The sequence below is a fragment of the Tessaracoccus sp. MC1627 genome, assembly GCF_014164725.1.
In the GTDB taxonomy this organism is placed as follows: domain Bacteria; phylum Actinomycetota; class Actinomycetes; order Propionibacteriales; family Propionibacteriaceae; genus Arachnia.
The window spans coordinates 448,456-505,380 of record NZ_JACJGA010000002.1; the positions used below are offsets into that span (position 1 = coordinate 448,456).

Here is a 56,925-nt window from a genome sequence, read left to right on the forward strand (position 1 = left end):
AGGACCGGTCCGGCGCGATCGGTGCGCTGCGCAGCCAGGTGCCGTTGACGTGGCGGAAGAGGTCTGTCTGGGGGCGGACGGCGTGGTCGAAGTGCTCGAAGGCGATGGCGGCAGTCATGCCCGCCAGCCTAGCGATGCGGGGAAACCACCCGCTCCCGACGGGCTACAGCTCGTCGGCCTCCCACGTATCCGTGCCCGCGATCACGGAGGCGAGCGCCGAGGCGGTGTCCTCCGCGCGGACCGAGGCGATCTGCTCGCGGAGGAGGTCGTCGTAGCTGGGCCTGGGAACCCTGCGGAAGATCCCGATGGGTGCCTGCTTCAGGACGCCCGACTCGGTGAGCCGCGACAGCGAGAACGCCTGCGACGGATCGGCTCGCGTCTCGTCGTGGACCACGATCCGTGCGGGGTCCGCGGTGGCGGTGTCGGCGATCTTCAGGTCGCCGTCGGCGTCCCTGATGACGCACTGCTGGCCACCGGCGAAGACGATGGGCTCGCCGTGCTTGAGGGAGATCAGCGCGCCCTCGGGGCCCTTGAGGGTGGCGAAGGCGTCGTCGTTGAAGATGGGGCAGTTCTGGTAGATCTCCACCAGCGACGCGCCGCGGTGCTGCGTGGCAGCTGTGAGGACCTCGGTGAGGTGCGCCCTGTCCGAGTCGATGGTGCGGGCCACGAACGAGGCCTCGGCGCCCAGCGCAAGCGAGATGGGGTTGAAGGGCGTGTCCAGGGACCCGTAGGGCGTGGACTTCGTCACCTTGCCCAGCTCGGAGGTGGGCGAGTACTGCCCCTTGGTGAGGCCGTAGATGCGGTTGTTGAACAGCATGATGGTGATGTTGACGTTGCGCCGCAGGGCGTGGACGAGGTGGTTGCCGCCGATCGACAGCGCGTCGCCGTCGCCGGTGACCACCCACACGTTGAGGTCCGGGCGGGTCACCGCGACACCGGTGGCGATGGCCGGGGCGCGTCCGTGGATGGAGTGCATGCCGTAGGTGTCCACGTAGTAGGGGAACCTCGACGAGCAGCCGATGCCAGAGACGATGACGGTGTTCTCGCGCTTGATGCCCATCGTGGCCATCATCGACTGGAAGGTGGCCAGCACGGCGTAGTCGCCGCAGCCTGGGCACCAGCGCACCTCCTGGTCCGTGGTGTAGTCCTTCTTGCTCAGCGGCGAGAGGCTCAGCGGGACTCCGACGAGGCCGGTGGTCATCAGTTCTCCTCCTGGAGGGCGTCGATTTCAGCGATGAGGTCCACTTCGAGCTCGCTCAGCGAGATCGGCAGCCCCCGGACACGGGAGTAGCTGGAGATCTCGACGAGGTAGCGGGCCTGCAGGACGGAGGCCAGCTGGCCGAGGTTCATCTCCGGGACCACCACCTTGTCGTAGGCGCGCAGCACCTCTCCGAGGTTGGCGGGCATGGGGTTGAGGTGGCGCAGGTGCGCCAGCGCGACCTCGCGGCCGCTGAGCCGGACGCGGCGGGCGGCGGCGGTGATGGGTCCGTAGGTGGACCCCCAGCCGAGCACCAGGACGCGCGCCGTGCCGCTCGGGTCGTCGACGACGACGTCGGGGATGTCCGCGACGATGCCGTCGACCTTTGCCTGCCGGGTGCGGGTCATCAGCTCGTGGTTGTCCGGGTCGTAGGACACGTTGCCGGTGCGGGCCGCCTTCTCGATGCCGCCGATCCGGTGCTCGAGGCCGGGGGTGCCGGGGACCGCCCAGGCCCGGGCCAGGGTTTCCGGGTCACGGTCGTAGGGGAAGTAGGCGTCCTTGCCGGACTCGTCGGTGGCGTTGGGGGCGACGGCGAACCCGGGCTCGATCGGGGGGATGGCGTCCAGGTCCGGGATCCGCCACGGCTCGGCGCCGTTGGCGAGGTAGCCGTCGGACAGCATGATCACGGGGGTGCGGTACTTGACCGCGATCCTGCAGGCCTCGATGGCGGTCTCGAAGCAGTCCGTGGACGACTTGGCCGCGATCACCGGCACCGGCGCCTCACCGTTGCGCCCGTAGAGGGCCTGCATCAGGTCCGCCTGCTCTGTCTTGGTGGGCATGCCCGTGGAGGGGCCGGAGCGCTGCACGTTGACCACCACAAGCGGCAACTCGGTCATCACAGCCAGGCCGATCGCCTCGCCCTTCAGCGCCATGCCTGGGCCGGAGGTCGTGGTGATGCCCAGCGCGCCCGCGAACGAGGCCCCGATGGCGGCGCCGACGCCGGCGATCTCGTCCTCGGCCTGGAACGTCATGACGCCCAGGTCCTTGCGGCGGGACAGCTCGTGCAGGATGTCCGAGGCCGGCGTGATGGGGTAGGAGCCGAGGAAGAGCTGAAGGCCGGCCTTGTGTGCGCCGGTGATCAGCCCGTAGGCGGTGGCAAGGTTTCCCGAGATCTGGCGGTAGCGGCCCTTCGCCATGGGCGCCCGGGCCACGTGGTAGCGCACCTCGAACACCTCGGTGGTCTCGCCGAACGCGTAGCCGGCGTTGAAGGCCGCGATGTTGGAGTCGCGGATGAGCGGCTTCTTGGCGAACTTCTGCGAGAGGAACTTCACCGTGCCCTCGGTGGGCCGCGAGTACAGCCAGCTCAGCAACCCGAGCGCGAACATGTTCTTGGTGCGGGAGGCGTCCTTGCGGCTCAGCTCGAACTCCGCGACGGCGCCGGTGGCCAGCCCGGTGAGGTCAAGGGCGTGCACGGAGTAGTTGGCGAGGGTGCCGTCCTCCAGCGGGTTGCTGGCCCACCCGATCTTGGCCAGGTTGCGCTTGGTGAAGTCCGCGGTGTCGACGATGATGACCCCGCCGCGCGGAAGATCCCGCAGGTTGGCCTTCAGCGCCGCCGGGTTCATCGCCACCAGCACGTCCGGCACGTCGCCCGGGGTGACGATGTCGAAGTTGGCGAAGTGCAGCTGGAAGCTCGAGACCCCGGGCAGCGTGCCCTGTGGTGCCCGGATCTCGGCGGGGAAGTTGGGGAGGGTGGCGATGTCGTTGCCGAAGCTCGCCGTCTCCGCGGTGAACCTGTCGCCGGTCAGTTGCATGCCGTCACCGGAATCACCGGCGAATCGAATGACAACCCGGTCTAGGGGGAGCTGCTCAGCCACGTGCTATCTACCTCAAGGATCTGTGATGATGACCTGGCCCATTGTAGGGTTACCGCCTCCTGAGCCCGCCTCCCTCGTTGCGCTGAGAGTGAACTGCCGCCACTAGACTTCCTTCATGCTGGCTGCCCGGGACTGGTTCGACGATGCTTCGGTGTTCGTCGTGGACGTCCCGTTGGCGTGCTGCGCGCTCGAAACGCAGGCCGCCGCCGGGGACCGGGCCGTGGTGGACGCCTCGTCGATTCCGCCGGGTGCCAAGCTGGTGGTGACGCTGTCCGGCACCCTCACCGCCCCTGTCGTCCCGGCCATCATGGACACGCTGGACCGGCTTCCCGCCGAGAGGACCGTGGTGGCCTTCGGTGCATGCGCCTGCGTCGGCGGACCTTATTGGGACTCGTACTCGGTGCTCGCGGGAGCCGAGTCGCTCGTGCGGGTGGACCACTTCATCGCCGGCTGCCCGCCCCCGCCGGAGGCACTCACGTCATACCTGGAGGGGATCCGTCGTGACGTCGCCCAAGCCTGACCCGCCCCGTCGGGGAGCTGGGGCGGTGGAAATGGTGGAGCCCGCACACTGGCACTCCCGGGCGGCCGCGGCCCTGTCCGAGGGGTTCACGTTCCTGGCCAACCTCACCGCCGTCGACGAGGTGGGCCACTCGGACCACATCCGCGTGCTGCTCTGGCTGGAGAACCCCGACGACGGCGCCCCTCTGCGCCTGGCGGTGCTGGCCGATCGCGACGACCCCCACCTCCCGGACCTCGCGGACATCCTGCCCGGCGCCGCCTGGCTGCAGCGCCAGATCCATGACTTCTTCGGCGTGCGCTTCGACGGGGCCGACGAGCGGCCGCTGATCCATCACGGCGGGGGCGCCCCGATGCGCAAGGACGTGCTGCTCGCCCCCCGGCAGTCCCAGCACTGGCCGGGCGCGCTGGAACCGGGCGAGACGGAGCAGTCACCCGGCCGAAGGGCGCTGGTGCCCCCCGGCGTCCCGGACCCCGCCGTCGTGGCGGATCCGGAGGCCACGGCCGCGGACATCGCGCTGTCGGCGACGGGGGCCCGGGTCAGGAGGACGCGATGACCGCCCACGGCTCCATCGCCCTGATCGAGGACCGGTGCACCTCCTGCATGATCTGCGCCCGCGAATGCCCCACCTGGTGCATCACGCTCACCTCCCACCTCGAGCAGTCGGTGCCGGCGCCCGGCGCCCGGCCCCGGACCCACAACGTGCTGGACACGTTCACCATCGACTGGGCGCTGTGCATGTACTGCGGCGTGTGCATCGAGCAGTGCCCCACCGACGCCCTCGAGTGGGGAGGCGCGCGGGTGCCGTCCGCGGACCGTCTGGTGGACCTCGTCCACCACCGCGACCGTCTCGCCCCCCGACAGGACGGCGTTGGCTAGGGGCCTCGAGACGGCGGCCCGGGACCTGAAGCAGGCTGCCTCGACGCGCGCCGTCTGGTTCGGTTTTCTCGGCAGCCTCGGCATCCTGGTCGGCTCGCTGAGCCCGGCGTACCTGCCGCAGGCCTCCCCGATGTGGGACGTGCTGCGCGGCCTGGGCATCGACGGGGACACCACGAAGGTCGTCGGCAGCGTCGCCACCCTCGGTGGTCTCGCGCTGCTCCTGGAGGCATGGTTCAGGTTGCGGCCGGCCAGGCGGCGCGCGGCCGGGCATCCGCAGCTGCGGCATTGGGCGGTGCTGGCCATCGTGGCTGCCCCGTTGGCGTTCGGGCCCCCGATCTTCTCGCACGACGCCTACTCCTACGCCGCGCACGGCTGGCTCATCCACAACAACCTCAGCCCGTATCAGGTGGGCCCGGGGATTCTTCCCGGCTACTACGCGGACCAGGTGGCATGGGTGTGGCGGGAGACGACGGCGCCCTACGGCCCGTTGTCGCTGTGGATGAGCCACGGCATCGTGATCCTGGCCGGATTCGATCCCTTCCTCTCGGCCGTCCTGATGCGGGTGCCCGCGCTGATCGGCGTGCTGCTGATCGGTGCGCTGGTGCCCCGGATCGCCAGGCGGGTGGGCGTGGACCCGTCGGCCGCCAGTTGGTTCGCGGTCCTCAACCCCATCCTGATCATCGACTTCGTCGGTGGCGCCCACAACGACGCCCTCATGGTCGGGTTGATGCTGTTGGGCATCTGGGTGTCCATGCGGTACCGCCGCTGGTGGGCCGGGGCGCTCATCGTCGGCGCGGCCGCGGCCATCAAGCAGCCCGCCTTCCTGGCCGCCGTCGCGCTCCCGTTCCTGGTCACCCCGTGGACCTCCTGGCGGCCCCGCGACGTCGCGTGGGCGGCCGCCAAGGCCTTGACGTCGTTGGCCCTCGCGGTGGCGGTGTTCGCGCTCATCTCCGTGGTCTCCGGGATGGGCTTCGGGTGGATCAACGCCCTCAACGTGCCCGGCATGGCCGAGACCATCTCCCCGTTCACCCTGCTGGGTCACGCCCTGCAGTACCCGGCCACCGCCCTCGGATGGGACCCCAGCGGACGCGCGGTGGTCACCGTCGTGCGCGGCATCGGGGCAGTGGTCTCGTTCATCGGAATCGCCGTGTTCGCCCACCAGCACCTCGGCCGCCGGCCGCTGCACTTCCTCGCCTACTCGTTCCTGTGGTTCGCGCTGTGCGCCCCCGCGCTGCACTCCTGGTACCTGCTGTGGGGGGCGGTGCTGCTGCCGATGGCGCACCCCTCGTCGAAGATGCTGCGCGCGGCCATCGTGATGACGGTGATGCTGCTCGGCTTCGGGGCGTTGACCTTCGGGCTGCGCAACGGGGCGTGGGCCCTGGTGCTGATCCTGTTCGCCGCCGGCTACTGGATCATGCACACCCACGAGCTGAGCCAGCCCATGGACGAGGCGGAGACCGTCACGGTGTGAAGGCCCGCTCCGGGAGTCGGTAGTCGACGACGACGGGGGAGTGGTCGCTGATCCGCTCCTCGTAGCTGGCCTCGCGCCCCACCCAGGCCGCCGTCGCGCTGCGGGCCAGGCCGGGGGAGGCCAGGTGGTAGTCGATCCGCCACCCGGCGTCGTTGGCCCAGGCCTGGCCGCGCCACGACCACCAGCTGTAGGGGCCCTCCGCCTCCGGGTGGACGCGGCGCACCACGTCGACGAGGCTGCGGGGGCTGAGGATGGAGCCGAACCAGTCGCGCTCCTCGGGGAGGAAGCCCTCGGACCTCTGGTTGGTGCGCCAGTTGCGCAGGTCCTGCCGGGTGTGGGCGATGTTGAAGTCGCCCATCACGAGGAACTCGCGGCCCTCGGCCGCCGCCTCGCGCCGGGAGGTGGTCAGCAGCCGGGCGAACCCCCGCATGAAGCGCATCTTGCGCAGGTACTTCTCCTCGGTGCCCTCCTCGTGGGGCCACGCGGCCCCCTTGGGGAGGTAGAGCGAGGCCACCCGCAGGGGCGCATCCGCCAGGTCGACCTCGAGGTAGCGGCCCTCGGTGGCGAAGTTGGCGAGGTCGCGGTTGATGATCCGCACGGCCGGCACCGGCTCCGGGCTGAGGTCCGGCCCGAACTGGGTGGCGGTGCCGTCGAGGCTGCGCACGCGCGCCGGCCGGGTCCTGGTGAGCACCGCGACCCCGTTGCGGCCGGCCCGCTGGCCGGGGTCCAGGGTCACGTGATAGCCGTGGAAGGCCTCGAACGGGAGGTCCTCGACGCGGCAGCGCACCTCCTGCAGCGCGATGACGTCCGCGACGGTGGCGTCCCAGTAGGGGCGGAAGCCGCGCCGGAGGGCGGCACGGATTCCGTTGACGTTGTGGGTGCCGATGCGCATGGGGTCGGTCAGCACCGCGTCAGCGGTAGTTCACGTACTGGACCGCGAAGTCGTAGTCCTGCTCCTTGATCATCGCCTGAACGGCTTGGAGGTCGTCGCGGCTCTTCGACGAGATGCGCAGCTCCTCGCCCTGGATCTGGCACTTGACGCCGTTGGGGCCCTCGTCGCGCAGCAGCTTGGAGATCTTCTTCGCGTTCTCGGTGGTGATGCCCTGCTTGGTGGTGGCGGTGATCTTCCAGATCTTTCCGGAGGGGCGCGGGTCGCCGGCGTCCAGGGCCTTGAGGCTGACGCCGCGGCGGACCAGCTTGGACTGGAACACGTCGAGGACCGCCTTGACGCGCTCCTCGGAGACCGCCTCCATCTCGATGTTCTCGCCGGACCAGGCGATCTTGGCCTCGGTGTTCTTGAAGTCGAACCGCTGGCCGACCTCCTTGACCGCCTGGTTGAGCGCGTTGTCGACCTCCTGTCGGTCGACCTTGCTGACGACGTCGAATGAGCTGTCTGCAGCCATGGGTGGCCTCCTGCGGTGAGTCTCGGGGTGGTTGGGCCCCATTGTGCCAGCCCGCCTGGGGGCGGGGGCGCCACCTGCACGGCGGGGGTGCGTTGGCGATGGGGCCCGGGCGCTGCTAAGCTCGTGCGTCGCCGGGATGCCCGGCATGGCAGGTTGCCCGAGTGGCCAAAGGGAGCGGTCTGTAAAACCGTCGGCGTAGCCTACGTTGGTTCAAATCCAACACCTGCCACTAGGCCTCGGACCGGATTGGTACGGGGCCTAGTTTCGTTTTCATCCTGAGAGAGGGGCCGACGATGGCCACCCCACACATCGCCTGCGAGCCCGGCGACATCGCCCCACTGGTGATCATGCCCGGAGATCCGAAGCGGGCCGAGCGGATCGCCAGGACCCGCATGCAGGACGTGCGCCTTGTCTCCGACGTGCGCGGCATCGCGGCCTGGACGGGCACCGTCGACGGCGTGCCGATGACGGCGATGGCCTCCGGGATGGGCGTCCCGTCGCTGTCGATCTACGCCACCGAGCTCTTCTCCCAGTTCGGCGTGCAGCGGATCTGCCGCGTCGGGACCTGCGGGGGCATCTCGTCCAAGGTCGCGGTCAAGGACGTCATCGTCGCCTCGGCGGCACACACCAATTCCGCGGTGGCCACGCTCGACATCCCCGGGGTGAGCCTCTCGCTGGCGGCGTCCTACGACATGCTGCGCGGCGCCGTCGAGTCTGCCCGCGCCTCGGGCCGGCCGGTGCACGTCGGGGCCGTGTTCACCAGCGACTTCTTCTACTCCTCGCGCACGGACATCATCCCGGGCCTCGACCGCCTGGGCGCCCTGGGCGTCGAGATGGAGGCCGCGGGTCTCTACGCCTGTGCCCTGGCCAACAACGCGGAGGCGCTCGCGGTGCTGACCGTCTCGGACCACCTGAAGGACGGCTCGTCGGACCTCTCCGCAGAGGAACGCGAGACGCTGTTCGAGGGGGCCTTGGAGGTCGCGGTGGCGGCCCTCAAGGCCTGATCGGCCGCGGAGTCACGGCGACGCGGACGCGATTTGTGGTGATCGTCGCGGCCCATGTATGGTTGGTCGTCGGCTGGCCCCTATAGCTCAGTAGGTAGAGCGTCTCCATGGTAAGGAGAAGGTCTGCGGTTCGATTCCGCATGGGGGCTCGGTTCCCTCCTGCACCACCAGGGGGGAACTCTGACGGGGTAGCTCAGTCGGTAGAGCAAGCGGCTCATAATCGCTGTGTCGCGGGTTCGAATCCCGCCCTCGTCACCGATACCGCCACACCAGCGCACCGCGCGAAGCTAGCTAAGGAATCTGATCATGGCCAAGAAGAGTCAGGACGTTCGTCCGAAGATCACGCTCGCGTGCACCGAGTGCAAGGAGCGCAACTACATCACCAAGAAGAACCGTCGAAACGATCCCGATCGTCTCGAGATCAAGAAGTTCTGCCCGCGTTGCCGCACCCACAAGGCGCACCGCGAGACCCGCTGAACACGCCCCCGCTCCACCGGACCGGCCACCCCTCTCGCAGGGGTGGCCGGTCTGTTTCATCCCCGCTCCGCCGTTGTAGCCTTGCGCCCATGCCCATCACCGCCGAACACGTCGGGCGCCGCTACCCCGCCGCCCCGCCGTATGTGATCAGCCACGCCAAGATCGGCGAGTTCGCCGAGGCGCTGCGCGACGAGAATCCCGCCTACCGGGGCGAACACCCCATCGCCCCGCCCACCTTCGCCGCCGTGATCGCGGCCCAGGCCTGGGGAGCCCTCTTCGGCGACGAGGAGCTGGGCCTGGCGCTCAACCGCACCATGCACACCGACCAGAGCTTCACCTTCCACCGCCCCCTGCGCCCGGGAGACGTCGTCGTCGCGGAGCTGAGCATCGAGAAGGTGCGCAACCGGGGCCAGCTGGACATGATCACGGTCCTGGTGGACCTCGCCGTCGACGGGGCCACCGTCTGCGAGGCCCGCTCCACCCTCATGCACACCCGGGAGGACGACCATGCCTGACGCCACCGTCGGCCAGCAGCTGCCGGAGCTCCGGGTCCCCGTCACCCGCTCCACCGTGGTGCGCTACTCGGGCGCCTCCACGGACTTCAACGAGATCCACTTCTCGGACCGGCACGCCCGCGCCATCGGTCTGCCCGGCGTGGTGGCCCACGGAATGTGGACCATGGGCGCGGGGCTGAAGATCGTCACCGACTGGGCGGAGGATCCCGCCCGGGTGCTCAGCTACTTCGTCCGCTTCACGCGCCCCGTCGTCGTCCCGGACACCGATGAGGGCACCGAGGTGACCTACACCGCGACAGTCACGCACCTGAGCGACGGCGTGGCCACCGTCGCCATCACCGCCACCTGCGGCGAGGACGCCGTGCTGGGGGCGGCCAAGGCCGAGGTGCGCGTTGACTGAGTGCCGCATCGACCGGCTCTCGGTGGACACGGGCGCACCACGCGTGGCGAACTCAGCCCTGCTGGCGGACCACACCACGCTGCGGGTGGGTGGCCGGGCCAGACGCTTCGAGGTGGCCGAGACCGAGCGCGATCTCATCGACCTGGTCACCGAGTGCGACGAGGCGGCCGAGCCGCTGCTCATCCTCGGCGGCGGCTCGAACCTGCTGATCTCCGACGACGGCTTCCCCGGCACAGTGGTGCGGGTGGCCCTCGCGGGGCTGGACGCCGACGTGTCCACCTGCGGTGGCGCGGCGGTGCGGGTCGCGGCGGGCGAGAACTGGGACGACGTGGTGGCCTACGCCGTCGAGCAGGAGTGGAGCGGCCTGGAGACGCTCTCGGGGATCCCCGGCAGCGTGGGCGCGACCCCCATCCAGAACGTGGGCGCCTACGGTTCGGACGTCTCTCATACGATCACCTCGGTGCGCACCTGGGATCGCCACGACCGCACCCAGCGCACGTTTCCGCTCACCGAGTGCGGGTTCGCGTACCGGTCCTCCCGGTTCAAGCGAGAGCCGGGCCGCTATGTGGTGCTCGACGTGGGGTTCCAACTCCCCCTCGGGTCGCTCGGCGCACCGATCGCCTACCCCGAGCTGGCCGCCCGCCTGGGCACGGATGTGGGCCGGAGGGTGCCCGCGGGGGAGGTCCGCGACGCCGTGCTCGCCGTCAGGCGCGGCAAGGGCATGGTGCTCGATCCGGCGGATCATGACACCTGGAGCGCGGGTTCCTTCTTCACCAATCCCATCCTGACCCCCGACGAGGCGGCCGCGCTGCCCGCCGACGCGCCCCGCTTCGCCTCGGGCCAGGACGTGAAGACCAGCGCCGCCTGGCTGATCCAGCACTCCGGGTTCGGGAGGGGGCACGGCGGGCCCCGCGCGGCGCTGTCGGGCAAGCACGTGCTCGCCCTCACCAACCGCGGGGGCGCCACGGCCGCGGACCTGGTGGCGCTGGCCAGAGAGGTCAGGGATGGGGTGGAGGCCCGCTTCGGGGTGCGCCTGGTGCCGGAGGTCAACCTCGTGGGCGTCAGCCTCTGACTCCGCGGGGATGAGCGGGGCGCGGGTCAGTCGCGCCGCCCCAGCACCGTCTCGGCGGCGGCCACATAGCCGGCCGCCAGGGTGTGCGCCGCCAACCTCAGCGCGTCGCGGCCCGGGAGGAAGGCGCCATGGTGCAGCCCCACGCCGTCGACCCGGCCGGTGCCGATGAAGCACATCACCGAGGCGGTGGCCAGGCCGTACTCCCCGAAGTCATCCGAGCCGCAGGACCGGAACGGCGTCTCCGCCACCGTGATCCCCAGCGAAGAGAGGGTGGGATCCAGCCGCCGCACCAGCCCGGGATCGTTGACCAGCGCCGGCCCGCCGTGCACGAAGCGGGTGGCCGCGGCCGCGCCCCGGGCGAGCGCCACCGCGTCGGCGGTCCGGGCGATGGCCTCGTGCAGCAGGGCCCGATCCTCGTCGGAGTAGGTGCGGATGGTGCCGCGGCAGCGGGCCTCGTCGGCGATGATGTTGGGGGCCGTCCCGCCGGAGATCTGGCCGATCGACACGACCGTGGGGTGCGTGGGATCGATGATCCGGTTCGGGAGGCCTGAGACGGCCGTCACGATGCTGGCCAGCGTGGTGATGGGGTCGATGGCCACGTGCGGATAGGCCCCGTGGCCGGGCCGCCCGCGCACCACGATCTCGAACTCGTCGTAGGCGGCGTTGACGGCGCCGGCGCCGGTGGACACGACGCCGCGGTCCACTTCAGGCTGGACGTGGACCCCGACCATGGCCTCGACCTCCTGGTCGTCGAGCAGGCCGGAGGCCACCACGTCGCTCGCGCCCGGGGGAGTGATTTCCTCGCGCGGTTGCAGGATGGGCACCATGCCGACCGGAAGCTCCAGGCCGCGTGCCGCGGTGATCAGGGCCCACAGGGCGCCGAGATGCACGTCGTGCCCGCAGGCGTGCATGACGCCTGGCCTGCGTGACTCCCACTCGATCCCCGTTGATTCCGTGACCGGCAGCGCGTCGAGCTCGGCGCGGAGCCCGATGGAAGGGCCGGGAGGGCCCAGCCGCGCCCATGCCCCGGTGTGGGCCACGTGGGTCCAGTACGTCCACTCCGCGGCGCGCACGAAAGTGTCGCGGGTGGGTTCCTCCTCGCCGCTCAGATGAGGCTCGGCGTGAATGGCGCGGCGCAGCGCCGCCGCGTCCGGGAGTGCCCGATCGATGCCCTCGACGAGGGCGCTGAGCAGGGGCGATGTCATAGCCACGGAGTCTAGTCGGGAACCCTTGATCGGGACCGGAGTAGCCTGTCGTGGTGCCCCAGCCCCCCACCACCCTTCGTCCCGCCGCGCCCCGGCGCTCCAGTCTGCTGCGGCTGTTTCCCTACCTGCGCCCGTTCTGGCGGCAGTTCGCGCTCGCCCTGGCGTTGGCTCCGCTGGGCGTGGCGATGGCGGTGTTCATCCCCCTCCTGCTCGGTCGCATCGTCGACGGGCCCATCGCGGGCCGCGACGGCTGGGGGGTGGCGCTCTACGCGATGCTGATCCTGGTGGCCGGGGCGGTCGACGCGGGGGTCAACCTGCTGCGTCGGTGGATGATGACGCGCGCCACGTCGGCGCTGGAGGCCAACCTCCGGCTGGACCTGTTCGACAAGCTCCAGGCGCTCCAACTCGGCTTCCACAAGCGGTGGGAGTCGGGCCAGCTGCTCTCGCGGATCATGAGCGACCTCGGGCTGCTCAGACGGTTCATGTCCTTCGGCGTCCTCATGCTGCTGATGAACACCGTGCAGATCGTCGTGGTGGTGTCCATCATGGTGGCCATGCACTGGCCGTTGGGCGTGGCTGTGCTGGTCACCGTGCTCCCCGTGGTGGCGGTGACCACCTCGCTGGTCCATCGCTTCGGCCTGGTGTCGCGGGAGGTGCAGGACCGCACGGGCGACGTCGCGTCCACGGCCGAGGAGGCGCTGCACGGCGTCCGCGTGATCCGGTCCTTCGGGCGGGTCCCCTTCGCGTTCCGCGGCTTCGACCGTCGGGCCGTCCTGCTTCGGGACTCCGGTGTCCGTCGCATGCGCCTCGCCTCGGTGTTGTGGACGCTGCTCGAGGTGTTCCCGTCGGTGCTGCTGGTGATGGTGCTCGGTGGCGCCGCCGTCGCCTCGGCGCAGGGTCTCCTCACGCTCGGCGAGGTGGTGGCGTTCGTGACCCTGCTGCTGTCGCTGGCCTGGCCCGTCGGATCACTCGGCTTCCTGCTGTCCTTCATGCGGGAGGCCCAGACCGCCGCGGACCGCGTCTGCGAGGTCTTCGACGCCCCCGTCACCATCGTCTCCGGCACCCGCCGCCTGGAGAACCCACGCGGCGCGCTCGGCCTGCGGGACGTCTCCTTCAGGTTCGACGACTCGGACACCCCGACCCTCTCAGGCGTCACCCTCGACATCGCCCCTGGCGAGACGGTGGCCCTGGTGGGCGGAACTGGGTCGGGCAAGTCCACCATCGTCTCCCTCATCCCGCGCCTCCAGGACGTGACCGGCGGCGCCATCCTGCTCGACGGGGTCGACATCCGCGAGCTGGAGCTCACCCAGCTGCGCTCCCTGGTGGCCACCGCCTTCGAGGACCCCATCCTGTTCTCGATGTCGGCACGCGAGAACCTCACCCTCGGCCGCCCCGAGGCCACCGCTGACGACATCGCCGACGCGGTGCGGGTGGCCTCCGCCGAGTTCGTCTACGACCTGCCGTGGGGCCTGGAGACCAGGCTGGGGGAGCAGGGGCTCAGCCTGTCCGGAGGGCAGCGGCAGCGGCTCGCCCTGGCGCGCGCCATCCTTGTCCGGCCCAAGGTCCTCGTCCTCGACGACACCCTGAGCGCGCTGGATATCCACACGGAGGCGGAGGTCGAGGCCGCCCTCACCTCCACCCTCACCGGCGTCACCGGGGTTGTCGTGGCCCACCGCGCATCCACGGTGCTCATCGCCGACCGCGTCGCGATGTTGGTGGAGGGTCGGATCGCCCATGTCGGCACGCACCAGGAGCTCCTGGCCACTGTCCCCGAGTACCGCGAGCTGCTGTCGGCCGACTACAGCATCGAGCCCGAACTGGCAGAGGAGGTGGCCCGATGAGCGACACCCAGGACACGGCACTCGAGGACTGGCGCGGGGTCAAGCAGGACATCGCCGAGGAGTCGGACTCGACGGTGGCGCTGCGGCCCGCGAGCCGCCGGCTGCTCGCGGATCTGGTCCGCCCGTACCGGCGCTGGGGCGCGGTGCTGATCGTCGTGGTGGTGCTGGAATCCATGGCCCGTCTCGTCGTTCCCATCATCGTGCAGCGCGTGCTGGACGATGGGATCCCCGCGATGCAGGGGGGTGAATCATCCACCCTCCTCACGCTGTTGGGCGTGATGATCGGAGCCATCGTCGTTCAGGTGACCTCCCGCGCGTTCTTCCTGCGGAAGTCCGGCGTGATCGGCAACGAGCTCCTGCTCACGCTTCGCCGGAGGCTGTACGCGAAGTTCCAGCGCCTGAGCGTGGGCTTCCACGACCGGTACACCTCCGGTCGCGCCGTGTCGAGGATGACGAGCGACGTGGAGGCCGTGCAGGAACTGGTCCTCCAGGGCCTGGACGTCGTCGTGGCGGCGCTGCTCACCATCGTCGGCTCCACCGTCATCCTGCTGCTGCTGGATTGGCGGCTCGCGCTGGTGGCGTTCGCCACCTATCCGCTCCTGTGGCTGATCATGCGGTGGTTCGCCAAGGCCTCCACCCGGGCGTTCCGGCACGTCCGGACCCTGTCGGCGGTGGTCATCGTCCAGTTCATCGAGACGATGACCGGGATCAAGGCCGTCCAGGCGTTCCGTCGGGAGCCGCGGTCGCGGGAGATCTTCGAGGCCGTCGCGCTGCAGTACCGCGACGCCAACACCACTGCGCTGCGCGTGTTCGCCCGCGCCATGCCCGGCATCCAGTTCGTCGGGCACGTCGGCGTGGTCGTGGTGGTGACGGTGGGCGGCTACATGGCCCTCGCCGACGAGCTGACCGTCGGGACGCTGGCCGCGTTCGTGCTCTACGTCCGCATGTTCTTCGATCCCATGCAGGACCTCGGCCAGTTCATCTCGTCCCTCCAGTCGGCGTTGACCGCGCTGGAGAAGGTCTCCAGCGTGATGGCCGAGGAGCCTGACGTGCGGGACCCCGAGCATCCGGTGCCGATGCCCGAGGCGCGCGGCGAGGTGGCCTTCGACGGCGTGGACTTCTCCTACATCGAGGGCGCCACGGTGTTGCCCGGCCTGACCCTCGCCATCCCGGCCGGGCAGACGGTGGCACTCGTCGGCACCACGGGCGCAGGCAAGACCACCATCGCCAAGCTGATCGCACGCTTCTACGACCCCCAGGCGGGCGTCGTGACCCTCGACGGGGTGGACCTGCGGGCGCTCGACGACGTCACGCTGCGCCGGCACGTGACGCTCCTGACGCAGGAGAACTTCATCTTCGCGGGCTCTGTGGCAGACAACATCGCCTTCGGCCGCCCGGACGCCACGCGGGAGGAGGTCGTGGCCGCAGCCCGGGCCGTGGGGGCGCACACGTTCATCCAGGACATGGCGGCGGGCTACGACACGGACACGGGCAAGCGCGGCTCGCGGCTCTCGGCTGGGCAGCGGCAGCTGGTCGCGTTCGCGCGGGTGGTCCTCGCCGACCCGCGGGTCCTCATCCTCGATGAGGCAACGTCGTCGCTGGACGTGCCCACCGAGCGGCTCGTGCAGCGGGCGCTCGGAACCATCCTGGCCGATCGGACGGCGATCATCATCGCCCACCGCCTCTCGACGGTGGAGATCGCAGACCGCGTGCTGGTCCTCCAGCACGGGAGGGTGGTCGAGGACGGGGAGCCCTCTGAGCTGGTGGGCGGCGAGGGTCGCTACGCGGACCTGCACCGCGCCTGGATGGCGTCGTTGGCGTGACGGCTGGTTCGCGTCCCGATGCCAAAGCGCATATAGTGGGGCAGGCCGGTTTAAGTTGCCAAGGTCGAAGCGTGCTCAAATGCACCCTCCGTCCAGGTGGGTGAACCGTCACAGGGTAGTAGCTCAATTGGCAGAGCAGCGGTCTCCAAAACCGCAGGTTGGGGGTTCGAGTCCCTCCTGCCCTGCTGGGGAACCACTGATCAATGCTGTTCTCGGCGAGGACGCGCCGGACGGGATGAGGTGGTGCCACTACATCTGGTGCGTGGACTTGACGTCCATATCCAGATGGAGGGGTGCCAGATCGCCCGGTCCGGTGCGCCGCAGCCAGAACATGATTGATCAGTGATTCCCCCAGGCAGCCATCGATTCAGGTCGCCTCGCACGCCTACCGACACGCGTTGTCGGTGAGGCATTTTGTTTGTTAGAGCGAAGGGAAGTCCAGCGGTGAGCGACAAGTCGCACGACGCGGAACCGGACAACGAGGAAGTCGTGTCCGGGGGCCCTGATGCGCTCGACGCCGACGAGGTCGTCTCCGACGGGGAGGCGCTCGCAGAGGCGGAAGCCGCGGCTATCGCCGCGGACGAGGACGTGACGCTCGGCCAGGGGCCGGCGCCCTCTGATGACGAGGTGATCTCGGAGCACGAACGCGAGTTCGCGGCGGACCCGGAGGCCTCACAGACGCCGGTCATCCAGCGGCGCACCGCCAAGGCGCCGGTTCGCAAGGACGCCCCCACCCGCAAGCGGAACGCCGCGTTGGCCGAGGATGAAGACCCCTACCGGGCCGGCAACCCGGCCGAGTTCGTCCGGCAGTCCGCCGGGGAGCTCAAGAAAGTGGTGTGGCCCACCTGGCCGCAACTGGTGACCATGTTCGGCGCGGTGCTCGTCTTCGTGCTCATCATGATCCTCATCGTGGGACTGCTGGACCTCGCGTTCGGCTGGTTTCTTCTGCAGATCTTTGGGAGCAACGCATGACAGATTCTGACAATTCCGACCTCGACTTCGAGATCGACCTCGGCGGCCCCGAGGAGACGGCCTCCGACGAGGTGGAGATCGACCTCGGCGGGTTCGCCGAGGACGTCGAGGCCGAGGAAGAACCCGTCCTGTTGGCCGACGAGCCGTCGGAGGACCCGGACGGGGACGCCGCCGCCGACGACGCCCTGGCGGTCGCGCTCAGCGAGCTGCGCGCCGAGCTCGAGTCGAAGTACGGCGAGTGGTACGTCATCCACACGTACTCCGGCATGGAGAACCGCGTCAAGCAGAACGTGGACTCCCGTGCGCAGAGCCTCAACATGGAGGAGTACATCTTCGAGACGGTCGTGCCCACCGAAGAGGTCGTCGAGATCCGCAACAACGCACGCAAGACCGTTACACGGTGCGTCCTGCCGGGCTACGTCCTCATCCGGATGGAGCTGACCGACGACTCGTGGAGCGTCGTGCGTCAGACCCCGTCGGTCACCGGCTTCGTCGGCCACGGACAGCAGCCGGTGGCGCTCTCGATCGACGAGGTCCTCAATATGCTGACTCCCTCCGTCATCGCCACCGTGAACGCCGCCCAGGCGGGCGCGGCGGTGGCGCGGAGGAAGAAGGTCGAAGTTGTCGACTTTGCAGTCGGCGACTCCGTCATGGTGACCGACGGCCCCTTCACGGGTGTGCACGCCACGATCACCGAGATCAATCCGAACAACCAGCGGATCATCGCGCTGGTCGAGATCCTCGGGCGTGAGACCCCCGTCGACCTCGAGTTCAAGCAGGTCGAGAAAGTCGTCTAAGATTGTGCGTTGCGCCCGCTCGCGGGCTCATCCATCCACATAGGTAAAGGACCCCCATGCCTCCCAAGAAGAAGGTAGCGGCCCTCGTCAAGGTCGCCCTGCAGGCTGGCTCTGCCACGCCCGCACCTCCGGTCGGTACCGCCCTCGGTCCGCACGGCGTCAACATCATGGAGTTCGTGAAGGCGTACAACGCCGCCACGGAGTCCCAGCGCGGCAACGTCATCCCCGTCGAGATCACCATCTACGAGGACCGCACGTTCACCTTCATCACGAAGACGCCGCCCGCCGCCGAGCTGATCAAGAAGGCCGCCGGGATCAAGAGTGGTTCCGCGAACCCGCTCACCACCAAGGTGGCGAAGATCACCAAGGACCAGGTCCGCGAGATCGCCACCACCAAGCTGCCGGACCTCAACGCAAACGACGTCGAGGCCGCCATGAAGATCGTGGAAGGCACCGCCCGCTCCATGGGCGTCACCGTCGACTGATCTGCCACCCACACACAAACCCTGGCAGGGGAGTGCTCCCCACACCAGAACTGGTCGACCGGCCCCACGAGGCCGGCTGAATTGAAGGAACCAGCATGAAGCACAGCAAGGCTTACCGCGCCTCCGCGGAGAAGCGCAACGAGGAGCAGGCCTACAGCCCGCAGGAGGCGCTCCGCCTCATCAAGGAGATGGCGTCGGCGAAGTTCGACGAGACCATCGACGTCGCCGTCCGTCTGGGCGTCGATCCCCGTAAGGCAGACCAGATGGTCCGCGGCACGGTCAACCTTCCCCACGGCACTGGCAAGACGGCTCGGGTCCTCGTCTTCGCTGCCGGCGACAAGGCTGACGCCGCGCGCGCCGCTGGAGCCGACGAGGTCGGCACCGACGAGCTCATCGAGAAGGTGGCCGGCGGCTACCTGGACTTCGACGCTGTCGTGGCCACCCCGGATCTGATGGGCAAGGTCGGCCGCCTCGGCCGCGTCCTGGGCCCCCGCGGCCTGATGCCGAACCCGAAGACGGGCACCGTCACCATGGACGTGGCCAAGGCCGTCTCCGAGATCAAGGGCGGCAAGATCGAGTTCCGCGTGGACCGGCACGCCAACCTCCAGTTCATCATCGGGAAGGCGTCCTTCGGCGAGCAGCAGCTCATCGACAACTACTTCTCGGTGATCGAGGAGATCATGCGGCTCAAGCCTTCGGCGTCGAAGGGCCGCTACCTCCGCAAGATCGCGGTGTCGGGCACCATGAGCCCCAGCGTGCTCGTCGACATCACGGTCACCAAGCCCGCCGAGGACTGAGACACACCACTGCCCAACGGGGCGGGCGCCATCACGGCGCCCGCCCCGTTGGCTGTCTCCGGTGACAGGATGGGGCCATGGCCACCGTCGACCTCCACCGCCAGGGCAGCATCGCCGTCATCACGTTGAACAACACCGGCAAGCGCAACGCCATGACCGACGACATGTGGCGAAGGATTCCCACACTGATGCGGGGCCTGGACGCGGACCCGGAGGTCGCGGTCGTGGTGCTGACCGGCGCCGGTGGCACTTTCTGCGCGGGCTCGGACATCAGTGGCCTCGACGAACTCCATCACGCCGAGGGCCCCATCAACGCGGAGCTGGCTCTGGCCCGGAGCCCCAAGCCCGTCATCGCCGCCATCGAGGGCGCCTGTTTCGGCGGAGGGCTCGAGCTCGCCGTCGGCTGCGACCTCCGAGTCGCGGGGGACTCGGCGACCTTCTCGGTGCCGCCGGCCACCCTGGGCATCGTCTACCCGGTCTCCGCCACTCAGCGGATGATCCACCTCATGGGCCCGGCGGTGACCAAGGAGATGCTGTTCACCGCCGCCCGCCTCGACGCGCAGCGCGCGCTCTCGGTCGGGCTCCTCAATGCCGTCGTGGAGGGTGGCCAGGCGCTGGAGACGGCGATCGTGATGGGGGAGCGCATGGCGGGGCTCTCACAGCTGACCCTCCGCGCATCCAAGGAGATCGTCGACGGCCTCGTGGCCCGCGACCTCGGCGCCGAGACCGCCATCTCCTGGGTCCAACGTGCCAACTCGGGCCCCGACCTTCCCGAGGGGATCGCCGCCTTCCGTGAGCGCCGCCCCGCGCGGTTCGCGTGGCGGCCCGAGTGAGCCCGGTCGGCCCTGGCGGGTGCTGGAACCCGGCCGTAGGGTGGTTGCTTCGACGAAAGGAAGGCGCATGTCCACTGTCGCCACAGAGGGCACCCGGGTGGGGCCCGCCGAGCTCGTCCTCGTCCGCCATGGCCAGAGCCTCGGCAACGTTGCTGACCATGCGGCGATGGCCGCGAAGGCGCACCGGCTGGACCTCCCCGCCACAGACGAACTGATCGACCTGTCGGACGAGGGACGCCGCCAGGCGGAGGCGCTGGGCCGGCACCTGGCCGGGCTCCCGGGTGCGCAACGCCCCACCGTCGTGGTCAGCTCGCCCTACCGTCGGGCCGTGGCCACGGCGGAGTACGCCATCGCAAGCCTCGGCGTGGACGTCCTGCTCGACGAGCGGTTGCGTGAGCGTGAGTTGGGCATCTTCGACGGCATCACCTGGTACGGAATCAGGGCCGACCATCCCGAGGAGTCGGACCGCCGCGACCGGGTGGGGAAGTTCTACTACCGTCCCCCGGGAGGAGAGTCGTGGGCGGACGTGATCCTGCGGATCCGCAGCCTCCTGGTGGAGCTGCAGGCGCGCTACCCCGCCGAACGGGTCTGGTTGTTCAGCCACGAGGCGGTGATCCTCGCGTTCCGCTACGTCCTGGAAGGGCTGGACGCCGCCCGGGTGGTCGCCCTCCAGAAGGAGGAGCCGATCGCGAACTGTTCGATGACGCGGTACCGCGACGACGGCGGCGGAGCACTGAGGCTGGTGGCCCGGGACGACGTCAGCGCACTGGTGGGGAGCGGGGACGCCCAAGTGACCAGGGAGCCGGGCCACGCCCGTCCCGAACCGGGTCCCGCGTGAGCCGCGGCGATGCGGCCACCGTGGTCACGGCGGCCGTGCTGCGTGACTGGCCGCTGCCGGCGTCCCGGGGAGACAAGGACTCCCGGGGCCGTGCGCTGATCGTCGGCGGCAGCGTGCCCAATCCCGGGGGAGTGCTGTTGGCCGCCCGCGCGGCAATGCGGGCGGGGGCCGGCAAGACCCAGCTGGTGGTGCCCGCGCCGGTGGCCGTCGCGCTCGCGGTGGCGCTGCCGGAGTCTCTCGTGCGGGGAGCGCCCTGCTCACCGGAGGGGAACCTGACGGAGGAGGCGGCGGCGGCGGTGGCCGAGTACGCCGACGGCGCGGACGCCACGCTGCTCGGACCCGGAATGTTGGACGTGGGATCCGCCGTCGAGGTGGTAGCCGGGGTCGCGCACCTCCTCAGCGGCCCCGTCGTGATGGACGCTTTGGCGCTCGCCTGGCTGACGGAGGACCCGTCGCGCGGGAGGCGGTTCGACTCGCTCATCCTGTCGCCCAACCTTGCTGAGCTGGCACTGACTCTGGGCGAGGACGAACAAGAGGTGGCCGGCGATCCGGCCTCAGCGGTGCTGAGGCTGGCGGAAGCGACGGGCGCCGTGGTGAGCTCGGGCTCCACCAGCACCTTCATCGGGACGCCCGACGGGCGGCTGTGGCGCTCGGACGAGGGCAACGCCGGCCTGGGCGTGGCCGGATCGGGGGATGTCAAGGCCGGCATCACCGTGGGGCTGTGCGCACGCGGGGCGGAGCCGGCGCAGGCGGCGGTGTGGGCGGCGCACCTGCACGGCGCCGTCGGAGGCCGCCTGGCGTCGCGGTTCGGCCCCACCGGCTACCTGGCGGGGGAGCTGCCCGCGGAGATCCCGCAGACGCTGCTGGAGATCGGCTGAGGCTCCGCCGAGGCCTCAGAGGACCTTGGCGAAGAAGTCCCGCGTGCGCTGCTGCTCAGGGGCGTCGATGACCTGCGCCGGCGCCCCCCGTTCGACGATGATGCCGTCGTCCATGAAGACCACCTGGTCCGCCACTTCGCGGGCGAAGCCCACCTCATGGGTGACCACGATCATGGTCATGCCGCTTGCGGCCAGCGCCTGCATGACGGCGAGGACCTCGCCGACCAGCTCGGGGTCCAGCGCGGAGGTGGGTTCGTCGAAGAGCATCAGTTCCGGTTCCATGGCCAGCGCCCTGGCGATCGCGACGCGCTGCTGCTGACCGCCGGAGAGCTGCGACGGGTAGTGCTCGGCGCGGTCCGAGAGCCCGACGCGCTCGAGCTGGGCGCGGGCCAGCCTCTCGGCCTCCGCACCGGCCAGCTTGCGCACCTGGCGCGGCGCCTCCATCACGTTCTCCACTGCGGTCATGTGCGGGAAGAGGTTGAACCGCTGGAACACCATGCCCACCTTGGCGCGTTGGGCGGCGATCTCCTTGTCGCCCAGGCGGTGCAGGCGTCCGTTGACCTCACGCAGGCCCATCAGCTCACCGTCGACGTACATGCGGCCGGCGCTGATCTGCTCCAGTTCGTTGATGCAGCGGATGAGGGTGGACTTCCCGGAGCCCGACGGGCCCAGGATCACGCACACCTCGCCCCGTTCCACGGTGAGATCCACGCCCTTGAGCACGTGCAGGTCGCCGAACAGCTTGTGCACGGCCCTCGCCTCCACCATGGCGGTCACGGGGTCACCTCCTGGTTGGGGTCGGCGTGGACGGTGCCCGAGGCGAGGATGGCCTGTTGCCGCTTGGACATGGCCTTGGCGGGCTTCTGCCGCGAGGTGGTGTCCGTGTCGAAGCCCCGGCCGTAGTACGCCTCCAGGTAGGACTGCCCGACCATCAGGATGGACGTGACCACGAGGTAGTAGATCGCGGCGACGATGAGCAGGGGGACCGGGAGGAAGTTCCGGTTGCCGATCGCGTTGGTGACGAAGGTGAGCTCCAGGCTGAAGGGGACCGCCAGCACCAGTGAGGTGGTCTTCAGCATGGAGATGGTCTCGTTGCCTGTGGGGGGCACGATGACGCGCATGGCCTGCGGAATGATGATCCGGCGCAACGTCGTCGAGCGCCTCATCCCCAGTGCGGTGGACGCCTCCCACTGCCCCTTGTCCACCGAGTTGAGGCCAGAGCGCACGATCTCGGACAGGTAGGCGCCCTCGTTGAGGCCGAGCCCGAGGACGGCCGCGACACCCGCGTTGATCACGTCCTGGGTGGTGAACTCGAAGAACTCGGGCCCGAAGGGGATGCCCAGGCTGAGCCTGGGATACAGCACCGGCAACAGGCCCCAGAACACCAGTTGGGTGTAGACGGGCGTGCCCCGGAAGAACCAGATGTAGACCCAGGCGACGCCGCGGAGGATCGGATTGGTGCCCATCCGCATGATGGCGGTGGTGACCGCGAGCGTGATGCCCAGCGCCATTGCGCCGACGGTGAGGAGCAGGGTCCAGCCCATGCCGGAGAGGATCCGCGGGTCAAGCAGATGCCCGGCGACCACGTCCCAGCGGTAGTTGGGGTTGGTCAGCAGGCCATGGATCAGCATGGCCAGGAGCACCAGGATGATGCCCGCCCAGAGCCACAGGCTTGGCCTGGGGACGGGGCGGGCGCGGATCAGCTCCGGCGTGGGCGGAGGCATGCTCAGGCCTGCGGGTGGATCTCGGCGGTCTCAAGAGCCGCGTCGGTCACGCCCCAGCTGTCCAGGATGTCGCCCCAGGTGCCCGTGTCCATCAGATGCTGGACGGCGCCCTGAATGGCCGCGGTGAGCTCGGCGTCGTCCTGGGCCACGACGATGCCCTGCGGGGCGGCGTCGCGGACCCCGCCCACGACCTCGAGCTGATCGTTGGTGAGCGCGACGGCGTAGGAGGCCACCGTCGAGTCCGCGTAGAACGCCGCGACCTTGCCGCCGACGAGGTTCGTGGTGACGTCGGACTGCTTGGCGTAGGGGAGGACCTCGATCGGCTCGTTGCCGTCTGCCTCGCAGGCCTCGGTGAACGCGGCGAGCTCCTCCTCCTGCCAGGTGCCGGTCTGGACGCCGATGGTCTGCCCGCACAGCTCGTCGGGGTTGAACCCGTCCGGGTTGCCCGACTTCACCGCGAAGCTGGAGCCCACCGTGATGTAGGAGATCATCGTGAAGTTGGCGGTGCGCTCCTCCGTGACGGTGAACGACGAGATGCCGATGTCGTACTTGGTGCCGATGCCCGGCAGCAGGGAGGCGAACTCGCCGTCGACCACTTCGGTCTCGACGCCGAGTACCCGCCCGATGGCCTTGCCGAGGTCGACGTCGTAGCCGATGGCCGTGGTGAGGTCTTCGGCCCGGAACTCCGCGGGGGCGTAGTCGATGGCGGCGCCGATCGTCAGGGTTCCCCTGTCGCGGATCTCCGCCGGCAGGAGGGCGGCGAGGTCGTCGACCTTCGCGACACCGGAGACGTCGTGGGTGCGGTCTGAGGAGTCCGTGGACCCTGATTCGGACTCGGTGGTGGCCGGGGCGCTGCAGGCGCTCACGGCGAGGGTGGCCAGCAGGCCGGCGGCGAGAATGCGACGCATGAGGGTCCTTCCAGGAATTGCTCTCTTCAAGGTCTAGAGGTTAATGCACGCTCCCGCGCGGCCCGCCACCGCCCTCCGACGGTGGGACCTGGTGCCCGGCCCGCCGCCGCCGACCCGGTCGATTTGGGGCTCCGGATGGGGCTGGGTATAGTTCGTCAGGCCGAAGACCGCAGGTGGCTCCCCAGCCATAACGCCGCAAGGCTCCCGCGCAGGTGTACGTGATCAGCTTCCCGAGTCCCTCGGATCGCCCCGCGCCGCCGGCGTCGGGGCGTTTTTTGCGTCGGCGGGGCTTCGGCCCTCCTTCCGCCCACCCGGGTGGAGGGCGGATGTTTCACCGGAAGGAGACCACATGGCGAGGCCGGACAAGGCTGCCAAGGTCGCAGACCTCACTGAGCAGTTCAGTAACTCTGCGGCGGCAGTTCTCACCGAGTATCGCGGTCTCACCGTCAAGGATCTGAAGACACTTCGTCGATCCCTCGGTGAGAACGCCACCTACGCCGTTGCGAAGAACACCCTTGCGGCGATCGCGGCCAAGGAAGCCGGTATCGAGGGCATCGAAGGTACCCTCACCGGCCCCACCGCCATCGCGTTCGTCAACGGTGACATCGCCGCCGCCACCAAGGGGCTGCGTGACTTCGCAAAGGCACATCCGTCTCTGGCAATCAAGGGTGGTGTGCTCGAGGGCAAGTTCCTCGACGCGCAGGCCGTGCTGAAGCTCGCGGACCTCGAGTCCCGCGAGGTCCTGCTGGCCAAGATGGCCGGCGCAATGCAGGCCAACCTGGCCAAGGCCGCTTACATGCTGGCCGCCCCGCTGTCGCAGGGCGCCCGTCTGTTCGGTGCTCTGCAGACCGCTGCCGAGGCCAACCCCTCCCTGATCGGTGGCACCGGCTCCGCGCCGGCCGCCGAAGCCACGGACAACACCCCCGCCGCTGATGCGGCACCCGTTGCAGCTGACGCTGCGGAGTGATCCGTTGCAGCACCCGCTGCGATCACAGTTTTCAACGAAAGGAACGCCCACCATGGCGAAGCTCACCACTGACGAGCTCCTTGACGCCTTCAAGGAGATGACCCTCATCGAGCTCTCTGAGTTCGTGAAGATCTTCGAGGACACCTTCGGTGTCACCGCTGCCGCGCCGGTCGCCGTCGCGGCTGCCGCCCCTGCCGCCGGCGGCGACGACGCCGGTGCCGAGGAAGAGGTCTCGGACAAGGTCGACGTCATCCTGACCGCCGGCGGCGACAAGAAGATCGCCGTCATCAAGGAGGTCCGCGCGCTGACCTCGCTCGGTCTGAAGGAGGCCAAGGACCTCGTCGAGGGCGCCCCCAAGGCCGTCCTGGAGCAGGTCGACAAGGAGACCGCTGCCAAGGCCAAGGAGGCCCTCGAGGCCGCCGGCGGCAGCGTCGAGCTCAAGTGATCTGAGCCCCGGCTCAGCTCGGCTCACGGCCCGTCCCCAGTGGGGGCGGGCCGTTGCGCGTCCCCGGCTCCGGATGCCTGGGGCTGAGGGTTGCGCCCCGCGCCCCGCCCGCTATCATCAGGATCAGAAGAGATCACCGTGGATCGAAGTCGACCGCAGGGCCCGTGAGGCCTGCGGTAGTTGCCGTCCTGTGCATCTTGCTCTATAGTGGTTGTTTGCCCAGCTATGCGTTGCGCCCGTGATTTGACACGGGAATTTCGCCATGCACGGAAAACCTGCTTCAAGCGTTCTTGGAAGGACCGAATCTTGGCCGCCTCGCGCTCTGCGTTGAAGAACACCAATGTCGTCTCATCCACCGGCCGAATCTCCTTCGCGAAGATTCATGAGCCGCTCGAGGTCCCAAACCTCCTGGATTTGCAGATTGACGCCTATAACTGGCTGATCGGAAACGACGCCTGGCAGAGGAGGGTCGCGGACCAGTTGGCCGCCGGCCGCACCGACGTCAACACCCGGTCCGGACTGGAGGAGATGTTCGCCGAGATCTCGCCCATCGAGGACTTCAACGAGACGATGTCGCTCTCGTTCCGCGACCACCGCTTCGAGTCCCCGAAGTGGACCATCGAGGAGTGCAAGGACCGCGACGTCACCTACGCCGCTCCCCTCTTCGTCACCGCTGAGTTCGTCAACAACGACACCGGCGAGATCAAGAGCCAGACCGTCTTCATCGGGGACTTCCCGCTGATGACGGACCGCGGCACCTTCATCATCAACGGCACCGAGCGCGTCGTGGTCTCCCAGCTCGTCCGCTCGCCGGGCGTCTACTTCGAGCAGACCCCCGACAAGACGTCCGACAAGGACATCTTCTCCTGCAAGGTCATCCCGTCGCGTGGTGCCTGGCTCGAGTTCGAGATCGACAAGCGCGACATGGTGTTCGTGCGCCTGGACCGCAAGCGCAAGCAGAACGTCACCGTGCTGCTCAAGGCCCTCGGCTGGTCCGAGGACAAGATCCTCGAGGAGTTCGGCGAGTACGAGTCCATGCGGCTGACGCTGGAGAAGGACTCGGTCAAGACCCAGGACGAGGCGCTCCTGGACATCTACCGCAAGCTGCGCCCGGGCGAACCGCCGGCGCGTGACGCGGCTCAGGCGCTGTTGGACAACTACTACTTCAACCCCAAGCGCTACGACACCGCCAAGGTCGGCCGGTACAAGATCAACAAGAAGCTGGGCCTCGATCTGCCGTACGACCAGCAGGTCCTGACCCTCGACGACATCGTCGGCGCCATCCGCTACATCGTGGCCCTGCACGAGCACCGCGAGACGCTCGGAGACCTCCAGGTGGAGGCCGACGACATCGACCACTTCGGCAACCGCCGCCTCCGCACCGTGGGCGAGCTGATCCAGAACCAGCTGCGCACCGGCCTCGGCCGCATGGAGCGGGTCGTCCGGGACCGGATGACCACCCAGGACATCGAGGCCATCACGCCCCAGACCCTGATCAACATCCGCCCGGTGACCGCTGCGCTCAAGGAGTTCTTCGGCACCTCGCAGCTGTCGCAGTTCATGGACCAGAACAACCCGCTGGCCGGCCTCACGCACAAGCGCCGGCTCTCGGCGCTGGGCCCCGGCGGACTCTCCCGTGACCGCGCCGGCATGGAGGTCCGTGACGTCCACCCGTCACACTACGGCCGCATGTGCCCCATCGAGACCCCTGAAGGCCCCAACATCGGCCTCATCGGCTCGCTGGCCTCGTTCGCCCGGGTCAACGCCTTCGGCTTCATCGAGACCCCGTACCGCAAGGTCGTCGACGGCATGGTCACCGACCAGATCGACTACCTCACCGCCGATGAGGAGGACCGCTACTCGATCGCGCAGGCCAACGCCCATGTCGATCAGTCCGGCCGCCTGACGGAGGAGAGCGTCCTCGTGCGCATCAAGCACGGCGACGTGGACCAGATCCACGCCTCCGATGTGGAGTACATGGACGTGTCCCCGCGGCAGATGGTCTCCATCGCCACGGCGCTCATCCCGTTCCTCGAGCACGACGATGCGTCCCGCGCACTCATGGGTGCCAACATGCAGCGCCAGGCCGTGCCGCTGATCCGCAACGAGGCCCCCATCGTCGGCACCGGCATGGAGTACCGTGCCGCGGTGGACGTCGGTGACGTGACGCTTGCGAAGAAGCCGGGTGTGGTCAGCTCCGTGTCTGCGGATCTCCTCGAGATCACCAACGACGACGGCACCTACCAGTCCTACAAGCTGGACAAGTTCGTGCGCTCCAACGCCGGCACCTGCATCAACCAGCGCCCGCTGGTGAAGCCGGGGGACCGTGTCGAGGTGGGCACCCCGCTGGCAGACGGCCCCTGCACGGATCAGGGCGAGCTGGCACTGGGGAAGAACCTCCTCGTGGCGTTCATGCCGTGGGAGGGCCTCAACTACGAGGACGCCATCATCCTGTCCCAGCGCATCGTCCAGGACGATGTGCTGACCTCGATCCACATCGAGGAGCACGAGGTGGACGCCCGCGACACCAAGCTGGGCGCGGAGGAGATCACCCGCGAGATCCCCAACGTCTCGGACGAGATGCTGGCGGACCTCGACGAGCGGGGCATCGTGCGCATCGGCGCCGAGGTCTCGGCCGGAGACGTCCTGGTGGGCAAGGTCACACCGAAGGGTGAGACCGAGCTGACGCCGGAAGAGCGCCTGCTGCGCGCCATCTTCGGCGAGAAGGCCCGCGAGGTGCGCGACACGTCCCTCAAGGTTCCCCACGGCGAGTCCGGCACCGTCATCGCGGTGCGCGTGTTCAACCGTGAGGACGACGACGAGCTCCCCCCCGGCGTCAACGAGCTGGTGCGCGTCCACGTGGCGCAGAAGAGGAAGATCTCCGACGGCGACAAGCTCGCCGGACGCCACGGTAACAAGGGCGTCATCTCGAAGATCCTCCCCATCGAGGACATGCCGTTCATGGAGGACGGCACCCCGGTCGACATCGTGCTCAACCCCCTCGGCGTGCCCTCCCGGATGAACATCGGGCAGGTGCTTGAGAACCACCTCGGGTGGATCGCCAAGACCGGCTGGGACGTCACGGACGTCCAGGAGGAATGGGCGGAGCGTCTGCGCGACGTCGGCCTCGGCCGCATGGAGGGCAACGCGAAGGTGGCCACCCCCGTCTTCGACGGCGCCAACGAATCGGAGATCGGCGGGTTGCTGGCCAACTCGCTGACCACCCGTGACGGCGAACGCCTCGTGGACTCCGGCGGCAAGGCGCGCCTGTTCGACGGCCGCTCCGGCGAGCCCTACCCGGAGAAGGTGGGCGTGGGCTACATGTACATGCTCAAGCTCCACCACCTCGTCGACGACAAGATCCACGCCCGCTCCACCGGCCCGTACTCGATGATCACGCAGCAGCCGCTGGGCGGTAAGGCCCAGTTCGGCGGACAGCGATTCGGCGAGATGGAGGTGTGGGCCCTCGAGGCCTACGGCGCCGCCTGGGCACTCCAGGAGCTGCTGACCATCAAGTCCGACGACGTCCCCGGCCGCGTGAAGGTCTACGAGGCCATCGTCAAGGGCGAGAACATCCCGGAGCCGGGTATCCCGGAGTCGTTCAAGGTTCTGGTCAAGGAGATGAAGTCGCTCTGCCTGAACGTGGAGGTCCTCTCGGACGACGGTCGGGTCATCGACCTGCGCGATTCCGAGGATGATCTCCGCTCGGCGGAGGATTTCGGCATCGATCTCGGTCGCCGTCCCGGAAGCGACAACTTCATGGACGTCGGTGAAGTCTGAGTGTTGCGCTCAGTCACCCCTCGGGCCTGACACGGTCCGAATCAACACCTCAGACTCACATCGAAACAGCGCCTACGCGTCACGCGTAGGGGAAAGAGAAGCAACGTGCTGGACGTGAACTTCTATGACGAGCTGCGGATCGGTCTCGCGAGCGCCGACCAAATCCGCGAATGGTCGCACGGCGAGGTCAAGAAGCCGGAGACCATCAACTACCGCACGCTGAAGCCTGAGCGCGACGGCCTCTTCTGCGAGAAGATCTTCGGTCCCACCCGGGACTGGGAGTGCTACTGCGGCAAGTACAAGCGGGTGCGGTTCAAGGGCATCATCTGCGAGCGCTGTGGCGTCGAGGTGACACGCTCCAACGTGCGCCGCGACCGGATGGGGCACGTCGAGCTGGCCGCCCCCGTCACGCACATCTGGTACTTCAAGGGTGTCCCCAGCAGGCTCGGCTACCTGCTGGACATCGCCCCGAAGGACCTGGAGAAGGTCATCTACTTCGCGGCGCACATGATCACCGCCGTCGACGAGGAGGCCCGTCACCGGGACCTCGCGTCTCTGCAGGCAAAGGTGGAGGTGGAGACCAAGCAGGTCGCCACCCGCCGCGACGCCGACATCGAGGCGCGCATGCGCAAGCTGGAGGAGGACCTCGCCCAGCTCGAGTCCGAGGGCGCTAAGGCGGACATCAAGCGCAAGGTCCGCGAAGCGGCCGAGCGCGAGGCCGGTCAGATCCGCACCCGCTCGCAGCGTCAGCTGGACCGCATCGACGAGGTGTGGCAGCGCTTCAAGACCCTCAAGGTCCAGGACCTCGAGGGCGACGAGATGCTCTACCGCGAGATGAAGAAGCGCTTCAGCAAGTACTTCGAGGGATCGATGGGCGCCGAGGCCATCCAGAAGCGCCTCCAGTCCTTCGACCTCCAGGCCGAGTCCGTGTCGCTGCGCGAGACCATCGCCACCGGCAAGGGCCAGCGCAAGACCCGGGCGCTCAAGCGCCTCAAGGTCGTCGCGGCGTTCCTGTCCGGCCAGAACCACCCGTCGGCCATGGTGCTCGACGTGGTCCCGGTGATCCCCCCGGACCTGCGCCCGATGGTGCAGCTCGACGGCGGCCGCTTCGCCACCTCCGATCTCAACGACCTCTACCGTCGCGTGATCAACCGCAACAACCGGCTCAAGCGCCTCCTGGATCTCGGCGCGCCCGAGATCATCGTCAACAACGAGAAGCGCATGCTGCAGGAGGCCGTGGACTCCCTGTTCGACAACGGCCGTCGCGGCCGTCCAGTCACGGGGCCGGGCAACCGCCCGCTGAAGTCGATCTCCGACATGCTCAAGGGCAAGCAGGGCCGGTTCCGCCAGAACCTGCTCGGCAAGCGCGTGGACTACTCGGGCCGTTCCGTGATCGTGGTGGGCCCGCAGCTGAAGCTGCACCAGTGCGGTCTGCCCAAGGCCATGGCGTTGGAGCTGTTCAAGCCCTTCGTCATGAAGCGCCTGGATGATCTCAACCACGCCCAGAACATCAAGGCCGCCAAGCGGATGGTGGAGCGCCAGCGCCCCGTCGTGTGGGACGTGCTGGAAGAGGTCATCGCCGAACACCCGGTGCTGCTGAACCGCGCACCGACGCTGCACCGCCTCGGCATCCAGGCCTTCGAGCCCCAGCTGATCGAGGGCAAGGCCATCCAGATCCACCCGTTGGTGTGCACCGCGTTCAACGCGGACTTCGACGGCGACCAGATGGCCGTGCACCTCCCGTTGTCGGTGGAGGCCCAGGCCGAAGCCCGCATCCTGATGCTCTCGACCAACAACATCCTGAAGCCGGCCGACGGCCGACCCGTGACCATGCCCACGCAGGACATGATCATCGGCCACTACTTCCTGACGCTGGTGCGTCCGGGGGCGGGCGAGGGTCGGACATTCTCGTCCCTGGCCGAGGCCATCATGGCGTTCGACCGTGGCTACCTGTCCATCGGCTCGAACATCAGGATCCGTCTCACCGGGGTCGTCGTCGAGGGCTCGACGCCCCGCGCCGACGGCTCCCTCATCGTGGAGACCACGCTGGGCCGGGCCCTCTTCAACGAGGCGCTCCCGGACGACTTCGCCTTCGTGAACGAAGTGGTGGGCAAGAAGGTCCTCGGCGGCATCGTCAACGAGCTGGCCGAGCGCTACCCGAAGGTGGTCGTGGCCGCCGCGCTGGACAACCTCAAGGACCTGGGCTTCCAGTGGGCCACGCGCTCCGGGGTGACGGTGTCCATCGGGGACGTCCAGACCCCGCCGCAGAAGGCTCAGATCCTGGAGGGGTACGAGACCCGCGCGGCCAAGATCGACAAGCTCTACGAGCGCGGTACCGTGACCGAGGATGAGCGCCGTCAGGAGCTCATCGCGATCTGGACCGACGCCACGGCCGAGCTGACCGAGGCGATGAAGGCGAACTTCACCAAGGACAACCCCATCTTCATGATGGTGGACTCCGGGGCCCGCGGAAACATGACGCAGATGCGTCAGATCGCCGCCATGCGAGGTCTGGTGGCCAACCCGAAGGGTGACATCATCGCCCGCCCGATCAAGTCCAACTTCCGTGAGGGCCTGTCGGTTCTCGAGTACTTCATCTCCACCCACGGTGGACGTAAGGGTCAGGCCGACACCGCCCTGCGGACCGCGGACTCGGGCTACCTGACCCGTCGTCTGGTGGACGTGTCGCAGGATGTCATCGTCCGCGAGGAGGACTGCGGCACCGAGCGTGGCCTCATCCGGCCGATCGCGAAGTGGACCAAGCCGGGCGTCGGGGAGAACGGCAGGCCGGTGGCAATCGCCGCGGAGCCGTTCGCCGAGGGCGCCACGGTGGAGATGTCGAACGAGGTGGAGACGGCCGTCTATGCCCGTTCCCTCGCGGTCGACGCGCTCGACGCGAAGGGGGAGGTGCTGGTCAAGGCCGGCACCGACCTGGGCGACGAGGAGATCCACACCCTGGTGCAGGCAGGCGTGACCGAGGTCAAGGTCCGCTCCGTCCTCACGTGTGAGTCCGCGGTGGGCACGTGCGCCATGTGCTACGGCCGTTCGCTGGCATCGGGCAAGATCGTCGACGTCGGCGAGGCCATCGGCATCGTCGCGGCGCAGTCCATCGGCGAGCCCGGCACCCAGCTGACGATGCGTACCTTCCACACCGGTGGTGTGGCTGGAGACGACATCACGCAGGGTCTGCCGCGCGTCACCGAGCTGTTCGAGGCCCGTCAGCCCAAGGGCAAGGCCCCGATCACCGAGGCCGACGGCGTCGTGCGGATCGAGGACGGGGACCGGAGCCGCAAGATCGTCATCGTGCGCGACGACGGCGGCGAGGATCTCGAGTACCCGGTGGCGCGACGCGCACGCCTGGAGTTCGAGGACCACTCCGGCCACCGGACCCACATCGAGGACGGCGTGCATGTGACCATCGGTCAGCAGCTGACCGCCGGCCAGGTGGATCCCCAGGACGTGCTCCGCGTGCGTGGGCTGCGCAAGGTGCAGGAGCACCTCGTGCAGGAGGTCCAGCGCGTGTACCGCACGCAGGGCGCCCCCATCCACGACAAGCACATCGAGATCATCATCAGGCAGATGTTGCGCCGGGTCACGGTCATCGACTCGGGCGAGACGTCGATGATGCCGGGCGAGCTCGTGGACCGCGCGTCCTACGAGGCGGCCAACCGTCAGGCACTGACCGAGGGCGCAAAGCCGGCGGAAGGTCGTCCGGTGTTGATGGGCATCACCAAGGCCTCCCTGGCCACCGAGTCCTGGCTGTCGGCGGCCTCCTTCCAGGAGACGACCAAGGTCCTCACGGACGCGGCGATCCAGGGCAAGAGCGACACGCTCAAGGGCCTCAAGGAGAACGTCATCCTCGGCAAGCTGATCCCGGCCGGCACCGGCCTGGAGCGGTACCGCAACATCCGGGTGGAGCCCACCGAGGAGGCGCGAGCCAGCGCCTTCACGATGAGCTACGATCCCTACGATTACTCGTTCGGCTCTGACGTGGTCGGCCCCGCCGTCCCGCTCGACGAGATGGACTTCGGCGAGCTTCGCTGACGTCGGCCCATGTGCGGAGGGTCCTGGACTGAAAAGTCCGGGGCCCTCCGCCGCGTTTTTGACCATAGTGGGGCGCTGGAGTAACCTAAGTGGGCGTGCTCGGTTGCTCGGGCCCATATGTGCGTGCCCTGGCATGATCCTGGCGTTCTTATTCGTTGCGAAGAGACCAGACCTGTGCGGAGTTCGCACGGCAACTCGATGTGTCGTGAGGTTGGAAACGGTGACCCGGCCCCACGTCGAAGGGTTGCGCCAGGGATGACAAACGTCCACCCAGACAACGAAAGTGATACCAACAGGTGCCAACTATTCAGCAGCTGGTCCGCAAGGGCCGCACCGACAAAGTCTCGAAGAACAAGACGCCCGCGTTGAAGGGCTCGCCCCAGCGTCGCGGCGTGTGCACCCGCGTGTACACCACGACCCCGAAGAAGCCGAACTCCGCGCTGCGCAAGGTCGCTCGTGTGCGCCTGAGCTCCGGCATCGAAGTCACCGCCTACATTCCGGGCGTCGGCCACAACCTGCAGGAGCATTCGATGGTGCTCGTCCGCGGCGGTCGCGTGAAGGACCTCCCCGGTGTGCGCTACAAGATCATCCGCGGCTCGCTCGACACCCAGGGTGTCAAGGGTCGCAAGCAGGCCCGTAGCCGCTACGGCGCGAAGAAGGAGAAGTAATGCCACGCAAGGGTCCCGCCCCGAAGCGCCCGGTCCCCATCGACCCGGTGTACGGCTCCCCGCTCGTCTCTCAGCTGGTGAGCAAGATTCTGCTCGACGGCAAGAAGACCATCGCGCAGTCGATCGTCTACGACGCCCTCGAGGGCACCCGTGTCAAGACGGGCACGGATCCGGTGCAGACGCTCAAGCGCGCACTGGACAACGTCCGGCCCTCCATCGAGGTGAAGTCCCGTCGTGTCGGCGGCGCCACCTACCAGGTGCCGATCGAGGTCAAGCCCGGCCGCCAGAACACGCTGGCGATGCGCTGGCTGGTCAGCTTCTCCCGCGCCCGTCGCGAGAAGACGATGACCGAGCGCCTCATGAACGAGATCCTCGACGCCTCCAACGGTCTCGGTGCTTCGGTGAAGCGTCGCGAGGACACGCACAAGATGGCCGAGGCCAACCGCGCCTTCGCGCACTACCGCTGGTGATCGGTCGCCCCCGGGTTTCAACCCCGGGGGCCTTCACCGTCTACTACCCAGAGACATAAGGACTGCACAGTGACCGACCTTTCCAAGGTTCGCAACATCGGCATCATGGCGCACATCGACGCCGGCAAGACCACCACCACCGAGCGCATCTTGTTCTACACCGGCAAGACCTACAAGATCGGTGAGGTTCACGAGGGCGCCGCCGTGATGGACTGGATGGAGCAGGAGCAGGAGCGCGGCATCACGATCACGTCGGCCGCCACGACCTGTTTCTGGAAGGACCACCTGATCAACATCATCGACACGCCCGGGCACGTCGACTTCACCGTCGAGGTGGAGCGTTCGCTCCGCGTGCTCGACGGCGCTGTCGCGGTGTTCGACGGCGTGGCCGGCGTTGAGCCGCAGTCGATGACGGTGTGGCGTCAGGCCACCAAGTACGGTGTGCCGCGCATCTGCTACATCAACAAGCTGGACCGCACGGGCGCGTCGTTCGACCACTGCGTCCGGACCATCCGTGAGCGCCTCAACACCGATCCGGTGCTGCTGCAGCTCCCGATCGGCTCCGAGGGCGGATTCCTGGGTGTGGTGGACCTCGTCGAGATGCGTGCGCTCACCTGGCACGGCGAGACCACGATCGGTGAGGACTACACCGTCGAGGAGATCCCCGCGGACCTCAAGGAGGCCGCTGAGGCCGCCCACGCCGTGCTGATCGAGCGCATCGCGGACGTCGATGACGACATCATGGAGCTCTACATGGAGGGCGAGGAGCCCACGGTCGCGCAGATCAAGGCGGCCGTCCGCAAGGGCGTCATCTCCAACACGTTCACCGCTGTGGTGTGTGGCTCGTCGTTCAAGAACAAGGGCGTCCAGCCCCTGCTCGACGCCGTCAACGCCTACCTGCCGTCACCGCTCGACGTGCCCGCCATCGAGGGCTTCAAGCCCAACGACGAGTCGGTCCGCATGGAGCGTCACCCCGCCGACGACGAGCCGCTGTCGATCCTGGCCTTCAAGGTGGCCGCTGATCCGCACCTCGGGCGACTGACGTTCGTGCGCATCTATTCCGGTGTCCTCCACTCCGGTTCCCAGGTGCTCAACGCCACCAAGGGCCGCAAGGAGCGCATCGGCAAGATCTACCAGATGCACGCCAACAAGCGCGAGGAGATCCCCCAGATCGGCGCCGGCATGATCTGCGCGGTGATGGGCCTCAAGGACACCACCACGGGAGAGACCCTCTGCGACCCGGGGAACCCGATCGTGCTGGAGTCGATGACATTCCCCAACCCCGTCATCGAGCAGGCCATCGAGCCGAAGACCAAGTCGGACCAGGAGAAGCTGTCGCACGCGATCCAGCGCCTGGCCGAGGAGGATCCCACCTTCCGGGTGCACACGGACGAGGAGACCGGCCAGACCATCATCGCCGGCATGGGCGAGCTGCACCTCGATGTGCTGATCGACCGCATGCGCCGTGAGTTCAAGGTCGAGGCCAACATCGGCAAGCCGCAGGTGGCCTACCGCGAGACGCTTCGTCGCAAGGTGCAGAAGATCGAGTACACCCACAAGAAGCAGACCGGTGGGTCGGGTCAGTTCGCCCGGGTCATCATCGACTTGGAGCCGACGGAGCCGGGCTCGGGCTACGAGTTCGTCAACGCCGTCACCGGCGGACGCATCCCCAGGGAGTACATCCCCGCGGTGGACGCCGGCGTCAAGGATGCCCTGCAGTTCGGCGTCCTGGCCGGCTACCCGGTGGACAACATCAAGGTGACCCTCACCGACGGCGCCTACCACGATGTCGACTCCTCGGAGCTCGCCTTCAAGCTGGCCGGCTCGATGGCGTTCAAGGAAGCGGCCCGCAAGGCGGACCCGGCAATCCTGGAGCCCATCATGGCGGTCGAGGTCACCACGCCGGAGGACTACCTGGGCACGGTCATCGGCGACATCAACTCGCGCCGTGGCCACATCCAGGCCATGGAGGAGCTGCACGGCAACCGTGTGGTGCGGGCCCTCGTGCCGCTGTCGGAGATGTTCGGCTACGTGGGTGACCTGCGGTCGAAGACCTCGGGCCAGGCGTCGTACTCGATGGAGTTCGACTCCTACGCCGAGACGCCGAAGTTCATCTCCGAGGAGATCGTGGCGAAGTCTCGCGGAGGCGAGTGAGCTGCTGCGACGCACTGCGTCGCCACTGACGACGGATGGCCGGGGGAGACCCCGGCCATCCGCCGTCTCCGGGAGGGGTTCACCCTCGCCCGGTTTGACTGAGAACTAGGCTCCTATAGGATTGGTCAGGTATGCGTTTGGGCGCTAAGCTCAGATGCTGACCTCTCTAGAGGAACCATAAGCGACGCCCCGCAACCAGCGAGGCGAGATCCCAAGAAGGAGCCCTCGTGGCAAAGGCCAAGTTTGAGCGGACTAAGCCGCACTGCAACATCGGCACAATCGGACACGTCGACCACGGCAAGACCACTCTGACCGCGGCGATCACGAAGGTGCTCCACGAAAAGTACCCGCAGTGGAATGCTGTGTCGGCGTTCGATCAGATCGACAAGGCGCCCGAAGAGCGCCAGCGCGGTATCACCATCTCCATCGCGCACGTCGAGTACCAGACCGAGAAGCGTCACTACGCGCACGTCGACTGCCCCGGGCACGCCGACTACGTCAAGAACATGATCACCGGCGCCGCCCAGATGGACGGTGCGATCCTCGTCGTCGCCGCCACCGACGGCCCGATGGCTCAGACCCACGAGCACATCCTCCTGGCCCGCCAGGTCGGTGTCCCGGCCATCGTCGTCGCCCTCAACAAGTGCGACATGATCGATGACGCGGACGCTGACCTGATCGAACTGGTCGAGATGGAGCTCCGTGAGATCCTGACGGCTCAGGAGTTCGACGGCGACAACCTCCCGATCGTCCGCGTGGCCGCCTTCCCGGCGCTGAACGGCGACCCGAAGTGGTCCGAGAGCATCCTCGAGCTCATGGACGCCGTCGACGGGCACATCCCGCAGCCGGCTCGCGACACCGAGAAGCCCTTCCTGATGCCCGTTGAGGACGTCTTCACGATCACCGGTCGTGGCACCGTCATCACCGGCCGCATCGAGCGCGGCATCGTCAAGACGGGCGAGACGGTCGACATCATCGGCATCCGTGAGACCAAGCAGTCCTCCACGGTCACCGGTGTGGAGATGTTCCGCAAGATCCTGGACGAGGGTCGCGCGGGCGAGAACGTCGGCCTTCTGCTTCGCGGCACCAAGAAGGAAGACGTGGAGCGAGGCATGGTTGTCATCAAGCCCGGTTCCACCACGCCCCACACGGACTTCGAGGCCAACGTCTACGTGCTGGCGAAGGAGGAGGGTGGCCGTCACAAGCCGTTCTTCTCGAACTACTCCCCCCAGTTCTACTTCCGTACCACGGACGTGACCGGGGTCGTCCAGCTGCCTGCCGGCACCGAGATGGTCATGCCTGGTGACAACACCGAGATGACCGTGCACCTCAACAAGCCGATCGCCATGGAGGAGAACCTCAAGTTCGCCATCCGTGAGGGCGGCCGCACCGTGGGTGCAGGCAACGTCACCAAGATCATCAAGTGATCTAGTCTCCACGCCTGGCGAGGGCCGTGCAGCTTCGGCTGCACGGCCCTCGTCGCGTTCCCGGGCAAGGGAGGCTCAGCCCCGCTTCTGGATGGCCGCCCATTCATCCCGCAGGCCCACCGTGCGGTGGAACAGCATCGGCTCGTCCAGGTCTGCGGCGAAGTAGCCCAGGCGCTCGAACTGGACCACCTCACCGGGCCGCGCGTCGAGCAGTGCCGCCTCCACCTTGGCCCCGCCGAGCACCTCGCGTGAGTCCGGGTTGAGGTCGTCGAGAGCCTCACCCGTCGCGTCGCCGGGGGCCTCGGCCGAGAACAGCCGGCCGTACAGCGCCACGGTGGCCGACACCGCGTGCGGAGCCGACACCCAGTGCATCGTGGACTTGACCTTCCGGCCGTCCGGGGAGTTGCCGCCCTTCGAGGCCGGGTCGTAGGTGGCGAGCACCTCGACCACGTTGCCCTGTTCGTCCTTGACGACGTCGGTGGCGGTCACGAAGTAGGCGCCCCGAAGGCGCACCTCACGGCCGGGGGAGAGCCGGAAGTACTTGGGCGGGGGCACCTCCTGGAAGTCCTCCTGCTCGATCCAGAGATCGCCGCTGAACGCGACGCTGCGGGTGCCGTCCTCCGCTCGCTCCGGGTTGTTCGCCAGCTCGAAGTGCTCAACCACGGGCAGGCCCGCGTCGTCGACCGGCCAGTTGGTGATGCGCAGCTTGAGCGGGCGGATGACCGCCATCCGGCGCTGGGCCGTGGAGTTGAGTTCGCGCCGGACATAGCTTTCGAGGGCCTCGATGGACTGTCGAGAGTTGGTGCGGGTGGTGCCCACCTCTCGGCAGAAGGTGCGGATCGCGGTGGGCGGGTAGCCCCGGCGGCGCAGGCCCCGCAGGGTGGGCATCCGGGCGTCGTCCCACCCGTCGACGACGCCGTCCATGACCAGCTTCGCCAGCCGCCGTTTGGAGGTGACGGTGTGGGTGAGCTCGAGGCGGGCGAACTCGTATTGTCGCGGGGGCTCCTCGACGCCCAGCTGGGTCAGGAACCAGTCGTACAGGGGGCGGTGTGATTCGAACTCGAGAGTGCAGATGGAGTGGGTGACGCCCTCGATGGCGTCGGACTGGCCGTGCGCCCAGTCATAGGTGGGATAGATCGCCCAGTCGTCGCCCGTGCGGTGGTGCGTCACGCGCCGGATCCGGTACATGATGGGGTCGCGCAGCTGCATGTTCTCGTGGGCCATGTCGATCTTGGCGCGCAGCACCCTCGAACCATCCGAATACTCACCGGCGCGCATGCGCCGGAACAGGTCCAGGTTCGCCTCGGGGGAGCGGTCGCGGAAGGGCGAATTCACCCCTGGCTTGCCGAAGCCACCGCGGCCGGCCGAGATGGCCTCGCCGTCCTGATCATCGACGTAGGCGAGGCCTGCGCTGACCAGCCGCTCGGCCCACGAGTACAACTCCTCGAAGTAGTCGGAGGCGTAGCGCACGTCTGCAGGCTCGTAGCCGAGCCACTCGATGTCCTCGACGATCCCCTCGACGAAGCTGGTGTCCTCGGTCTCCGGGTTGGTGTCGTCGAGGCGCAGGATGCAGATGCCGCCGAAGTCCGCAGCCACCCCGAAGTCCACGACGATCGCCTTGGCGTGCCCGATGTGGAGGTATCCGTTGGGCTCGGGAGGGAATCTCGTCTGGACCCGGCCGCCGCGTTTCCCTGCCTGGACGTCCGCGTCCACGGCCTCGTAGATGAAGTTGGAGGGCATGGCGGAGGGCTCGGTCATGCGGGTAAATTAGCACGCCACCCGCGGTGGGGCCGGTCAGCCGGTGGTGGCGATGAGGTGGTTGATCCCCATGATGAACGCGATGGGGATGGCCACCATCGCGGCCACCAGCAGGGCCACGAGAACGGCGACGCCGATCCAGTACCGGACGGAGGCCTGACGCACCAGTTCCCGGTTCTCGATCGTGCGGTTCAGGAGCTTCAGGTTCATCTTGTTGGCGCGGTACGCGGCGTCGAAGAACGCGCCCACGAAGGGGACCATGCCCAGGGCCCAGTCCAGCAGTGAGTTGGTGCCCATCCGGAGCAGAACCGGCAATGGAGCCCGGAGCCGGATGGCGTCGGCCATCACCACGCTGCCGAATGCCGCTCCCACGGCGGTGCCCGCCCAAGGGATGAAGGAGAGGAACGGGTCCAGTCCGACGCGGACCTTGGTGCCGGGGATCTGCACGAGATCGTCGAGGAAGTAGCTCAGGGTGCGCGTCATCTGGGCGGGCTTCGGCGGAGGATCTGAGGCGAGGTAGCCGCGGATCCGTCCGCGTGCAGCGTCGTCGACCGCGTCCCGCGCGTGCTGGAGCGCCTTGGCTGGGGTGGGGCCCGGTTCGGTCGTCATAGCCCCAAGGATGCCCGATAGGGTGAACTCCCATGAGCGCTACACCCACCCCGGCCCGGACCCGTGTCGCCCCGTCGCCCACCGGCGACCCGCACGTCGGCACCGCTTTCATGGCTTTGTTCGACCTCGCCTGGGCTCGAAAGACCGGCGGGGCGTTCGTGCTCCGGATCGAGGATACGGATCAGGCCAGGCTGGTGGAGGGCAGCGAGCAGCAGATCTACGACTCGCTCGAGTGGCTTGGGCTGCAGGCCGATGAGGGGCCGCATCTCGGAGGCGATTTCGGCCCGTATCGTCAGTCGGAGCGGCTGGACACCTACCGCCCGTTCGTCGAGCAGCTCCTCGCTGACGGCCACGCCTACCACTGCTGGTGCTCCTCGGAGCGCCTGGCGGGCCTGCGGAAGGAGCAGGAGGCGCTCAAGCTGTCGGTGACCGGCTACGACCGGCTGTGCCTGGGGAAGACCCGGGAGGAGAGGGCGGCGCTGCCGGGCTTCTCCGAGACCCCGGTGGTGCGGATGCTGATTCCCGACGACGCGCCGCTCGAGTTCGAGGACATCGTCCGCGGGACGGTCAAGGCGCCCCGCCCGGACGACCAGGTCATCCTCAAGGCCGACGGCTTCCCGACCTACCATCTCGCGGTGGTCGTCGACGACCACCTCATGGGGATCGACACGGTGGTGCGCGGCGAGGAGTGGATCTCCTCGACGCCGAAGCACGTGCTGCTCTACGACTGGCTGGGCTGGAAGCGGCCGGCGTTCGCCCACATGCCGCTGCTGCGCAACACGGACAAGTCCAAGATCTCGAAGCGCAAGAACCCCGCCGCGCGGCTGATGTGGTTCAAGGAGCAGGGATATCTGCCCGAGGCCGTGCGCAACTTCCTCCAGCTGCTCGGCTACGCGGGAGACGAGGAGTCCGAGGTGTCCACCTTCGAGCAGTTCGTCGAGGGATTCTCCTGGTCCAAGGTCAACACAGTGGGCCCCATCTTCGATCTGAAGAAGCTGGATTGGCTCAACGGGCACTACATCCGGAGCCTGTCCGCCGAGGAGCTGGCGTCGCGGATCCTTGAGTTCGAGGCGGACTGGGCGCCCACCGGGGCCGAGGCCGCCCTGCTGCGCAGCGCCGTGCCGCTCATTCAGGAGCGCCTGGTGCTGCTGAAGGATGCGCGGCCCCAGCTGGACTATCTCTTCGCCGTCGACGAGGCGCTGGTGATCGACGACGACGCCCTGGCCGGCCTCGCTGAGAACGCGGCTGAGGTGCTGGACGCGGCCATCGCCGTGGCGGAGTCCGTGCCGTTCTCGACCGACGCCATCCAGGCGGGGTTGCGGGAGCGGATCGTCGAGGGGATGGGCATCAAGCCCAAGTTCGCCTTCGCCCCCATCCGCGTGGCGATCTCGGGCCGGAAGGTCTCACCGCCGCTGTTCGAGTCGATGGAGCTGTTGGGCAGGGAGTCCTCGCTCGCCCGCCTCCGAGCTCTGCGCGCCTCCCTCTGACGGGCATCGTCTGGCACGGCGTGACTTGAGCCGAGGGCGCTCAACTTGGACTTGACTCACGTGTTGAGCGAGGTACACTCAACTTGAAACCAAGTCCGGCACCCGATGAATTCAGAAAGGAACGCACAATGCCTGGCTTCGACCCCTTCCGCGACATCGACCGCCTTCTCGGCGACGTCACCCGCACCCCGGCGTCAGTCGCGATGCCCATGGATCTCTACCGCACCGGCGACGAGTTCGTCGCGCACATCGACCTGCCCGGTGTGGACCCCGCCAGCATCGACATCGACATGGACGGCGCCACCGTCACCGTCCGCGCCGAGCGCACCTCGCCCGCCCAGGACGAGGGCGCCCAGTGGCTGACCCGTGAGCGCGCCGTCGGCACCTTCGCCCGCCAGCTGACGCTCGGCCGCGGGCTCGCGGTGGACAAGATCAGCGCCTCGTACTCCGACGGCGTCCTGACCCTCACCATCCCCGTCGCCGAGACCGCCAAGCCCCGCAAGATCGAGGTACAGCACTCCGCGAAGATGAATCAGATCGAGGGCAGCGTCGAGACCGACGCGGCACAGCCTGAATCCTGACCGCGGACAACGACGGCGGGGCGCTCCACCCAGGGGCGCCCCGCCGTCGTGCGTGCCGGGTCAGCCGCGACCGTGACGGGTGGTCCACCCGGACAGGTCGGGTCCCTTGGGCACGATGCTGAGCGGGTTGAGGTCCGTGTGCACAACGTAGTAGTGCCGCTTGATCTGCTCGAAGTCCACGTTGGTGCCGAAGCCCGGCGTCTGGAAGAGGTCGCGGGCGTACCCCCACAGGTTCGGCAGCTCCGAGAGCTTGGAGCGGTTGCACTTGAAGTGGCCGTGGTAGACGGGATCGAAGCGCACCAGCGTCGTGAACAGGCGCACGTCGGCCTCGGTGATCGAGTCCCCCATCAGGTAGCGCCTGTCCGCCAGCCGTTCCTCCAGCCAGTCCATCGCCGTCCACAGCCGGTCGTAGGCCGCGTCGTAGGCCTCCTGGGACCCGGCGAAGCCACACCGGTAGACGCCGTTGTTGACCTCCGTGAAGACGCGCTGCATCACCTCATCCATCTCGCCCCGCAGGCCCTCGGGCCAGAGGTCCGGCGCATCGGGCTTGTGGAAGGACCGCCACTCGAAGAACAGGTCCTCGGTGATCTGGGGGAAGTTGTTGGTCACCACCATCCCGGTGGGCACGTCGACGATGGCGGGGACCGTGATGCCACGGGGGTAGCCGGGGAAGCGCCTCTCGTAGGCGTCCTTCAGGCGGGGGATCCCGAGCACAGGGTCCACCTCACCGGGATCGAGGTCGAAGGTCCAGGAGTCGGAGTCGTGCGTGGGGCCTGGGGTGCCCAGCGAGATCACGTCCTGCAGGCCCAGGAGCTCGCGGACGATGATGGCGCGGTTGGCCCACGGGCACGCGTAGGCCGCGACCAGCCTGTAGCGCCCAGGCTCGACGGGGTAGTCGTCGGTGCCCGGACGCGGATCGGCGACGATGCGGGTCTCGATGTAGCGGGAGTCGCGGGTGAACTCGCGTCCCTTGACGGAGTAGACGCCGCCTGCTGAGTGTTCAGTGTGCTCGGTCATGGCCCCAGGCTAGCCGCCGGTTCGGAGCCGCCAGGAACGGTCAGCCGCGCAGCCAGGCCCGGATGGTGCTGACCCGCTGGTCCACCTCCGCCTGCGAGGCCTGCGCCAGCGGCGGCCCGCCGCACTCTCGACGGAGGTCCGCGTGCACGTGGCTGTGCGGAACGCCCTTGTGCCGCGCGAACTGCGCCACCAGCGAGTTCAGCTCCTTGCGCTTCGAGGCGATCGCCCGGTGCAGAGCCACCTCGGGCTCGGCCTTCCGGTCGTCGCGTTCACGCCGCCGGAGCTGCCGACGCTGCCGGTCGGCGAGGAGGGCGCTGACCTGGCTTGGCTCGAGCAGGCCGGGCAGGCCGAGGTAGTCGTGCTCGTCGGCCGAGGTGGGCTCGGCATGCATGCCGAAGGCCTGCGAGTCGAACAGGACGTGATCGAAGGTCGCGGAGGATTCCAGCGCCTCGAACTGGCCGAGCAGGTCGTCGGCGGTCGTCTCGCTGCGATTGGCCTGCTCGATCAGCGCCTCCGTCTCGGCCCAGATGTCGACGTCGTCGCCCTTGGGCTTACCGAGGACGTGATCGCGCTGCCGCTCGAGGGTCGCGGCGTGGGCGAGCAGCACCGGGACCGTGGGGAGGAAGACGGTGGCCACCTCGCCCCGTCGTCGGCTGCGCACGAACCGGCCGACGGCCTGCGTGAAGAACAGCGGCGTGGAGGTTGCGGTGGCGTAGACCCCGACGGCCAGGCGGGGCACGTCGACGCCCTCCGAGACCATTCGCACGGCCACCATCCACCGCTCGTCGGACGAGGCGAACGTCTCGATGCGGGTCGTGGCCTTGGCGTCGTCGGAGAGCACGACGCAGGGCTTGCTGCCCGTGAGGTCGTGTAGGAGCCGGGCGTAGGCGCGCGCGGTGGTCTGGTTGGTGGCGATGACGAGGCCCCCGGCGTCGGGGACGTGGCGGCGGACCTCGCTGAGTCGCCTGTCCGCCGCGCGCAGCACCGCCGGGATCCATTCGCCGGTGGGCGACAGGGCGGTGCGCCAGGCGTGGGCGGTGAGGTCCTTGGTCATCGGGACGCCCAGGTCGGCGCCCAGCTCGTCGCCGGACTTCGTGCGCCACCGCATCTGCCCGCCGTAGTTCATGAACATCACCGGCCGCACGACGTGGTCGGCCAGGGCCTCGGTGTAGCCGTAGGTGTAGTCGGCGCGCGACTGCTGCACGCCGGGGGCGATGTCGTCATAGGCGACGAACGGGATGGGGTGGTCGTCCGAACGGAAGGGGGTGCCCGTCAGCGCGACCCGGCGGGTGGCGTGGGTGAACGCGTAGGAGATCGACTCGCCCCAGCTCTTGGAATCGCCCGCGTGGTGGATCTCGTCGAAGATGACCAGGGTCTCCTTCGAATGGCACAGCGCCTCGTAGACGTAGGAGCGGGCCGCGACCCCCGCGTACGTGACGGCCGACCCGTGGTACTCCTTCGCACGGCCCCGCCGCGACGACCCACCCAGCCCCGGGTCCAGCTGGATCCCGACCCTGGCGGCGGCGTCCGCCCACTGCACCTTGAGGTGCTCGGTGGGGGTCACCACGACGATGCGGCGCACCGTCCGCGACGACAGCAGGGTCAGCGCGACCCTCAGCGCGAACGTGGTCTTGCCTGCTCCGGGGGTGGCCACGCAGAGAAAGTCGCGGGGCTGGTCCCGCGCGTACTGCTCAAGCGCCGCGGCCTGCCAGGCCCGCAGCGACGACGCGGTACCCCACGCCGCCCGTTGCGGGAATGCGGGGGACAGGTGGTCCAGGGCGGAGGAAGACATACGGTCGGTGACTCTAGCCGCCGGGTGCGCCGTGACCCAAGCCCCGACACGCCGGGCAGGGCGTTCAGCCGGCTTTTCCCGCGCGGAGGGATTCGTAGGCGGCGAGCGCGCGGGCTCGGCCGTCGGCGAGCGAGATGACGGGCTCGGGTCGATCGGCGAGGTCGACGTGCCAGGACAGTGGGGCGGCCGCGGCGAAGTCCCGGGCGCCGTCGGCCTCCGGGGCGAGCCAGTGCGAGCGGTAGGCGGCTCGTGGGTCGAACTTGGTGGCCTGCGTGTCGGGGTTGAAGATCCGGAAGTAGGGAGACGCGTCGGGCCCGCAGCCCGCCACCCACTGCCAGTTCATCGCGTTGGAGGCGGCGTCCCAGTCGGTGAGCGTCCGCTCGAACCAGCCCAGCCCCACGCGCCAGTCGACGAGAAGGTGCTTGGTCAGGTAGCTGGCGGCGATCATCCGCACCCGGTTGTGCATCCGGCCGGTCGCCCACAGCTCCCGCATCCCCGCGTCGACCATGGCCACCCCGGTGCGGCCGCGGCGCCACAGCTCGGCCGCCTCCCCGTCGCCGTCCCACGGGAAGGACTCCCACTCCGGGCGCCAGCAGCGCTCGCCGAGGGTGGGGGACTCGTGGAACAGGTCGCGGGCGAACTCGCGCCAGGCCAGCTCGGAGAGGAAGCCCTCCACGCCGGGTCGTCCCTCGTGCCAGGCCGGGAGACACCGGTGCCAGATGGTGCGCGCGCTGATCTCGCCGACGGCCAGCGCATCGGACAGGCCTGAGGTGGCCGGGCGCCACGGGTCGTCGCGGTGCGCCTGGTAGTCCTCGACGGCCGCGTCCAGGAAGTCCTCCAGGCGCTGCACGGCGGCCGCCTCCCCGGCGTCGACGTGGCCGGCCACCACGTCCCAGCCGCGGCGCATCGCCGCCCGGGCCTCGGGCCAGTCCAGCGGGTCCGACCACGGCCAGGAGTCGGGCGGCCGGAGCTCCGGTGGCGCCACGGGTTGACGGATGTCCAGCTGCTTGAGCGCCTTGAAGAAGGGCGAGTACACGCGGAACGTGCCGCCCGAGCCGGTCCTCACGGAGCCGCGCGGCACCAGGTCCGCCAAGGGATGGAGGCTCAGCCGCGCGCCGGCCCGGGTGACCGCGTCGTCGAGGCCGTCGTCGGCGGCGAAGGGAAAGCCGACGGTGGTGTGGACCGATGCCGCATCAGTGTCGCGGATGACCGAGGCCAACACGTCCGTGGGGCGCCCCCGCCGCACCGTGAGCCTGCTGCCGTGGCGCCGGAGCTCGGCGTCCAGCGCGGGCAGGCTCAAGGCCTGTCGTTCGGCGGAGGCGGGGTGCGCGGCCGCCTCGTCGGGATCGAGGATGACGAGCGGCACGACGCTGCCCTCGGCGGCGGCGGCCACGAGGGCCGGATGGTCCTCGACGCGAAGTACTCGCCTGAACCAGCAGATGGTGGTCATCGGGTATCGAAGCTCCTTGATCGCCGCGGCCGGGGCGCGCGAGGGACGTGGGGCGAGTGTAGTGGCGGGGGTCAGGAGAAGCGCAGGAGCTGGCCGAGGTCCTTGACTCCCAGCTCCTGGGCCAGGGCCAGGTACAGCTCCGCGCAGGCCAGGGCGTCGACCACGGCATCGTGGCCGCGGTAGTGCGGCAGCCCGGCGCGTGAGCGGAGCTTCCAGAGCCTCAGCGCGTCGCGGGGGTGGTCCTCGTCGAAGCCCAGTGCCCGATGCCCGAGCGCCATCGTGTCCACGGCGGGCAGCTCGATGCTCACGCCGTAGAGGAGGCGCACCGCGGCGGCCAGGAACCCCACCTCGATCGCGGCATGGTGGGCCAGCAGCACCCTGCCGGTGAGGCGTTCGAACACGCGGTCCAGCGCCTCGGCGCTGGGGATGGCGTCGGCGAGCTCGTCGTCGGTGATCTGGTGGATGACGGCGGACTGGCCCACCTCGTGACCGGGGTTGACGTAGAAGTTGGTGGCGGTGCCGAGCGGGATACTCAGCCCCGTCACGTCGATCATCCCGACCGAGAGAATGTGGTCGGCGGCCGGGGTCAAGCCGGTGGTCTCGAAGTCGACGGCGAGCAGGGCCAGCTCGGAGATCGGGGTGCTTCGTGGCACAGGCTCGGCGCTGAGGTAGCGGCGCAGCGCGCCGTCGGGCACCTTGTCCGCGGCCCCCGCGTTGGTGCGGCGGAACGGCCACCTCATGAGATGAAGTGCGTCTGGAACGTCACGGTGAGCGCAGATCGGGCCTTGCCGACGATCGAGAAGGCGTCGCGCAGGTGGCGGCGCTCGAAGTCCGACAGGTCCCCGGGATCGATGTGGCTGTCAGGCTCCTTGCCGGCGGCCACCTGCCTCCCCTGGTGCTGGAGGCGCGTGTAGCCGAGGAACTCGTAGGCGTCGAGCAGGTTGTCCACCTCGGCGCCGTGCTCGGCCGCGGCCAGCAGCCGCCCCCGGGTGGAGACCTGCGGCAGCCCTTTGTGCAGCGCGTGGATGCGGGCCACGTCGACGATGGGGTTGATGCCGCCCAGCTTGATGTCGAGACGGTCGCGGTGCTGGCCCTTCTTCTCGACGACGAGGCCGCGGAGGAACCCGATCGGCACCTCGGCGTCGTTGGCGTGCTTGGCCAGGTGGCCGAGGAACCGCGTCGAGGACGGCGCGGTCCGCAGGATGCGCTGCTGGAGGGCCGTGTACAGCGTGTGGTCGCCGTGGACGGGGCGCATGTCGAAGAAGATCGAGGAGTTGAGGACGGCCTCCGACGTGGGGGCCGCGAGCCAGGAGACGAATTCGCGGCTCCACGCCGCCAGCGGTTTGCGCCACTGCGGGTTGGTGGCCATGGCATCGCCCTTGCAGCGGGGAAAGCCGCACTCGACGAGGGCGGAGGTCACCGATTCGGCCAGCTGCTCGAAGTAGGGCGCGTGGCCGGGCTCGTAGTCGTCGCTGAGGATCAGGGCGTGGTCCTGGTCCGAGGCGAGCGCCTGTTCCCCGCGGGCCAGCGAGCCCAGCGCCACCCAGCAGTAGGGCACCGGGGGGGCGCCGAGCTGCTCCTCGGCCAGCTCCAGCAGCCGTTGCCACAGCGCCTCCGTGGTCCGGCTCACGATCCGGGTGATGTCCTCGGCGGTGGCGTCCTGGCGCAGGAGGCGACCCACCAGCTTCGGTACCCTCCCCATGACGCGCGCCAGCGAGGCAGGGTCCGACTGCCGCGCCAGGTCCCCGACCACGTAGAGCGGGCTCGAGCGCTCCAACCGCATCAGATCGCCTGAGGTGACCATGCCGAGGACCCGGTCGCCATCCATCACCGGGAGGTGGTGGATCTTGTGCTCCACGAGGTTCAGCAGGACGTCCAGGGCGAGGGCGTCGTGGCTGATCGTGTGCGGCGCGGTGGACATGGACTCCGCCAGCGGCGACGAGGGTGCCACGGCCCGCGCGACCACCCGGCGCAGGTCCCGGTCGGTGAGGATGCCCACCAGGGCGTCAGCTTCAGTGACGAGGATGGCCGAGACGCGCGCCTCGTCCATCGCCTGGGCGGCCTCGCCGACGGTCGCGTCCGCCTGGATGGTGATGGGGGAGCGGGTGATCATCTCGGAGACGGGAACCTGCAGGACGGGGCCGCCCTCGGGGACCTGGCGGGTGGCATCGCTCAACCGCGACTCGGTGAAGTAACGCCGCACCTCCGGCACCGCGAGCAGCTCCCGGACCGCGTCCGGGGCGAACGACCACAGCAACGTGTCCTCGAGCGCGGTGAACGTGAAGCGGGACGGCCGCTCCTCGATGATGGACAGCTGCCCGAAGCAGGCGCCCTGCTCGTCGTGGTCGATGAGGTCGCCCCCGGCGTCGACGATCTCCACGGCCCCCGAGCGGACCAGGAACATCGCGGTGGGGGCGGAGCCGGCGGCGAGGATCACCGTGCCCCTGCGGACGTAGCGCCCGACGGCGCGCTTCGCGAAGGCGGAGATGCGGCCGGGAGGGAGCAGGGACCACGGCTCGCGGGCGGCCAGGAATTGGGTGATGTCGGCAAGCTCGGACACGGCGGATCCCCTTCGATCGTCGTTGCGCGCAGCCTACCCGTCGCCCCTGCGCCGGGCACGACTCGCCGTCTGAGTGGGGTCTCGGGTACCGGGAGGGCGCCGGGGTAGGGATGCGACGGCGTGTCGTGCACGGGGAGGGGGCGCTGGATAGGGTGAGGGGGAGTCTGGACGAGCCATGGAGGGCAGAGCAGTGTCGGAGATCGAGTCGTTCGCGCCGGGGTCGGGGCGACGGGTGCAGCCGAGGTCGCGGGTGGCCTCGGACGCCGCCGAGATCGACCTGAGCGGCACGTGGCGCTTCCGGTACTCCGCCCGGCCCGACCTGGCGCCCGACGGTGCCGCCGCCGTCGACCTCGACGACTCCGGCTGGGACCAGATCGACGTGCCGAGCCATTGGGTCCTTCAGGGTCGCGGCGACTGGGGCAGACCTGCCTACACCAACGTCAACTTCCCCTTCCCCGTGGAGCCCCCGCACGTCCCCGACGACAACCCCACCGGCGATTACCGCGTCGAGTTCGACCTGCCCGACGGCTTCGGGGACCGGGTGTTCCTGCGCTTCGACGGCGTGGAGTCCCTTGCCATCGCGTCCCTCAACGGCTCCCTGGTGGGCGTGGTGCGGGGGAGCCGGCTGGCCCAGGAGCTCGACGTCACCGACGAGGCCAGGCCCGGGCGCAACGTGCTCCGCGTGCGCGTCCACCAGTGGTCGGCGGCCAGCTACGTGGAGGACCAGGACCAATGGTGGCTGCCCGGCATCTTCCGGCCGGTGACCGTCCTTGCCCGCCCCGCTGCCGGGATCGACGACCTCTGGCTGCGCGCGGACTTCGATCCCGAGACCGGCGAGGGCACCCTGATGCCCGAGGTGCGCGCCGACGCCGCGGCGTTCCCGGTCACGATCAGTCTCGACGAGCTCGGCCTGGCCCACACCTTCGAGGCCCCAGGAGACGTTGCGCCGATCCCGGTGGGCGTCGTCGACCCGTGGAGCGCGGACCGGCCCCGCCTCTACGACGCCCGGGTGAGCAACGCCGCGGAGACGCGAACCCTGCGAGTGGGGTTCCGGCGCATCGAGATCGTGGGCCACGAGTGGCTCGTCAACGGCCGCAAGCTGCGTATCCGCGGCGTGAACCGGCACGAGTACGACCCCGACCACGGCCGGGTCTTCGATCGCGACCGGGTGCGCGCCCAGCTTCACCTGATGAAGCGCCACAACATCAACGCCGTGCGTACCTCGCACTACCCGCCCCACCCGGAGTTCTTCGAGCTGACCGACGAGGTGGGGCTGTGGGTGATCGACGAGTGCGACCTCGAGACCCACGGCTTCGAGCGCGGCGGGTGGGTGGACAACCCCACGGACGATCCCCGCTGGCGCGAGGCGCTCGTGGACCGCGTGATCCGGATGTTCGAACGCGACAAGAACCACCCGTCGATCGTCGCGTGGTCGCTCGGCAACGAGGCCGGCACCGGGGCCAACGCCGCCGCGATGGCCGCGTGGCTGCACCGCCGTGACCCCGACCGCCCCGTGCACTACGAGCCCGACTTCGAGGGCCGCTACACCGACATGGTCTCGCGCATGTACGCCACGGTGGAGGAGATGGAGGACCTGTCCGCCGGCACCGGCCGCAACCTCCGTGGCTCCGCGGGGCGCAGCGCCGTGCTCGCGGGCCGCCCCATGATCCTGTGCGAGTACCTGCACGCCATGGGCAACGGCGCCGGGGCGGTGGCCGAGTACGAGGAGCGCTTCGACGCGCTGCCCCAATGGCACGGCGGCTTCGTGTGGGAGTGGCGCGACCACGGGCTGCGCACCACCACACCCGACGGCGTGGAGTACTTCGGCTACGGCGGCGACTTCGGCGAGCAGCTCCACGACGGCTCCTTCGTCTGCGACGGCATGGTGCTCTCCGACGGGACCCCCACCACGATGCTGGCCGAGTACGCCGCGGTGGTGACCCCCGTGAAGCTCACCGTCACAGACGAGGAGCTCGGGGTGGAGAACCGACGCCACGACGGCGACACCAGCGATCTGCGCATCGTGTGGCGCGACGAGCTGGACGGCCTCGAGATCGCCTCGGGCGAGGTGGAGATCCGGCCGGTGGCCCCAGGGGAGCTGGTCTGCGTCGAGCTGCCGCCGTTCCACGCCCCCGAGGCCGGGGAGCTGTGGCGCACCGTCGAGGCCGTGATGGCCGACGGCGGGCCATGGGCGCCGGCCGGCCACGTGGTCAGCCGGGTCCAGTCACTCCTCGCCGAGGCGCCGCCCGCCCCGCGACACCCGGTGACCGGCGAGACGCCCACGCCCTCCGGCGGCGTCTACAACCTCGGCCCCGCCGCCTTCGACGCGCGCACCGGAGACCTCCTGGAACTCGCCGGCCGCGATGTCCGCGGCCCGCGGCTGGAGCTGTGGCGGGCCCCACTGAGAACGACTCGCTCGCGGGATTCAACTCCTACGTGGACGTGGAGGCCACCGCCTCGCGTGGCGTCGGCGCGCCCGCGCCGTCGTCGCTTGAGCAGTGGCGAGACGCAGGGTTGGACCGCCTGCACCGTCGGGTGATGTCGGTCACCCCTGGTCCCGGCCGCCTCACGGTCCTGCACCGCTACGCCCCCGCCGCCACCAGGCAGGCGGTCACCGTCGAGCTGATCTGGTCTCTCGACGGCGACGACCTCCGGCTTGATGCCTCAGCTGAGCCGACGAAGGACTGGGAGGGCACGTGGCCGCGGATCGGCCTCCACTTCGAGCTTCCCCTCGGGCTCACCCGCGCGGCCTGGTTCGGCACCGGCCCGCACGAAAACTATGTGGACTCCTCGACCGCCGCCCACGTGGGGGGATTCCGGTCGATGATCGAGGATCTGGTGGTGAACTACGCCGTCCCCCAGGAGAGCGGGCATCGGATGGAGCTGCGCGAGCTGAGCCTCCCCGAGCTGGGCCTCGCCCTCCACGCCGAGCGTGCCGGCGGGGAACTGCCCGGCTTCTCCCTGCGCGCCCACGACGCCCACCAGGTGGCGGCGGCCCGCCATCCGCACGAACTGGGGGAGCCCACCGCCATGCACCTCTACATCGACGCCCAGCAGCACGGGCTGGGCTCCCGATCCTGCGGGCCCGATGTGCGGCCGGAGTACATGCTTCGCCCCCGCGCAGCCGCGTGGTCCCTGAGGTGGGCGGCCGAGTAGCGCGCTATGTGGGGCCGGCCCCCGGCGGAATTCCTACGAGGAGTAGTATCAATTCCATCGTTGGCGACACCGCGGTGGCCGGCTCCTGGACGGAACCGCCCCGGTGCTCGGCCGACGTCGCTCGCCAGTGAGAGACACTCTTGATCCTTCTCACAGGGAGCACCATGACGGCCTCGGCCACCCTCCGCAACACCGACACCGCAGAAGACCCCTGGAGCGGTTTCCGCCCGGGGCCGTGGCAGCACAGCATCGATGTGCGCAGCTTCATCCTGAGCAACTTCACCCCGTACACCGGTGACGCCGCCTTCCTCACCGGACCCACGGAGAAGACGCTGCGCGTCTGGGAGACCCTGCAGCGGGACTTCCTCAGCGTGGAGCGCGCCCGTCGCGTCTATGACGTCGAGACCCACATCCCCGGCGACGTGGACGCCTTCCCCGCGGGCTACATCTGCGGCGACGACGATGTCATCGTCGGGCTGCAGACCGACACGCCGCTGAAGCGCCCCATGATGCCCGCCGGCGGCTGGCGGATGGTGGAGACGGCCATCCGCGAGGCCGGGCTGGAGCCCGACCAGCGGGTCAAGGAGATCTTCACCCGGTACCGCAAGACCCACAACGAGGCCGTCTTCGACATCTACACCCCCCGGATCCGCAAGGCGCGCAGCGCGCACCTCATCACCGGCCTGCCGGACGCCTACGGTCGCGGGCGGATCATCGGCGACTACCGAAGGGTGGCACTGTACGGGGTGGACCGCCTCATCGAGCAGAAGAAGGTCGACCTCGACGCAGTGGCCGGCCAGCCGTTCTCCGAGAACTGGGCCCGTTACCGCGAGGAGCACGCCGAGCAGATCAAGGCGCTCCAGAAGCTGAAGAACCTGGGCGACAGCTATGGCTTCGATCTCCGGCGCCCCGCCGCGACCTTCGTCGAATCCGTGCAGTGGACCTACCTCGCCTACCTCGCCTCGGTGAAGAGCCAGGACGGCGCTGCGATGAGCATCGGCCGGCTCTCCGGCTTCTTCGACGTCTACGCCGAACGCGACCTCGCAGCCGGCCTCCTCACCGAGGAGGGCGTGCAGGAGGTCATCGACGCGCTGGTCACCAAGCTGCGCATCGTCCGGTTCCTCCGCACGAAGGATTACGACCAGATCTTCTCCGGGGACCCCTACTGGGCCACCTGGTCCGACGGCGGGTTCGCCGACGACGGCCGCACCCTGGTGACGAAGACGTCGTTCCGGCTGCTGCAGACGCTGCGCAACCTCGGCCCCGCGCCGGAGCCGAACATCACCGTCTACTGGGACGCGGCGCTGCCGGCCGGGTACAAGGACTTCTGCTCGCTCATCTCGATCGAGACCTCCGCGCTCCAGTACGAGTCGGATCGGGAGATCCGGTGCCACTGGGGCGACGACACCGCCATCGCGTGCTGCGTCTCGCCCATGGCCATCGGCAAGCAGATGCAGTTTTTCGGCGCGCGGCTCAACACCGCCAAGGCGTTCCTGTACGCCATCAACGGCGGCCGGGACGAGATGACCGGCAAGACCGTGGTGGACGGCTATGCGCCCATCATCGGTGACCAGCCGCTGGACTTCGAGACCGTCTGGGCGCGCTACGACGAGATGCTCACCTGGGCCGTCGAGACCTACGTCGAGGCGCTCAACATCATTCACTACTGCCACGACAAGTACGCCTACGAGGCCATCGAGATGGCGCTGCACGACGACGAGATCGTGCGCACGCTGGGCTGCGGCATTGCCGGACTGTCCATCGTGGCCGACTCGCTCGCGGCCATCCGGTACGCCTCCGTCACCCCGGTGCGCGACGACACGGGCCTGGTGATCGACTACCTCACCGAGGGGGACTTCCCGAGGTACGGCAACGACGACGACCGCGCCGACGAGCTCGCCCAACTCGTGGTCTCCACCGTCATGGACAAGATCCGCGCCATCCGGCTCTACCGGGACGCAGTGCCCACCCAGTCGGTGCTGACCATCACCTCCAACGTCGTCTACGGCAAGGCCACCGGTGCCTTCCCCTGCGGCCACGCCGCCGGCACGCCCTTCGCGCCCGGTGCCAACCCGGAGAACGGGGCCGACACCCACGGGATGCTCGCCTCCATGATGAGCGTCGGCAAGCTCGCCTACGACGACGCACTGGACGGCATCTCGCTGACCAACACCATCACCCCCCAGGCGCTAGGCCGCACCGAGGGTGAGCGCGTCGCCAACCTGGTCGGCATCCTCGACGCGGGCATGGAGGAGGGGCTGTACCACGCCAACATCAACGTCCTGAACCGCGAGACTCTCCTCGACGCCATGGAGCACCCGGAGAACTATCCGCAGCTCACCATCCGCGTCTCGGGGTATGCGGTCAACTTCGTCAAGCTGACCCGCGAGCAGCAGCTCGACGTGCTCTCGCGGACCTTCCACGAGGCCCTCTAGGTGGCTCTGGCCTCCCCGGCGGCGCCCGCGGCGCGTCACGCCTCCATGCTCGGGGGAATCCCGACGGCGGAGGCGCTGGGCCGTTCGGAGCTCCTGGCCGCGCAGCGCGCCGGCGAGGTGGGCTCGGTGCACTCCTGGGAGCTGGTCACCGCCGTCGACGGTCCGGGCACGCGGATGACGACCTTCCTCGCGGGGTGTCCGCTGCGCTGCCTCTACTGCCACAACCCGGACACGATGGCGGCCTCGCGCGGGGTTCCAGTGCGGGCCGAGGACCTGCTGGCCCGGATCCGGCGCTACCGGGGCGTCTTCCGCGCCACGGGCGGCGGGATCACCCTCTCCGGCGGCGAGGTGCTCCAGCAGCCGGTGTTCGCGGCGCGGGTTCTGAGGGGTGCCAAGGAGATGGGCGTCCACACAGCCCTGGACACCTCCGGGTTCCTCGGCCGGCACGCCACCGACGAGCTGCTGGCCGACGTGGATCTGGTGCTGTTGGACGTCAAAGCGGGGGACGAGGCCACCTACCGGCGGGTGACGGGGCGGTCACTTGCCCCCACTCTGGAGTTCGGCCGACGGTTGTCAGGGCTCGGCATCGAGACGTGGATCCGGTTCGTCCTGGTCCCCGGCCTGACCGACGACCCCGCCACCATCGCGCCGATCGCCGAGTATGCTGCCTCACTCCCCGCGGTCGGGCGTGTCGAGGTACTCCCGTTCCACCAGATGGGCCGGCAGAAGTGGGCGGAGGCCGGACTGGAGTACTCCCTCGCGGACACGCGGGCGCCGTCGCCGGAGATGGTTGAGGAGGCGCGGGCGCTGTTCCGCGGCCGGGGGCTCGTGGTGTACTGACGCTCCCCTGCTGAGGGACCCCGCGATTTGGCGCCTCGCCCCAGGCATGCCAGAATGGTCCGGTTGCTCCGCGATGGGGTCGGCGTCCTTGGCGCCATGCCCCGCGAGTGAGGTCGAGCAGACGCCCAAGCGCGAGATGTGGCCTTCCTTCACCGGAAGGGTTGTCTTACCTTGCGGCTGAGGGCGCGACACTCCCGACCTCGGGGGTTGGGGTGACAAGGGTTTATACCCTCAAAGGAACGTGAAATTTCCACAGGGCTAGAAGTAAGGAACGACGTGGCTGGACAAAAGATCCGCATCAGGCTGCGGGCCTATGACCATGAGGTCATCGACAGCTCGGCGCGCAAGATCGTCGACACTGTGACCCGCACGGGCGCGAAGGTGGCCGGCCCGGTGCCGCTGCCGACGGAGAAGAACGTGTACTGCGTCATCCGTTCGCCCCACAAGTACAAGGACAGCCGCGAGCACTTCGAGATGCGCACGCACAAGCGCCTCATCGACATCCTCGACCCGACGCCGAAGACCGTCGATTCGCTGATGCGCCTCGATCTGCCCGCCGGTGTTGACATCGAGATCAAGCTCCCGTGAGGTCTGAAGTGATGAGTGAACGAATCGTGAAGGGCATCCTGGGCACCAAGCTCGGCATGACCCAGTTGTGGGACGAGAACAACAAGATCGTCCCTGTGACCGTGATCCAGGCCGGACCCTGCGTCGTCACGCAGGTGCGCACCCCCGAGACCGACGGCTACTCCGCCGTGCAGCTCGGCTTCGGCGCCATCAAGGCCAAGAAGGTCACCAAGCCGGCCGCCGGGCACTTCGCCAAGGCGGACGTCACCCCGCGCAAGCGGCTGGTGGAGCTCCGCACCGCTGATGCGTCGGAGTTCACCCTGGGCCAGGAGCTGACCGCGGAGGTCTTCGCCGACGGCGAGATCGTCGACGTGACCGGCACCACCAAGGGCAAGGGCACCGCGGGCGTCATGAAGCGCCACGGTTTCCACGGCCTCAAGGCCTCGCACGGTGTGCACCGCAAGCACCGCTCGCCTGGCTCCATCGGTGGCTGCTCCACCCCCGGCAAGGTCTTCAAGGGCCTCAAGATGGCCGGCCGGATGGGCAACGAGAAGGTCACCATCCAGAACCTCAAGATCCACGCCGTCGACGCTGAGCGTGGTCTGCTGCTGGTCCGCGGCGCCATCCCCGGTAACAACGGGTCGCTCGTCGTCGTCCGCAGCGCAGCCAAGAAGGGTGTTGTCGCATGAGCGATCTGACAGTTGACGTCGTCGACGCCAAGGGCAAGAAGGCCGGCAAGGTCGACCTTCCCGGCGATCTGTTCGACACGCAGACCAACATTCCCCTGATCCACCAGGTTGTCGTGGC

At 68.8% G+C, this 56,925-nt stretch carries 51 protein-coding genes and 4 tRNA genes (2 of these 55 cut by a window edge); 39 read left to right on the top strand and 16 right to left on the bottom strand.

The window, feature by feature from the left end; all coding sequences use genetic code 11:
• The 3 genes in view from H5399_RS07195 to H5399_RS07205 are tightly spaced (at most 45 nt apart) and all read right to left on the bottom strand, a layout consistent with a single transcriptional unit that may run on beyond the window.
• Nucleotides 1-118 carry the start of a M13 family metallopeptidase gene (locus tag H5399_RS07195; RefSeq protein WP_182782332.1) on the bottom strand. Its footprint begins 1,832 nt before the window's first position, so 118 of the gene's 1,950 nt are visible here — the first part of the coding sequence; it begins with the start codon at nucleotides 116-118; its stop codon lies beyond the left edge, outside the window.
• A gap of 45 nt (nucleotides 119-163) precedes the next feature.
• A complete protein-coding gene (locus H5399_RS07200; protein WP_182782333.1) occupies nucleotides 164-1,201 on the bottom strand; it encodes a 2-oxoacid:ferredoxin oxidoreductase subunit beta in 1,038 nt (345 codons plus the stop codon).
• On the bottom strand, nucleotides 1,201-3,072 hold the full coding sequence (locus H5399_RS07205) for a 2-oxoacid:acceptor oxidoreductase subunit alpha (RefSeq protein WP_370585705.1): 1,872 nt from the start codon (nucleotides 3,070-3,072) through the stop codon (nucleotides 1,201-1,203). The genes H5399_RS07200 and H5399_RS07205 overlap by 1 nt, the downstream gene beginning before the upstream one ends.
• Before the next feature lie 115 nt (nucleotides 3,073-3,187).
• Between H5399_RS07205 and H5399_RS07210 the strand changes: the two genes are divergently transcribed.
• The 4 genes from H5399_RS07210 to mptB are packed head-to-tail and all read left to right on the top strand — an operon-like array spanning nucleotide 3,188 to nucleotide 5,939.
• A complete protein-coding gene (locus H5399_RS07210; RefSeq protein WP_255422100.1) occupies nucleotides 3,188-3,592 on the top strand; it encodes an NADH-quinone oxidoreductase subunit B in 405 nt (134 codons plus the stop codon).
• 31 nt (nucleotides 3,593-3,623) lie between these two features.
• Nucleotides 3,624-4,145: an NADH-quinone oxidoreductase subunit C gene (locus H5399_RS07215; protein ID WP_182782335.1), complete on the top strand. Its 522-nt coding sequence runs from the start codon at nucleotides 3,624-3,626 to the stop codon at nucleotides 4,143-4,145.
• Complete coding sequence (locus H5399_RS07220) at nucleotides 4,142-4,468, top strand: 4Fe-4S binding protein (RefSeq protein WP_182782336.1); 327 nt, start codon at nucleotides 4,142-4,144, stop codon at nucleotides 4,466-4,468. Before H5399_RS07215 ends, H5399_RS07220 begins: the two co-directional genes overlap by 4 nt.
• Nucleotides 4,461-5,939, top strand: a complete 1,479-nt coding sequence (gene mptB / locus H5399_RS07225; protein ID WP_182782337.1) for a polyprenol phosphomannose-dependent alpha 1,6 mannosyltransferase MptB — start codon at nucleotides 4,461-4,463, stop codon at nucleotides 5,937-5,939. Before H5399_RS07220 ends, mptB begins: the two co-directional genes overlap by 8 nt.
• Here mptB and H5399_RS07230 read toward each other — a convergent pair.
• Nucleotides 5,929-6,831 carry an exodeoxyribonuclease III gene (locus H5399_RS07230; RefSeq protein ID WP_182782504.1) on the bottom strand — a complete coding sequence of 301 codons (903 nt, stop codon included), beginning with the start codon at nucleotides 6,829-6,831 and terminating at the stop codon, nucleotides 5,929-5,931. The genes mptB and H5399_RS07230 overlap by 11 nt on opposite strands.
• Nucleotides 6,832-6,850: 19 nt before the next feature.
• Complete coding sequence (locus H5399_RS07235; RefSeq protein WP_182782338.1) at nucleotides 6,851-7,342, bottom strand: YajQ family cyclic di-GMP-binding protein; 492 nt, start codon at nucleotides 7,340-7,342, stop codon at nucleotides 6,851-6,853.
• A gap of 147 nt (nucleotides 7,343-7,489) precedes the next feature.
• Here H5399_RS07235 and H5399_RS07240 point away from each other — a divergent pair.
• The 8 genes from H5399_RS07240 to H5399_RS07275 all read left to right on the top strand — a co-directional run bounded on the left by H5399_RS07240 (nucleotide 7,490) and on the right by H5399_RS07275 (nucleotide 10,810).
• Nucleotides 7,490-7,571 (top strand) — tRNA-Tyr (locus tag H5399_RS07240).
• A 64-nt stretch (nucleotides 7,572-7,635) separates the two neighbouring features.
• Complete coding sequence (deoD, locus tag H5399_RS07245) at nucleotides 7,636-8,346, top strand: purine-nucleoside phosphorylase (RefSeq protein WP_182782339.1); 711 nt, start codon at nucleotides 7,636-7,638, stop codon at nucleotides 8,344-8,346.
• A gap of 76 nt (nucleotides 8,347-8,422) precedes the next feature.
• Nucleotides 8,423-8,495 (top strand) — tRNA-Thr (locus tag H5399_RS07250).
• Nucleotides 8,496-8,528: 33 nt separating this feature from the next.
• Nucleotides 8,529-8,601, top strand: a tRNA-Met gene (locus H5399_RS07255).
• Between the two features lie 51 nt (nucleotides 8,602-8,652).
• Complete coding sequence (gene rpmG / locus H5399_RS07260; protein WP_182782340.1) at nucleotides 8,653-8,823, top strand: 50S ribosomal protein L33; 171 nt, start codon at nucleotides 8,653-8,655, stop codon at nucleotides 8,821-8,823.
• Between the two features lie 89 nt (nucleotides 8,824-8,912).
• Entirely contained in the window at nucleotides 8,913-9,338 is a 426-nt protein-coding gene (locus H5399_RS07265) for a MaoC family dehydratase N-terminal domain-containing protein (RefSeq protein ID WP_182782341.1), read from the top strand.
• On the top strand, nucleotides 9,331-9,738 hold the full coding sequence (locus tag H5399_RS07270; protein ID WP_182782342.1) for a MaoC/PaaZ C-terminal domain-containing protein: 408 nt from the start codon (nucleotides 9,331-9,333) through the stop codon (nucleotides 9,736-9,738). The genes H5399_RS07265 and H5399_RS07270 overlap by 8 nt, the downstream gene beginning before the upstream one ends.
• Nucleotides 9,739-9,745: 7 nt before the next feature.
• Nucleotides 9,746-10,810, top strand: coding sequence for a UDP-N-acetylmuramate dehydrogenase (locus H5399_RS07275; RefSeq protein WP_370585719.1), 1,065 nt, complete (start codon nucleotides 9,746-9,748; stop codon nucleotides 10,808-10,810).
• 26 nt (nucleotides 10,811-10,836) lie between these two features.
• Here H5399_RS07275 and H5399_RS07280 read toward each other — a convergent pair whose 3' ends face one another.
• Nucleotides 10,837-12,015: a M20 family metallopeptidase gene (locus H5399_RS07280; protein ID WP_182782343.1), complete on the bottom strand. Its 1,179-nt coding sequence runs from the start codon at nucleotides 12,013-12,015 to the stop codon at nucleotides 10,837-10,839.
• A gap of 53 nt (nucleotides 12,016-12,068) precedes the next feature.
• Between H5399_RS07280 and H5399_RS07285 the strand changes: the two genes are divergently transcribed.
• The 10 genes from H5399_RS07285 to H5399_RS07330 all read left to right on the top strand — a co-directional run bounded on the left by H5399_RS07285 (nucleotide 12,069) and on the right by H5399_RS07330 (nucleotide 21,279).
• Nucleotides 12,069-13,856, top strand: a complete 1,788-nt coding sequence (locus H5399_RS07285) for an ABC transporter ATP-binding protein (protein WP_182782344.1) — start codon at nucleotides 12,069-12,071, stop codon at nucleotides 13,854-13,856.
• A complete protein-coding gene (locus H5399_RS07290; protein WP_182782345.1) occupies nucleotides 13,853-15,679 on the top strand; it encodes an ABC transporter ATP-binding protein in 1,827 nt (608 codons plus the stop codon). Before H5399_RS07285 ends, H5399_RS07290 begins: the two co-directional genes overlap by 4 nt.
• A 112-nt stretch (nucleotides 15,680-15,791) precedes the next feature.
• A tRNA-Trp gene (locus H5399_RS07295) sits at nucleotides 15,792-15,864 on the top strand.
• Nucleotides 15,865-16,123: 259 nt separating this feature from the next.
• Nucleotides 16,124-16,651, top strand: coding sequence for a preprotein translocase subunit SecE (secE, locus tag H5399_RS18485; protein ID WP_370585706.1), 528 nt, complete (start codon nucleotides 16,124-16,126; stop codon nucleotides 16,649-16,651).
• The gene (gene nusG / locus H5399_RS07305) at nucleotides 16,648-17,448 is read left to right on the top strand and encodes a transcription termination/antitermination protein NusG (RefSeq protein WP_182782346.1); all 801 of its coding nucleotides are present in this window, start codon (nucleotides 16,648-16,650) and stop codon (nucleotides 17,446-17,448) included. Before secE ends, nusG begins: the two co-directional genes overlap by 4 nt.
• Before the next feature lie 56 nt (nucleotides 17,449-17,504).
• Nucleotides 17,505-17,933, top strand: a complete 429-nt coding sequence (gene rplK, locus H5399_RS07310; RefSeq protein ID WP_182782347.1) for a 50S ribosomal protein L11 — start codon at nucleotides 17,505-17,507, stop codon at nucleotides 17,931-17,933.
• Nucleotides 17,934-18,028: 95 nt separating this feature from the next.
• Entirely contained in the window at nucleotides 18,029-18,730 is a 702-nt protein-coding gene (gene rplA / locus H5399_RS07315; RefSeq protein WP_182782348.1) for a 50S ribosomal protein L1, read from the top strand.
• A 77-nt stretch (nucleotides 18,731-18,807) separates the two neighbouring features.
• A complete protein-coding gene (locus tag H5399_RS07320; RefSeq protein WP_182782349.1) occupies nucleotides 18,808-19,563 on the top strand; it encodes an enoyl-CoA hydratase/isomerase family protein in 756 nt (251 codons plus the stop codon).
• Nucleotides 19,564-19,630: 67 nt separating this feature from the next.
• Entirely contained in the window at nucleotides 19,631-20,401 is a 771-nt protein-coding gene (locus H5399_RS07325; protein WP_182782350.1) for a histidine phosphatase family protein, read from the top strand.
• On the top strand, nucleotides 20,398-21,279 hold the full coding sequence (locus H5399_RS07330; protein WP_182782351.1) for an NAD(P)H-hydrate dehydratase: 882 nt from the start codon (nucleotides 20,398-20,400) through the stop codon (nucleotides 21,277-21,279). Before H5399_RS07325 ends, H5399_RS07330 begins: the two co-directional genes overlap by 4 nt.
• A 15-nt stretch (nucleotides 21,280-21,294) precedes the next feature.
• On the opposite strand, the gene H5399_RS07335 is transcribed toward H5399_RS07330, so the two are convergent.
• From H5399_RS07335 to H5399_RS07345, 3 genes are read right to left on the bottom strand one after another with little or no spacing between them, the layout of a single operon-like run.
• Complete coding sequence (locus tag H5399_RS07335) at nucleotides 21,295-22,047, bottom strand: amino acid ABC transporter ATP-binding protein (protein WP_182782507.1); 753 nt, start codon at nucleotides 22,045-22,047, stop codon at nucleotides 21,295-21,297.
• 5 nt (nucleotides 22,048-22,052) lie between these two features.
• Entirely contained in the window at nucleotides 22,053-23,003 is a 951-nt protein-coding gene (locus H5399_RS07340; RefSeq protein ID WP_182782352.1) for an amino acid ABC transporter permease, read from the bottom strand.
• A gap of 2 nt (nucleotides 23,004-23,005) precedes the next feature.
• Nucleotides 23,006-23,911, bottom strand: coding sequence for an ABC transporter substrate-binding protein (locus H5399_RS07345; RefSeq protein WP_182782353.1), 906 nt, complete (start codon nucleotides 23,909-23,911; stop codon nucleotides 23,006-23,008).
• Nucleotides 23,912-24,260: 349 nt separating this feature from the next.
• On the opposite strand from H5399_RS07345, the gene rplJ reads away from it, so the two are divergent.
• The 8 genes from rplJ (at nucleotide 24,261) to tuf (ending at nucleotide 37,866) form a co-directional block, all read left to right on the top strand.
• Nucleotides 24,261-24,878, top strand: coding sequence for a 50S ribosomal protein L10 (gene rplJ / locus H5399_RS07350; protein WP_182782354.1), 618 nt, complete (start codon nucleotides 24,261-24,263; stop codon nucleotides 24,876-24,878).
• Between the two features lie 52 nt (nucleotides 24,879-24,930).
• The gene (gene rplL / locus H5399_RS07355) at nucleotides 24,931-25,323 is read left to right on the top strand and encodes a 50S ribosomal protein L7/L12 (RefSeq protein WP_182782355.1); all 393 of its coding nucleotides are present in this window, start codon (nucleotides 24,931-24,933) and stop codon (nucleotides 25,321-25,323) included.
• 306 nt (nucleotides 25,324-25,629) lie between these two features.
• Nucleotides 25,630-29,103: a DNA-directed RNA polymerase subunit beta gene (gene rpoB, locus H5399_RS07360; RefSeq protein WP_182782356.1), complete on the top strand. Its 3,474-nt coding sequence runs from the start codon at nucleotides 25,630-25,632 to the stop codon at nucleotides 29,101-29,103.
• Between the two features lie 105 nt (nucleotides 29,104-29,208).
• Nucleotides 29,209-33,147, top strand: a complete 3,939-nt coding sequence (gene rpoC / locus H5399_RS07365) for a DNA-directed RNA polymerase subunit beta' (protein ID WP_182782357.1) — start codon at nucleotides 29,209-29,211, stop codon at nucleotides 33,145-33,147.
• Between the two features lie 296 nt (nucleotides 33,148-33,443).
• Nucleotides 33,444-33,815, top strand: coding sequence for a 30S ribosomal protein S12 (rpsL, locus tag H5399_RS07370; protein ID WP_077340453.1), 372 nt, complete (start codon nucleotides 33,444-33,446; stop codon nucleotides 33,813-33,815).
• A complete protein-coding gene (gene rpsG / locus H5399_RS07375; RefSeq protein WP_182782358.1) occupies nucleotides 33,815-34,285 on the top strand; it encodes a 30S ribosomal protein S7 in 471 nt (156 codons plus the stop codon). The genes rpsL and rpsG overlap by 1 nt, the downstream gene beginning before the upstream one ends.
• A 69-nt stretch (nucleotides 34,286-34,354) precedes the next feature.
• On the top strand, nucleotides 34,355-36,439 hold the full coding sequence (fusA, locus tag H5399_RS07380) for an elongation factor G (RefSeq protein ID WP_370585707.1): 2,085 nt from the start codon (nucleotides 34,355-34,357) through the stop codon (nucleotides 36,437-36,439).
• 227 nt (nucleotides 36,440-36,666) lie between these two features.
• Nucleotides 36,667-37,866 carry an elongation factor Tu gene (gene tuf / locus H5399_RS07385; protein ID WP_182782359.1) on the top strand — a complete coding sequence of 400 codons (1,200 nt, stop codon included), beginning with the start codon at nucleotides 36,667-36,669 and terminating at the stop codon, nucleotides 37,864-37,866.
• 75 nt (nucleotides 37,867-37,941) lie between these two features.
• On the opposite strand, the gene H5399_RS07390 is transcribed toward tuf, so the two are convergent.
• Nucleotides 37,942-39,624: a glutamine--tRNA ligase/YqeY domain fusion protein gene (locus H5399_RS07390; RefSeq protein WP_182782360.1), complete on the bottom strand. Its 1,683-nt coding sequence runs from the start codon at nucleotides 39,622-39,624 to the stop codon at nucleotides 37,942-37,944.
• Nucleotides 39,625-39,660: 36 nt separating this feature from the next.
• On the bottom strand, nucleotides 39,661-40,233 hold the full coding sequence (locus tag H5399_RS07395) for a DUF4112 domain-containing protein (protein WP_182782361.1): 573 nt from the start codon (nucleotides 40,231-40,233) through the stop codon (nucleotides 39,661-39,663).
• Between the two features lie 32 nt (nucleotides 40,234-40,265).
• Here H5399_RS07395 and gltX point away from each other — a divergent pair, with 32 nt between their 5' ends.
• Both gltX and H5399_RS07405 read left to right on the top strand, forming a co-directional pair.
• The gene (gene gltX, locus H5399_RS07400; RefSeq protein WP_182782362.1) at nucleotides 40,266-41,720 is read left to right on the top strand and encodes a glutamate--tRNA ligase; all 1,455 of its coding nucleotides are present in this window, start codon (nucleotides 40,266-40,268) and stop codon (nucleotides 41,718-41,720) included.
• A gap of 128 nt (nucleotides 41,721-41,848) precedes the next feature.
• The gene (locus H5399_RS07405; RefSeq protein ID WP_182782363.1) at nucleotides 41,849-42,301 is read left to right on the top strand and encodes an Hsp20/alpha crystallin family protein; all 453 of its coding nucleotides are present in this window, start codon (nucleotides 41,849-41,851) and stop codon (nucleotides 42,299-42,301) included.
• Nucleotides 42,302-42,361: 60 nt separating this feature from the next.
• Here H5399_RS07405 and H5399_RS07410 read toward each other — a convergent pair whose 3' ends face one another.
• The 5 genes from H5399_RS07410 to H5399_RS07430 form a co-directional block, all read right to left on the bottom strand.
• Nucleotides 42,362-43,318, bottom strand: a complete 957-nt coding sequence (locus H5399_RS07410) for a glutathione S-transferase family protein (protein WP_182782364.1) — start codon at nucleotides 43,316-43,318, stop codon at nucleotides 42,362-42,364.
• 40 nt (nucleotides 43,319-43,358) lie between these two features.
• Nucleotides 43,359-45,110 carry a DEAD/DEAH box helicase gene (locus tag H5399_RS07415; RefSeq protein ID WP_182782365.1) on the bottom strand — a complete coding sequence of 584 codons (1,752 nt, stop codon included), beginning with the start codon at nucleotides 45,108-45,110 and terminating at the stop codon, nucleotides 43,359-43,361.
• Nucleotides 45,111-45,174: 64 nt separating this feature from the next.
• Nucleotides 45,175-46,560 (bottom strand): deoxyribodipyrimidine photo-lyase, encoded by a 1,386-nt coding sequence (locus tag H5399_RS07420; RefSeq protein ID WP_182782366.1) that lies wholly within the window; start codon nucleotides 46,558-46,560, stop codon nucleotides 45,175-45,177.
• Between the two features lie 71 nt (nucleotides 46,561-46,631).
• Nucleotides 46,632-47,300 (bottom strand): exonuclease domain-containing protein, encoded by a 669-nt coding sequence (locus H5399_RS07425; RefSeq protein ID WP_182782367.1) that lies wholly within the window; start codon nucleotides 47,298-47,300, stop codon nucleotides 46,632-46,634.
• On the bottom strand, nucleotides 47,297-49,120 hold the full coding sequence (locus tag H5399_RS07430) for a DUF294 nucleotidyltransferase-like domain-containing protein (RefSeq protein ID WP_182782368.1): 1,824 nt from the start codon (nucleotides 49,118-49,120) through the stop codon (nucleotides 47,297-47,299). Before H5399_RS07430 ends, H5399_RS07425 begins: the two co-directional genes overlap by 4 nt.
• A gap of 175 nt (nucleotides 49,121-49,295) precedes the next feature.
• Here H5399_RS07430 and H5399_RS07435 point away from each other — a divergent pair, with 175 nt between their 5' ends.
• The 7 genes from H5399_RS07435 to rplD form a co-directional block, all read left to right on the top strand.
• Nucleotides 49,296-51,659, top strand: coding sequence for a glycoside hydrolase family 2 TIM barrel-domain containing protein (locus tag H5399_RS07435; RefSeq protein WP_220490878.1), 2,364 nt, complete (start codon nucleotides 49,296-49,298; stop codon nucleotides 51,657-51,659).
• A complete protein-coding gene (locus tag H5399_RS17565) occupies nucleotides 51,563-52,276 on the top strand; it encodes a hypothetical protein (protein WP_220490879.1) in 714 nt (237 codons plus the stop codon). The genes H5399_RS07435 and H5399_RS17565 overlap by 97 nt, the downstream gene beginning before the upstream one ends.
• A 164-nt stretch (nucleotides 52,277-52,440) precedes the next feature.
• Nucleotides 52,441-54,711, top strand: coding sequence for a formate C-acetyltransferase (gene pflB / locus H5399_RS07440; protein WP_182782369.1), 2,271 nt, complete (start codon nucleotides 52,441-52,443; stop codon nucleotides 54,709-54,711).
• The gene (gene pflA, locus H5399_RS07445) at nucleotides 54,712-55,551 is read left to right on the top strand and encodes a pyruvate formate-lyase-activating protein (protein ID WP_370585708.1); all 840 of its coding nucleotides are present in this window, start codon (nucleotides 54,712-54,714) and stop codon (nucleotides 55,549-55,551) included. It abuts the gene before it with no gap.
• A gap of 276 nt (nucleotides 55,552-55,827) precedes the next feature.
• Entirely contained in the window at nucleotides 55,828-56,139 is a 312-nt protein-coding gene (gene rpsJ / locus H5399_RS07450) for a 30S ribosomal protein S10 (protein ID WP_040284687.1), read from the top strand.
• Nucleotides 56,140-56,147: 8 nt separating this feature from the next.
• Entirely contained in the window at nucleotides 56,148-56,807 is a 660-nt protein-coding gene (gene rplC / locus H5399_RS07455) for a 50S ribosomal protein L3 (RefSeq protein WP_370585709.1), read from the top strand.
• A protein-coding gene (gene rplD / locus H5399_RS07460) for a 50S ribosomal protein L4 (protein ID WP_182782371.1) crosses the window boundary here: on the top strand, nucleotides 56,804-56,925 show its 5' portion. Its footprint extends 619 nt past the window's final position; only the first 122 of its 741 coding nucleotides appear in the window; the start codon lies at nucleotides 56,804-56,806; the stop codon falls past the right edge of the window. Before rplC ends, rplD begins: the two co-directional genes overlap by 4 nt.

Bases quoted from the DNA above. Each gene is read 5' to 3' on its own strand.
- rpmG (WP_182782340.1), top strand. From the start codon at position 8,653: ATGGCCAAGAAGAGTCAGGACGTTCGTCCGAAGATCACGCTCGCGTGC.
- nusG (WP_182782346.1), top strand. From the start codon at position 16,648: ATGACAGATTCTGACAATTCCGACCTCGACTTCGAGATCGACCTCGGC.
- H5399_RS07210 (WP_255422100.1), top strand. From the start codon at position 3,188: ATGCTGGCTGCCCGGGACTGGTTCGACGATGCTTCGGTGTTCGTCGTG.
- rplL (WP_182782355.1), top strand. From the start codon at position 24,931: ATGGCGAAGCTCACCACTGACGAGCTCCTTGACGCCTTCAAGGAGATG.
- H5399_RS07265 (WP_182782341.1), top strand. From the start codon at position 8,913: ATGCCCATCACCGCCGAACACGTCGGGCGCCGCTACCCCGCCGCCCCG.
- gltX (WP_182782362.1), top strand. From the start codon at position 40,266: ATGAGCGCTACACCCACCCCGGCCCGGACCCGTGTCGCCCCGTCGCCC.
- H5399_RS07335 (WP_182782507.1), bottom strand. From the start codon at position 22,047: ATGGTGGAGGCGAGGGCCGTGCACAAGCTGTTCGGCGACCTGCACGTG.
- H5399_RS07390 (WP_182782360.1), bottom strand. From the start codon at position 39,624: ATGACCGAGCCCTCCGCCATGCCCTCCAACTTCATCTACGAGGCCGTG.
- H5399_RS07230 (WP_182782504.1), bottom strand. From the start codon at position 6,831: ATGCGCATCGGCACCCACAACGTCAACGGAATCCGTGCCGCCCTCCGG.
- H5399_RS07280 (WP_182782343.1), bottom strand. From the start codon at position 12,015: ATGACATCGCCCCTGCTCAGCGCCCTCGTCGAGGGCATCGATCGGGCA.
- H5399_RS07410 (WP_182782364.1), bottom strand. From the start codon at position 43,318: ATGACCGAGCACACTGAACACTCAGCAGGCGGCGTCTACTCCGTCAAG.
- H5399_RS07200 (WP_182782333.1), bottom strand. From the start codon at position 1,201: ATGACCACCGGCCTCGTCGGAGTCCCGCTGAGCCTCTCGCCGCTGAGC.
- H5399_RS07405 (WP_182782363.1), top strand. From the start codon at position 41,849: ATGCCTGGCTTCGACCCCTTCCGCGACATCGACCGCCTTCTCGGCGAC.
- H5399_RS07425 (WP_182782367.1), bottom strand. From the start codon at position 47,300: ATGAGGTGGCCGTTCCGCCGCACCAACGCGGGGGCCGCGGACAAGGTG.
- H5399_RS07320 (WP_182782349.1), top strand. From the start codon at position 18,808: ATGGCCACCGTCGACCTCCACCGCCAGGGCAGCATCGCCGTCATCACG.
- rplK (WP_182782347.1), top strand. From the start codon at position 17,505: ATGCCTCCCAAGAAGAAGGTAGCGGCCCTCGTCAAGGTCGCCCTGCAG.
- H5399_RS07340 (WP_182782352.1), bottom strand. From the start codon at position 23,003: ATGCCTCCGCCCACGCCGGAGCTGATCCGCGCCCGCCCCGTCCCCAGG.
- H5399_RS07415 (WP_182782365.1), bottom strand. From the start codon at position 45,110: ATGTCTTCCTCCGCCCTGGACCACCTGTCCCCCGCATTCCCGCAACGG.
- H5399_RS07220 (WP_182782336.1), top strand. From the start codon at position 4,142: ATGACCGCCCACGGCTCCATCGCCCTGATCGAGGACCGGTGCACCTCC.
- rpsG (WP_182782358.1), top strand. From the start codon at position 33,815: ATGCCACGCAAGGGTCCCGCCCCGAAGCGCCCGGTCCCCATCGACCCG.
- H5399_RS07290 (WP_182782345.1), top strand. From the start codon at position 13,853: ATGAGCGACACCCAGGACACGGCACTCGAGGACTGGCGCGGGGTCAAG.
- rplA (WP_182782348.1), top strand. From the start codon at position 18,029: ATGAAGCACAGCAAGGCTTACCGCGCCTCCGCGGAGAAGCGCAACGAG.
- H5399_RS07270 (WP_182782342.1), top strand. From the start codon at position 9,331: ATGCCTGACGCCACCGTCGGCCAGCAGCTGCCGGAGCTCCGGGTCCCC.
- rplJ (WP_182782354.1), top strand. From the start codon at position 24,261: ATGGCGAGGCCGGACAAGGCTGCCAAGGTCGCAGACCTCACTGAGCAG.
- pflB (WP_182782369.1), top strand. From the start codon at position 52,441: ATGACGGCCTCGGCCACCCTCCGCAACACCGACACCGCAGAAGACCCC.
- H5399_RS07235 (WP_182782338.1), bottom strand. From the start codon at position 7,342: ATGGCTGCAGACAGCTCATTCGACGTCGTCAGCAAGGTCGACCGACAG.
- H5399_RS07345 (WP_182782353.1), bottom strand. From the start codon at position 23,911: ATGCGTCGCATTCTCGCCGCCGGCCTGCTGGCCACCCTCGCCGTGAGC.
- deoD (WP_182782339.1), top strand. From the start codon at position 7,636: ATGGCCACCCCACACATCGCCTGCGAGCCCGGCGACATCGCCCCACTG.
- H5399_RS07395 (WP_182782361.1), bottom strand. From the start codon at position 40,233: ATGACGACCGAACCGGGCCCCACCCCAGCCAAGGCGCTCCAGCACGCG.
- H5399_RS07435 (WP_220490878.1), top strand. From the start codon at position 49,296: ATGGAGGGCAGAGCAGTGTCGGAGATCGAGTCGTTCGCGCCGGGGTCG.
- H5399_RS07325 (WP_182782350.1), top strand. From the start codon at position 19,631: ATGTCCACTGTCGCCACAGAGGGCACCCGGGTGGGGCCCGCCGAGCTC.
- H5399_RS07420 (WP_182782366.1), bottom strand. From the start codon at position 46,560: ATGACCACCATCTGCTGGTTCAGGCGAGTACTTCGCGTCGAGGACCAT.
- H5399_RS07215 (WP_182782335.1), top strand. From the start codon at position 3,624: ATGGTGGAGCCCGCACACTGGCACTCCCGGGCGGCCGCGGCCCTGTCC.